Genomic DNA, 57,671 nt, shown 5'->3' on the forward strand with positions numbered 1-57,671 from the left:
GGATGTAACGATAAAAAGTAATCCATCACATTCAACTCCCCTTTCTCAACAGCAACATAAACAAATATTATTACAATTCCTCTTATAGCATACGTTTAATTAACAACATATATTTTTAAAATTACTACGTGAATAGCTTACTCCTTTTCATTCTGGTTATTCAAGTAAGCTGTTTTAAGCTTATGGATTTATGTTGTCCGAGATTTTTTTATTCCTAGGGAATGAAATCATAATTATCTAAAAATCTACATACATAATAATGTAACATCGAGAATGAACATGCAAACACGGGAGGTACGACAATGGATCGTAATAATGGTTGGTTTAATCAAGAACATAATAATTCTCTAAATAAGTCTAATTCGAATCAATCACCTGTCCATAAACAGAAATCGAATCAGCAGGATAAACATTCTAAAACATCTCACAAAGCTCAAAAGTGGGCAGAGGATTTACCTGCAAAGCTACACTCACAGACTGTTGGTAAAAGAGGTCCTGTTCTAGAACAAGATAATATTGTTCATGAAACCCTTGAATCATTTGTACATGAAAAAATGATAGAGCGACCAGTACATGTAAAAGGCTTCGGAGCATTTGGCTATTTTGAGACAATAAATGCAATGTCTGAGTATACAAAACTCTCCTTTTTACAATCCCCTGGTCATAAAGTTCCCGTTGCAGTAAGGTTTTCGCTTGCTGTAAGCACAAAAGGCACACCAGATACATCCCGAAACGTTCGCGGATTTTCTACGAAATTCTATACAACGAACGGCATTTTTGATTTAATTTGTAATCATATTCCGGTCTTCTCTGTCCGGGATGCGATTCGTTTTCCAGAATCCATCAAAGCTTTTTTGCCATCGCCCAAAAATAATCTACTTGATCCTGAAAGATTCTGGAGCTTTGTAGCTCGAGCACCTGAGTCCACCCATTTTGTTGTTAGAATTTATTCTGACGCAGGAACGGTAAAAAGTCTTCGCCATCTACCGGGACATAGTGTGAACACTTATGTGTGGAAAAACGCTAAAGGAGTAAGACATTACATAAAATACCATTGGATTCCTTTTGAGGGAGTAGAATATATAGATAGCTGTGAAGCAACAAAGCTTGCGGGTGAAAACCCGGATATCGCTGGTCAAGATTTATATGATACAATCGCTGCTGGAAAGACTGTAGAATATGGTCTATACGTGCAGCTAATGGACCCTGCTGATACAGATAAGCTTCCCTTCGATCCGTTAGATGATACAAAGGTCTGGGATGAGCAGCAATATCCAATGTTGCCTGTTGGAAAAATGGTATTAAATCGAAATCCTGATAACTATATGGAGCAAGTGGAAAAGATCGCTTTTTCACCTTCTAACCTTTTAGAAGGTGCGGAGTTATCGGACGATAAAATGCTACAGGGTCGAGCCAATATTTACTGGGATTCACAGCGCAGACGAATCGGACCCGATTTCCGTAAAATTCCGATCAACCATCAAGAAAATTGGTGGCCAGGCGACCTTGTTACGAGTGGCAGTGACAGGTATGTGGAAGGTAGGCTTGCCAGGTCGGAAACCCCCAAGCAAGATGACTTTGCACAGGCTGGAGCGTATTATAACTCTCTCCCAGTGCAACAACAAAAACATTTAGTAACTAATCTCGCTAGGGATCTCACTGGAATTTCTCCTGAAATACGTAGCATTGTTTTAAAATATTTATATAATGCTGCATCGGAATTAGGAGAGCAGACTTCTCATCAAATTGAAAGACTAACCAAATAAAGTGAGACTTCAATCAGTTGGGAGATTTTGTTTATCTCCCACTTATCCATATTGGTTTCACTTTTTTGCTGGAAATGGGTCTATACTGCCAATTATATGTGGGATAAATCAGTAATTATATCGATTCAATAACGTATCGCGTAAACTAATTTATGATCCGAGAATATCCAACCAAATTTTAATGGCTGTTCCTAAGATAAGAATTGCTAATATCCACTGTAAAAGCTTTGTATTTACCTTTTTCCCAAAATTAGCTCCCAATGGTGAAGCAATCAAGCTTGCCACAATCATAAGAATTGCTGGAATGAATAAAACTTGTCCTGTCAACAACTTTCCTGTCGTTGCACCAATAGAAGAAATGAAGGTGATAGCTAAGGAAGTAGCAATTGTCATTCTTGTCGGTATCTTTAATACAAGTAGCATAATCGGGACCAAGATAAATGCTCCAGCAGCACCAACGATACCAGCACCGATACCTACTAAAAAGGCGAGAAATGCTGCAAGCCATTTATTAAATTTCACTTGATCCATCGGAATATCATCAATTCCCTTTTTAGGTACGAACATCATGACAGCTGCTATGGTAGCAAGAATACCGTAAACAAGGTTTACTCCGCCATTACTCATAAATTGCGATCCATAGCCACCAATAAAACTACCAAGTAAGATGCTAATACCCATATAGATGATTAAGGTTACATTTAAATACCCACCTTTACGATAGGCCCAAACACCACCTATAGTGGCAAATAATACTTGTACCGCACTTATTCCTGATACTTCGTGGGCAGTAAACGCCGTTAATCCGACCAATGATGGTATATATAAAAGCATTGGATACTTTATAATAGATCCACCAATACCAACCATACCAGAAATAAATGACCCAATAAATCCGATTAAGAAAATGGTAACGATAAACAATAGACTATATTCCATATCTAAATCCCCCTAAATAGAGAGGGCTCACCTAAGTGAGCCTCCTTTATCCTTTTTTAACCCAAAATTTTAATATATTATCCTCTTCTGTATCCTTCAGCAATTCATGTCCCCCTGCCTTAGCCCATGCCGTAAGATCACTCTTTGAGCCCTGATCAGTTGTATGAACCTCCAGTATATCTCCAGAATTCAATTCTTCCATTGCTTTCTTTGTACGTACAATTGGCATTGGACAAGCCAACCCTTTTGCATCTAATACTTTTGTTGATTTCATCATAACTTCCTCCTTTAAAATTAACCTTCAACCGCACAACGGTTAGGGCCAGTTTCCATTTCTTTTTGTTTCTCTTGATCTGGGTCAATTTTACCCATGTTGGTTCTCCGAATATCCTGATAATCATTTGGTTGTGGTGGTAAATTTTCCGTCACCATTTTACGGAACTCTTGTTCACCCTCTACCTGTAATCCTTCATTTCTTGCATAAAGATCACCTAATCGTGCTGATACTTCTCCACCTTCTCCTAATTCCTCAGCAAAAGAGTAGTGAGCTGGAAGAACAATTAAATTATTAGAAAGCTCTTTATAGCGAGAATAAAGTGTTTCACGTAGATCACCTACCCAATCTTCCGCTAAACCCGCTAAATCTGGACGACCAATTGATCGAACAAATAGAATATCACCAGTTAATAGATAGGTATCGTCAATAATGAATGACGTACTTCCAATGGTATGGCCAGGTGAATAGATAGGCTGTACCTTTACCTCCGTATTCCCAACGATGATATCGTTACCTTCTTGTAAAGGTGTAAAATCAAATGTTACCTCTTCTGCATCCTTTGGAGGAAGGTAATACGTACCTCCAACTTTTTCAGCGAGTTTTCGACCACCAGAAATATGATCTGCATGAAGGTGAGTATCAAGTAAGTGTTTTATTCGTACTTCCTTTTCGTTTGCAAACTCCTCATAAACATCTGTCATACGTGCAGTATCGATAATTGCGGCTTCTCCATTTGATTGGACAAAGTAAGAAAGACAGCCTTTTCCTAAACGTACGAATTGGTATAATGACCCACCCTCTTTTAGATCACCGATTTTAATAGGCTCTAAGTGCTCGCTCCAGGCCTTCATACCTCCTTCTAAGCTATACACAGTAATATATCCTTCTTCCTCTAGGAGATCGGCTACCATCTCAGATGAACCACCTTTAGCACAAACAACAATTATTTCTTGGTCTTTTGATAGCTTATTAGCCACAGGATCAACACTATCTAATAAGTTGAAGTATGGTTCATTAATAACTTCAACTTGTCCCCCTTCTATTTTCCAATTATCAAATTCATCTGTATTTCGCACATCTAAAATAATAATTTTCGTATGATTAATAATTTTCTGAGCCAATTCTTTAGTTGAAATTGTTTTTGCCATTACTCTTCCTCCTAACTAAAATGATAATGAAATATTGGCATCTTTGGCATATTCAATAAAGGTAGCTGCTCCACCAACTTCTATACCTTCAACAAAGGCTTTCTTTTCTAACTTCATAACATCCATTGTCATCTGGCAAGCTATCATTTTCACTCCCATTTCTTGAGCAATAGCTACAAGCTCCTTAATGGATGGAACATTCGCTTGTTCAAAGCCTGTTTTAAAATCCTCTTTTCCTTCTGGAAGTGGCAAATTTTTATACTTATCTTGATGAATGAGGTTCAATCCCTCAAACGTAAAGAATATCCCTACCTCAGCATTAGACGCAGCTGCTGCTGTTGCTATATTAAAAACTTTATATGCATCAAATAACGTCCCATTTGCTGCGATAATTGCTACTTTTGTATTTGACATTTTACTTCCTCCTTAACGTTCATTTGCTAATGGACCATCCCATTTGGACATACCTGGTACAACATTCCATATATTGGTGAATCCTGCTTCTGTTAACTTTTGGGCAGCTAAATCACTTCTGCTCCCGGTACGGCAAATAATATATAATTCTTTTTTCTTATCTAGTTCTTCGAAGCGTTCTACCAATTCACCAAACGGAATATTTACTGCCCCAGGTATATGGCCAAAGGCAAATTCGGCTGGCTCACGTACATCTAAAACAGTAATAGTTGCACCCTCTTTGTATTTAGCTTGCAAGGTAGATAGTTCAGCTATTTTCTCATATTTCTTTTCTTCTTTAGCTTCAGCAACACTTGCTTTGCGTACATAGTGCTTTAATATATCATCTTCTTCAACAGTGCCTAAATATTGATGACCTGTACTTTCTGCCCATGCTTTTAAATCAGCTGTCGAACCTTTGTCAGTTGCCTGCACCTCCATTACCTGACCTGGATCTAATTCTTTAATAGCTTTTTTTGTTTTTACAATTGGCATTGGACAAGCCAATCCTTTTGCATCCAAGACATCATTTGCTTGTATACTCATGTAATCCCTCCTATTTTTCTAGTTCTTCTTCCCAATTGAGCATGCCGCCAGCAACATTCGTAACATCAAATCCTTTATCTTCTAAAAATGTAGCTGCTTTTCCACTTCTACCACCGGATCGACACACCATATAATAGTGTCTCTTTTGATCTAATTCTCCTAATTTATCAGGAATATCACCCAATTTAATGTGATTAGCTCCAGGTATTTTTCCTTGAGCTACTTCATTATCTTCGCGGACATCTATAATATATAGTTTTTCTCCCGCCAAAACCTTTTGAGCTAATTCCTTGGTAGTAATCTCCTTCATTACACTTTCCTCCTATTCATTCACAGTTGGTAAAACACATATACTGGTACAGGTATATAAACCCAAAAAAAATTAGATAAATAGATTTACATTCCCATCCTGAGCATCACCAATATAAGCAGCAACACCACCATACTCAATTTCATCTAATAATTCCTCTTTTTGTAATCCAAGTAGATCCATTGTCATTGTACAGGCAATTAATTTTACATCTTGTTCTTGAGCCATTTCTACTAACTGAGGAAGTGGTATAGCATTATGCTTTTTCATAACACTTTTTATCATTTTGGGACCCATCCCTAAATAGTTCATTTTAGATAATCCCATTTTATCAGTACCTTTTGGCATCATTTTCCCAAACATCATTTCCATAAAACCTTTTTTTACTGGAACTTGATTTTCTTTACGTAATGCATTTAACCCCCAAAAGGTATGAAAAATAGTCACCTCATGGTCATATGCAGCAGCACCGTTAGCAATAATATAAGCGGCCATTGCTTTATCATAGTCCCCGCTAAATAATACAATTGTTGTTTTCTTTTTTTCAGTCATCTTCACAGCACCTTCTTTCGGATTTTACTAATACCCGCACGGGTATTATATCGTTTATAAAAAATAGGGTTAAGTTAACCCCTTCTACATGGTAGTAGTTTGCTGCTAGTTTGTCAATGTGTTACCTGCTCTTAACCAGTAATTGTACTGCTTCCTGTATAATTTCCTCTGAGCTTTCACCATTTTCTTTTTCTTCTCGAATACACTGTTCTAAGTTTGTACTTACAATCAGTGCAGCCGTACGATCAATTGCACTTCTTACAGCAGACATTTGCGTAACAATATCACGGCAATCTTTTTCGTCTTCCATCATCTTTAACAAGCCTCTAATCTGCCCCTCAACCCGCTTCATTCTATTTTTCACATTCGAATTGTACTTCATTTCTCCAGCCCTCCTTTCCTTTATTCATTAGCAGCTACATGATAGCCTATAACGTGCTTTCCTTTTTTTCGTAAAAAACGAGAGCTTAAATTTTTATCAACCCGATCCTTTGCTACAATGATGAGTTTATGATTTGGTAATTCATTATAATAACGATGAAGGTACGGCATTGGTAAACAACACGCATTATCAATCATGTCCTGTGATGATATTTGGTAGTCTCTCGTATCTACAATGGTTATCTTATCATTACATGAGGAGACACGATCAATATTTATTTTTCCAATACCCCAAACGGGTATATATCGTCGATAAAGGACAAGCAATAATAAACTAATCATAACTAATAGTAAGACAGTCATATTTCCCTCCTTGTTTCCTGTAATCTACATCCATATTATACCCCTATAGGTATAATGTCAAGGAGGTATTTTATTTATTATGGAGAAGCAAATAAGCCGAAGACAGCAAAAAGCAGTAGGTATTGAGCCAAAACAAGTAAATAAGCAGTCCGCCAATCCCTTCGTTCCATTGAGGCTATTTGCAGAAAATTGTTAAGTCGTTTTTCAAGTTTAATAATTTGATAGATATATATATTTAGACCTAATGGGAAAAGAATGCCAATAACTTTCCAAATTTTTGCTTGCTCATACTTATGAAATAGATATGTAATGTAGCATTGCGAAATAATCACAACTGCTGCTAGTAGTAATAGAACAATATATAATTCTGTCCATAGATTATGTACCATTTTTAACACCTACTTCATCTAAAAACAACCAGCATATAATTATCTGCAATATCGTCATCCAACCTATAAATAGAACAGAAGAATAGTCTAGTGAATGAACAATTTGAAAAACTACAGTTAATGGCTCTGTAAAAATGTGAATAGAATGGAAGCGTAAAAACCTACCAATATATACACCAATACTTGATAATATAATCATTAATAGTAATATCAAATTCATCCACTTTGACCTTCCTAAAAAGGCTCGGACTTGGTCCATCATTAGCACATAATAAAATAAAGCCAAAAATACGCCACTAACTAATATCGTAAAATTCCACCATTCCTTCAACTCTAGTCCTTCCATAAAATCAAAATCAAAAAAAGTTAGGTGAATTAAATCTGTTACTACATAGATAGCATTTGGAGATAGCAAAATAAAAGTAACAACAAAAAACATACTCATCACTATTTCTTTATTATTTCTTATTCGAAATAGAGGAAGTAAAAAAGAAAGCTCTAATGCAGCAAAAGCAAGAAATAAATTAAAAATCATAAACGAATAGGTTGTATCAAAACATAATAACACTAAAATATAAAGGAAAAAGATAATTCTTGCCTTTGATCGCTTACTCATAATTAAGCTCCCCTTCATTTGTACATTTATCTATATTACAATGAGAAGATACGATGTGCAACGATATCGTTTATTTATGAGATAGATATAGTAAGGAGGTTTTTTCAATGCGTCTTTGGCACGAATCCCTAATTAAAGCTTTGCCACGTCAACAATTACTAGGACAACACCGTGAATGCTGTGCGTTACGAGGCAAGGGATGGGGGAAAAAACATGCTACGGTAAATTATGTGTTCCACTACTCCCCATATCGACTTTTTTTATATCATAAACGCATTATGATTGAAATGAAGAAGAGAGAATATAATATTGATCCATCATGGGAAGATCCATATTACCGGGGGAAAAATTCAGAACCACATGATGCCGAAAGTTTTTACGGTATGGATGCAAATCGTAACATCGATCATCCCATATACCCCGAGCATAATAATTCATATTTGCAGGAATGTATCGATAACTTAAGGGAAAAAGGGGTTATTCTTAGTAACCGTTGATCAAAAAGCTTGGCAATACTATACCCTATCCTCTAAAAAAGAATGGTCTATTACGGAATGTTGAGATTTTGTACTGCATTGTGGGAGATTACTTCACTGTCAAACTTTTGGATCCCTTCAGGGGCATTATTGGGGCCCACTCTCGCTAGGAGAGCCATTGTATTTTACCTACGCTACTTAGTTTAGATAATCTAACATCAAATAAAGCCGAGCCAATTCAAAGACAAGCTAAAGCGTTTCGAATAGGCTTGGCATTCACATATGTTGTCAAGGTCTAACATTACGTAAAATATTCTATGTTAGACTCTGGAAAATATTTATGAATATATCCACCTAACGTATCCTTCATATCTTCTTGCTCCTCATCCATATAAACGTATTTTCCTATTCCGTACCTTCCCCACTTCCACTTCCGTTTCGATTCATCTAATTCCAATTTTGTCATTGGATAATTTTCTTGAATGACTCGTTTAGCTGGCTTGGTAAATCGATGCTGAATCATTTCAAACGTTAGATCCTTTTTCGCTTTCGTTGATAAAGCTGCTTCTAATTTTTCAAACATTTCATGATACCCTTGCTTCCAACCATCATGTAGATAAATCGGGGCAACGATAAACCCTAATGGGTATCCAGCCTCTGCTACCTTTACAGCAGCTTCAATACGTTCATTCAACCGAGATGTGCCAGGTTCAAAATATTTAATGATGTAGTCATCATTTATACTAAAACGAAATCGAGTTCGACCATTATGTTTTGCATCTAATAAATGATCAACATGTGCAAATTTGGTCACAAACCGTAATTGGCCATATTCCGATTCGCCAAAGTATTCAATGGCCCGTTTTAAAGTATGTGTTAGGTGGTCTACTCCAACTATATCTGACGTACATGATGCCTCAAATCGTGTTGTTTCAGGCGCTCTTTCGTCCATATATTGCTCTGCGGCTTCGAATATCTCATCTACATTGACGTAGGTCCGAATATACGGTTTACTTCCCATCGTTGTTTGTAAATAGCAATAATGACAATGCCCCATACATCCAGTAGCAAAAGGAATAGCATATTCAGCTGATGGCTTTGAGGTATCGAACTTTAAGGTCTTACGCAGTCCAACAACTAGTGTAGACTTAGCTACTCGATATCTTTGAAAATGATTATCCCCCGGCAAATTTCTAACTTGATTATGAGATGTTGTTTCTCTAATCTCAATACCCATATCCTCAAAATTCGTGATTAATTTTTTACCTAGTGGATATGTCAATGCATTAGGTTCAACATAGACAAGCTGTGGAACAAATGGTTTAACCATAGTAGTCTCCTTGTTCTGGTAAGCCAAAAGCTGCCTGATATGCCTCTTCGGCTTCATTAGCAGACTTATATACGGCAATCTCGTCCGTTAATGGATAATAGGTTTCATATATAAACAGGGCTAATTCTTGTGGCAGTTCAGGATTTTCTACCACCGCCGCCTGTTGAACCTGGGCAACATCCTGTGCGTGCGGATTGCGAATGATAACATAAACTACTTCACCAGGTTGATACATATTATTAATCTCCATCTAATCACCAAACTTCTACAATTATTATCCTTATTATGTGCAATCACCATTGATTTAAAACTAACAACCGTATTAATTTGCTATACTTTGCGCTATATATATAAATAAAAATGAAGCGAACAAGCTATTCGCTTCATTTTTATTTATAGTTATGGAAAATACTATTCAGCCATTTTTACGATAGGCTTAATCGTCACACCATTCTTTGAATCTGCAAAGGCTTCATTAATTTGCTCGAACTCATAAAACTTAACTAATTTATCAAACGGAAATTGTCCATTTTTATAATATTCAACTAGCTGAGGAATAAATACTTTAGGTATGGCGTCCCCTTCAATTACTCCCATAATCGTTTTGCCTTCTGCCATGATATCATTATGCACATCAAACGTTATTTCTGGTGTAACACCAACAATTGCACATTGTCCTAAAGGGCGAAGCGCATGTATGGATTGTTTTACCACAGGAGGAACTCCAGTTGTATCAATGGCATAGTGCGTTCCCCCATTGGTTATTTCTTTTATTTCTTTCACAACATCCTCTGTCGTTTTACTATTTATAGCATGAGTTGCACCTAATTCTTTTGCCAATTCTAGACGACTCTCCTGAATATCTACAGCTATAATTTGCTTACATCCTTGAATCTTAGCAGCCATAACTGCGCTTAATCCAACAGCACCACTACCGTATATTGCAATTGATGAACCAAATTCGGGTTTTAATTTATTTAAAACGGTACCGCTGCCAGTTTGGATTCCACATCCAAGTGGTCCTAATAATGCTAAGTCAACATCTTTATCGACTTTCACAACATTTTTCTCATTAGCAACAGCAAATGTTCCAAAAGAAGATTGTCCAAAGAAAGTGGATAATGCTTGTCCATTCTGATGAATTCTATATGTTCCATCCTCCATCTTTCCTCCGAAATTCAAATCATTGAATGCTAGACAAACAGATGGATGCCCTGTTAAACAGTTTTCACAATGCCCGCATGAAGCAAATGCAATGACGACATGGTCGCCAGGCTCAATTGTAGTGACTGCATCTCCAACCTCTTGAACAACACCTGACCCCTCATGACCCAGTACGGCGGGGAATGGTGCAAGGCCCGCATCTCTTGCTACTGCATCGGTATGACATACACCAGAAGCTACAATTTTAATAACAACCTCATTGGGTTTAGGTTCAGAAAGCTCCACCTCTTCTAGTTTAAAATCATCACCTTGACTATGTGTAACAGCTGCTTGAACTTAGTTATTTATAATTATTTAGTTACTATATATTATTATACACTGATATATCGGAACTAACGATAAATGTGCTTGAGACAAGACAAAATACTGCATCATACCAAAACAAGTAAGCTTCATGCCATATGTCCATCTAGAATATGTTACCCATCAAAACGCTAAAATAGTAAAAAGGTAAACAAGTTACGGTAAACTCGTTCACCTTTTTAAACTGTATAACAGCCAAGAACAAATGAATCACATCGTGTTAACAATTAGTCCGATATGGGTAAAATAATTCATCACACCAAATAAAACAAAAACCCATCCTGCAATAGTCCAAGCCATTTTAATAATGATTAATAAGCTTTTATTAGGCTTTGGCTTTAGGATAAATGGAAATAACACTGCCCCCAGCCCTGTAATCGCGTATAATCCTGAAATAAACATTGCCTCGATTAGCGGATAATCTGCAAATGCACCCGAAATCGGTTCTTCTGGTGGAGCAGCAAATAACTGATAAGTTACTCCAGCAATCGCCACTGAAAAAAGTGCTAGCCCCATTGCTGCAGCAAAATAAGCTAATGGTTTTAACAAATAAGGTAGCTCCTGTTGTAACTTTTCAGAAACCGTCTTATTATGGTTCATATTTATACCTTCAGCCATATATACGTTTGACTTTCTCCATAATAAAATAGCAGCTGCCAACAACATTACCCCAAAAGCTAAGGATGGTTCTCCAAAGATGATATCATCGAAGGGAAATCCAATTTTAGACAACGGCCATGTTAAGCTCATATGCGTACCAGTTATTGTAAGGATAAAACCAGGGATAGCAAAGCCAATGGCCCACCCCTCCAGCTGTCCAACGCGCCCTCTGTTCACATGTGATGCAAATCGCAGAATTAATAATAAACCTACACCAGTTGCTACCACCATAATCGTATTATACACCTGCGTTACTGACCAATCGATAACCATTTGTACTCCCCCTTGTTTAAACATTTCTTCCCATTATAGCTAAATTAATTACGTTAGTTTCGAATATCTTTAAAAGCTTCTGCTTGCTCTTTGATACCTTTTTCAGCAGCAAACCTTTCAATACTTGATGCTCCAAAGAATCCTACAATACCATCTACTCTTTCGATTACATATGCTGCATCTTCCGGTTCGGCTATCGGTCCACCATGACAAATAGCTGTAATATCTGGATTTACGGACTTCCCAGCATCGATGATTTTTTGAATTCTTTCTACACAGTCATCTAAAGTTAACGCAGTTTTAGCTCCAATCGTTCCTTTTGTTGTGAGTCCCATATGCGCAACCAATATGTCTGCTCCAGCTTCCGCCATTTTTCTCGCTTGCTCCTCATCAAACACATACGGAGTTGTGAGCATATCTAATTCATGCGCTTTTTTAATCATATCAACCTCAAGATCATATCCCATGCCCGTTTCCTCTAGATTTTGTCTGAACACCCCATCAATCAAACCAACCGTAGGGAAATTCTGTACACCACTAAAGCCTTGTGACTTTAATTGCTTTAGAAATACATCCATCACTCTAAATGGATCTGTACCATTCACCCCTGCAAGTACAGGTGTGTGATGAACAACTGGTAACACTTCGCTCCCCATTTCTACAACAATTTGGTTTGCATCACCATACGAAAGTAATCCTGCTAATGATCCACGACCAGCCATCCGATATCGACCAGAATTATAAACAATTAGCATATCCGCACCACCAGCTTCACTACTTTTAGCAGTTATACCTGTGCCAGCTCCCACACCTAATAATATTTTCCCTTCATTGACCTCTTCTTTAAATCGATTTAAAATTTCTTCGCGTGAATACAATTTAGTTCTCTCCTTTTTTAGCTTCCATTAATTGAATTAACTTTTCAGCTGCCGCTTCAGCAAAAGCTTTGTCATTAATAACATTATCAAGCTCTATCAATTGTACTTTTGAACGATCTACTTTTTCCTTTAACGTATCAAATAACATCGTATCCTCTTCAGGACCATAAAAGTCCTGTCCCTTTACATCTAGTCCAGAAAGCCCTTTTAGCGGTAATATAAGAGCAGTATCTCCCTCAGCCTTATTTAATTTGGCTGCGATAGCTTCACCGATTTGCTTATTTTCTTCAACGCTCGTACGCATTAATGTAACGGTAGGGTTATGCCTATAAAAATTTCGACCCGCGTAATGCTTTGGAACAGTATCATACGGTCCGAAGTTCACCATGTCCATTGCACCAACAGATACAACCTGAGGAATACGATGTTTCGCCGCTGCTTCTAATCGATGTGGGCCAGCTGCTAATACACCACCAAATAGCTCATCTGCCCATTCTGTTGTTGTTAAATCAAGCACACCCTTAATAAAACCATTCTCAATAAGGTTTTCCATTGTACGGCCACCAACTCCTGTAGCATGGAAAATTAATGTTTCATATCCCTGTTTTTCCAAATATGCTTTTGCATAGTTAATACAGGGAGTCGTTAACCCAAACATTGTCGCAGCGATTAAAGGTTTTTTTTCAATCGTTGTTTTGTTTTCATATGTCAGCATTCCAGCAATTGCAAAGACTGCATTTGTGAAGATTTTGGTAGAAATAGAGTTTAATCCAGCTACATCAACAATAGAAGGGTACATCATAATATCACTTGTCCCAACATATGGCTCCGTATTTCCGGATGCAACTGTTGATACCATAACTTTTGGTACACCGATAGGCAGTGCTCTCATGCCAGGTGTAACGATAGAAGTACCTCCTGTTCCACCAAAAGATAGAATGCCGTCAAATTTTCCTTCATCATATAGTTTTGGCAGTAGTAGTTCCATACCTTTAGAGAGGACGAGCGTAGCATGAGCTCGATCCTTTGCCGCTACGATTTGTTGTTTATCTTCCCCAGCCGCAACAAATACCTCTGTATTAGATACATCTGGAGGAAAAACAGGGTCGAAAACACCTGTATGAATAGTCAATGTTTGAAACCCAAGTGATTCAATCAACTCTTTAACGTATTGAAACTCTTTACCCTTTGAATCAAAAGTACCTGCTAATGCAATTGTTTTCGACATTTCCAACTCCCCTTTTCTTTTAATAATTTAAAAACGTAACATCTACCTTTGCTAGCTGGCTACACATTCAATTTTGGTTAGGTTAAATCTGTTATTTAGTCTACAATGTCCTGTCCTGCTTTAAAGGTAGCTGGAGGAAAAGTTAAAATTGCTCCAGAAAACTTCGCACGAAAAAAGCGATATCTTTTCAAGGATGTGATGACATTAGCAATGACCCATTGCTTCAGTGCGGGGTAATCTCTATCTTTTTGCAATTTCAATTTATCCCTCTATCCCAATGATATCGCTTTCTTCGCGGAAAATTAATGTATTTATGTTCGTTTATTTTGTCCTAATGTTTGTTTTTTATATTGCTTGGGTGATAATCCATATCTTTTTTTAAATATCTTACTAAATTGCGTATAGTTTGGATAACCAACCATTTCTGAAATTGTCGAAAAAGGAAGATCTTTTTCGTACATAATTTCAATGGCCCTATTTAATCGAAAGTTAATTAAATAGTTAACGAATGAAATCCCCATCTCTCCTTTAAACAATGTGCTTAAATAAGTCCTAGATAGGTTTAAGATACTCGCAAGATCATTCAAGGTAATTTGCTCCATATAATGTGTACTTATATAATCTTTAATAAACGCAATATAATCTTGTTTACTACTAAAGCCGTTTATAATTTTTTGCATAAATTCTTCATACTTCACATCATACGTTTGCTTAAATGACTTGGTTATTTTCATAATAAGTTGCTCTGCTGGTATCCTTTCAAAGACAGAACCACCGATATAACCATTTATATCCGTTCCATCATACATAAACTGTACATCAATTGGCTTGTTAACTGGCCCCCCGTAAACCATCTTAATGACAGGCCGATTAAATTGATTACATACACTAAATATGGCTATTGCTATTCGTTTGGCTGATTGCAAGGATTGTATTTGTTTTGCGCCTAGTATCCCACCTGTTGTTAAACCAAGGTGGACACATATGATATCTGCGCCAGCTTGTAGCATGGCTTTTGCTTGGCTTTCATTAAAGACAAAGGCAACAGTAAACAGGCCACGTTGACTTGCAATACGAATTGCCTCAACTTCCCTTTGATACGATATTCCTTGCTCCTCGAGTGCTTCGCGAAAATCACCATCAATTAATCCTAGTGTTGGATAGTTATTTATTCCAGCAAAACCATGATCCTGAATCTTTTTTATGTAAGCCTCTAAATTAATCGTTGGATCAGTTGCAAACAAACCAAAAATGGTGGGTATTTTTTTAATTACAGGCAATAATTCCTTTAGAGCAAAATCCATAACGACGCTATTACTATTTGCATATGGCATAAACCCAGCAAGTGAGCTAACACCCATTTGACGAAATCGACCCGAACTTAACGCCAGTATAAAATCTGCACCACCTTGTTCCGCATATTTTGCTGTTAAACCAGATCCAGTAGCTACACCAATGATATGATTTTTAGTTTTTAGTTGTTTATATAAATTATCTAAAATCTTTTCTTTAACCGATTCCATTTTTATTCTCCATGAAACATTATTTACGTGCAGTGGTGCCACTCCGCGTATTGTTCTTATTTAATCCATCATAGCATATAGAGACAGATTACTATAATGAAAATAAAATATGTAGGAAAACGAAACTACCTAATAATCTAGCCTTGACTATGCTACTTAGCAAACATGTGCCCTTTCATTTACAATATAAAAGGTTTTCCATACAATATTGATAACATAGGGCACTCTTTTATATACTAGTTCACTTTTATGGAAGAAGATAATAAACCATACTTCCTAAATAATTCCCAATCACATAACCTAATGTACCAACTAACATAATCGGAACAATTAATTTCGTCCAACCTTTAGCAATTGCAAAAGCAGCAGCGGTTGTAGGGCCACCAATATTAGCATTACTAGCAACTATCATTTCTTCAAGACTGAATTTAAACAGCTTGCCAACTGTAAATGTTACTAGCATGTTGAATAGAACCATAATAGCTAAAAACAACAATAATAAAGGTGCGTTACTAATAAGTAGTGGAAGTGATGCCGGGACTCCAATTACTACAAAGAAAATATAAATTAAATACGTACCTATTTCTTGAGCACCATGAATATTTTCAAAGAAACGATGGAAGACAGTGACGACAAAAACGGTAATACTCGTTAGCATTAAATAACCATCGCCGAATAAACCATTTAATACATTGTAAAAGAAACCAACACCTTCTCCTGATGGAATCCATTGGTCAATAACTTCAGCAAGTTTAAACGAGATTGCTACTAGTGCAAATGCTATACCAATAGCAAAAGCAATATCTTTTAATGAAACTTCTTTTCGTTTCCAATAGGTACGAACTCCATTCTCTTGAGAATCATTATTGTTTTGTTCCAATTCATCGAGGTAAGGTGTATGGAACCTGTTACGAATGAATGTTATTGCTGGCAGCATAATTAGAGTAAAAAAGTAAAGCGCCATAAGAATATTATCAGCCACTATAGCAGAAGAAGCCAATTCGCCTGGTACCTCAAGCTTAGCTGACAAAGCAGCAAAGTTCACGCCTCCACCTGTATAGGAACCTGTTTCTAATCCTGTAATCTTTGTAGCATTTGGAATCCATTGATGCATAGACATATAAGCAACAAAGCCCCCGATTACAGTACCTATTGAACTAATAAGAAACAGCAATAACATTCTGCCGCTTTCATTCCATATTTTCTTAAGATTTGCCTGGAATAATAACAGCGGAATAGCAAGTGGGACAACATATGACCAAACAGCATCGTAAGCAGGTGCTTGACTTGGAATCACATTTATATTTACGAGAACCATCGCACCAACAAGAGCGATAATAGCACCCGTCACCTTGGAGGCCCACTTATATTTTTGTTCTAAGCATATGCTTACAGCAGCCCAACCTGCCATAAAGGCCCATAACAACCATGTATCTTCTGAACTTATAATTGATGTAATCATGCCAACCCCCCTTTAATTGTTGATAGTTAATACCCCTAGTTCGTCTATCATAAAAATACTAATTATAATATAGAATTTTCTAATTATTGTCAAGAGGAAATAACTCCTTTTATGTAGATCATATAGCAATAAAAGAGAAACCCTTCCTTCTTCTATATGCTATTCTTTGCTTACCGAAAGAATATACTTGAGAAAGGAATGATTATTTATGTCAGAATCAATGAAGCATTGCTGTAGCAAAAATAATACAGCTGATAATGAACAGCTTCGCAAAACTCATGTAAATCAAGCGATGATTGTAACAAAAGAAGATTGGAATAAAGCACATCAGGCCTTTTTAAAGAAGGAAAAGGAACATACTCGAGAGCGCGATAAATTAAATGCAGAACGTCGTCACTTACCTATGGTAGAAATAACAAAAAACTATACATTTAACGGATTAAAGGAGCAATATAGCCTTCTTGATTTATTCGCCGGAAAAAAACAGCTTATTGTTTATCACTTCATGTTTGACCCCAGTTGGGTTGAAGGCTGCGATGGCTGTTCTATGATGGTAGATAACATTGGACACCAAGCTCATTTACGTGCACGTGACACGACGTTGGTCTTAATTTCTAGAGCTCCTATGGAAAAAATACATCCCTTTAAAAAGCGAATGGAATGGACCTTGCCATGGTACTCTTCCTTTAACAGTGACTTCAATTATGACTTTGGAGCAACTACGAAGCAAGGAGAAGAAACGCACGGATACAGCGTATTCTTACAAGATAACAACAAGGTTTATCATACGTATTCAACAGGAGCACGTGGTGTTGAATACTTAGGTAGTAATTGGAGCTATCTTGATATCACCCCGATGGGCAGGCAAGAGGATTGGGAAAACTCACCTACTTGGGTCAGGAAAACCCCAAGATATGAATGGTGGAAACATCATGACAAATACACAGACTCCTTGTCTTGACATAGATCAAGAGATTGAGATCAATAATTTTCAGTAAAATAAAGCAGAACAATAAGATACCGACCCTCAGAAGTTAGAGTAAAAAATCTAACTTCTGGGGATCGGTACCAACTTTTTGAATGTTAGTTGTGCTTTGGCTAATTCTAAATTAGTTGTTTGGTTTTAATAACCCCTATATAGCGAGACAACGAAGTATTTTCGCAACGCTGTACTTCCAACACTGGCTAAATGACTTCTTTGATCCGATTACCTATGCGCAAATGATGAATGGTGATTTCCGGACGACTTCCAACTCGAATATTAATTCCTGTTTGACCAAGCCCTTCACTAATATAAAAGGGACGACCTTCTAATTTATGAAGTCCTTTAACCATATTCAACTTGACCAGTTTCCCCATTTTCCGAAGGTGGTAAGGTTTTGGCCAATGAATTTGCCCGCCATGAAAATGACCTGAAAGCAGATAATCAAAATGATACTTGTCCATTTCTAAAACTACATTTGGATCATGTGTTAACACAAGATTACTTCCTTGTTGCAAACCTGCAAACGATTTAACTAGATTACTATGATTTGTACTAAAATTATCAATGCCAATAACATTAACAGCCTCACCATCTACTGTAATTACCGCATTTTCATTCTGAAGCGTTTTGAATCCATACTGATTCAGTATATCTTTTAATTGCTGAAAGTCTCTATCCTTTAACACATAATCATGATTACCAAAAACCGCATAAGCACCATACTTAGGATTTAATTTACTCAATTCCTCTAAATAAGGTATAAGCTTGGGAATACTTTTCTTACGATCTAAGAAATCTCCTGTTAACGCAATTAAATCTAGCGATTGAGAATCTAATTGTTGCATTATATTTTGTGGAGTTATCGATATATTTTCAATATGCAAGTCTGAGATATGCAATATTTTTAGTATTTTCCCTTTATTTGTTTCTATATCTTTTTCTATATCAATTTGATTAACAACCACAGAATGCGTATTTCTATAGCCTATATATATAAAATAACTCAATAATGCTATAATTCCAATACTTATATACATGTAGAAATCACCCCTGTACTCTATTATAAAGGGTGATCATCATTTGTTCACTTGTAATATATGGATATAACATAGCATTCCTAGTAGGTTGTAATTTTCACCGTTGCACAAAAGCGCAAGCGCCCGATTAGAAACGTAGCGACTGGAGCAAGTCTACAGAGATAAAGGAATCACGGTGAGCTTGCGAGCCGATGATGACTTATCGTAGGGCAATTCGTAAAGTCATCTAGCTTCTGGGCGCTGGAGCTGGACGCGGCTCAAACGATATTTATTAACATTGGCAAATTTTATAATTTCCCTAGACTACAAAAAAACAATGATTTACCTACTTCATAACCCTTCTCTATTTTACAGTTCTCCTTCTACAATTCTCCTTACATGAAACAGTGATATTCGCTGCTCTTGTATACTCATTTGACAAAAAACCACCTAGTTGTTACAATTTTAAAAAAGCCGTCCGGTTGGTCTTTTTTATGTTGGTTGATTGGAGGAATGGTAATGAATACGAAAGCTGAGAAGAAACGAGAACATATATTAACATCTGGTACAGCGTTTATTCTTGAGAATGATTTTAATTCGTTAACCTTGGACGCTGTTGCTAATCATGCTGGAATTAGCAAAGGCGGTTTACTATATCATTTCCCAAATAAAGATGCTTTATTAAAAGGTTTATCTGATCATATATTTGAGCAATTTACCAACTCATTTAATAAACATGCAGAAAACGATCCTAATGAAAAAGGAAAGTGGACACGAGCCTTAATTGAAACATCTAAATGGGACTTGGATAATAACGCGAAACTAAATATTGGAATCATGGCAGCATCCATGCTAAATCCTGATATTTCAGAAGGACTTAGCAAGGGATATCGTTATATGCAAAATAAAGTTGAGCAAGACAATCTAGATCCCGTTACTGCTAGTATTATCCGACTTGCCATTGATGGTATTTATTATTCGGAAATGCTTGACATGGCTCCATTAGATGAGAATTTACGTGAGAAGGTCATTGAAAAATTAATTCAAATGACAACATAGGAGGTGCCCCTAATGATCAATCCATTTGTAATTTTAATCATTGCTGTTTTAGGTGAAGTGTTTGGAAATTCTATGTTGAAGCAGTCCAACGGATTCAAAAGGCTCCTCCCTTCCTTAGGAGTTATATTTGGAATGGGGATAGCGTTTTATGGACTATCGCTCACGCTTACTGCTATACCACTTAGTACTGCATATGCAGTATGGTCTGGTGCAGGGACTGCATTGACTGCACTCATTGGTGTTCTTGTTTATAAAGAAAAATTTAATTTTAAAAAAATAATCGGCTTAGTTTTTATTATTGGTGGCGTTATTTCTCTAAAATTATCGAGCGGAGTATAATAGTAGATTGGAGGTTTTTCTTATGAAAGGATATGTCATGTTAGCCATCTCCATTATAAGTGAAGTATGTGGTACAACAATGCTTAAAATATCCGATGGTTTTTCTAATCCTTTACCATCTTTTGGTGTCGTAGTTTCCTTTGCTTCAGCATTTTATTTCCTCTCTATTTGTTTAAAAACAGTGGCCCTAAGCTTGGCATATGCTATTTGGGCTGGAATTGGAACGGCATTGACTGCATTAATAGGAATACTAATTTGGAATGAACCATTTAGCTTCTTGACCGTGGTTGGATTGATTTTTATTATTGGAGGAGTTGTCTTACTAAATATGCCAAATAATCAAGGGGAAAAAGTTTTGCATCCATCAAGCTAATGATTAAATAGATGGATGTCCACATCATAAACTATATACAATTAGCACGAAAGCTCTTTACACATCCCGATATGAAATCGTCTTCGATTATATCAAGTAATTCCATCATATCATCAATGATAAAATCCGCATTAGCACTTCCCCAATATGCATCTCTTTTCCAAATACTTATCATTCCCGACTTTTTAGCAGGATGGACATCATTTTGGGGATGATCACCTACAAATATACTTCTTGCTGCGGCAACTTGTAACCGATCTAAAGCGCTTCTAAAAATCTCTAAGTCTGGCTTTTTTATTCCCTCGTATTCAGATACCAAAACCTCATCCATAAACGGAAAGATCCCTGTTTTACGAATGACATCCATTTGGAACGGTCCTTGTCCATTTGTAATTATGCCAAGTTTTAATGATCGTTCTTGCAGTGCTTCCAGCAATTTTAAAACTTCAGGAAAAAGGATGCAGTTAGTTTTGAACTGAACCAAATAATCAGTTAATAACTGTTTAGGGGTTATGCCAGTCACATTAAATTCCTTAACCATTTGTTGATATACTTTGTCGTTCCACACATATCCCCTTTTATCCAATGTTATAAATCGATTGACATAGCATTTTTTAGGTATATGACTGAAATAAGGATAGAAGCGTTCATATTGATTCGTGGCAAACCGTTTTATAGAAGCTTCTCTATGAAGTAACGTTCCATCCAAATCAAAAATAACAGCTTCTATCATTTTCCCTTACTCCTCATCATTTTGATAAATTCATAATTAGATCCATTCGTATGCTGCGTAAAGGATTCCACAGTCTGAAATCCGGCTTTTTTATACACTTTTATAGCTCGCTGGTTAAAACTAGCCACCGATAACGTTAAACGCTGACAAATATACTTTTTCTCTGCAAACTGAATACCCGCTTGCAAAAAACTTAGCCCTAAACCGAGCCCCGTTAATTCTGGTTTCATCCCAAGCCCAATTTCTACTTTATGATCCCCACAATGATAGGTAAAAAAACCTACTAATTCATTCTTTTCATCATGTACAATAAAATGAGAACCTTGACGTCGTTCAGGATTAAGGAATTCTTGTAAATCTTCTTGATCTTCTTCCATATTATAGAAGCGATACTCTCCATCGTAATGCCACTCGTAAGCAATAATTTCAGCCTGTTCCTGCGTCATTGGTTTAAAAGAGTAATGCATATCGGATTCTCCAATCGTGTTGTATCTTTTTCTATAATTAAACTTGAAGTTAAATTATATTTGCTTCCTAAACAAAACTCGATCATGGTTTATCCCATCATATTGCGTGTGAATAGAGATACCATCTACAACGTTATCTCCCTCAACAATATCAAAACCCATATGGGTATGAAATGCTATTGAGTTTCTATTCTTTGGCGAAGTTACACAGCGTATTACTTCAACGTTAAACCGTTTCATAACCTGAAAAAACGTGTGGTATAATCGTTTTCCGATTTGCATATTTCGGTGATTTGGGTGTACACCAATAAAATGAATATAAGCCGTGTTTGTCTGGGATTGAGATACGAAGCCTATTAAGAAACCAATGATTTCTCCGTTTTCTTCAACTATAAAGCTACTATTATTAAAGTGCTCAAAGAACAATTTTGGTACCATATCTGCCATCTGTCTCCCACCCCACCATTCATTTATGATAGGTGAAATACGATAGTAATCGGATCCTTCGATAGACCGAATATTCATTAAATCAACCCCCTTCTTTTATAACTAATTCCACATCCCACTTCATATTATTCTGAATTTTAATTATATCATACGTTCTGAAGCTTTTTCACTTCGTTTAAATTAATGGATTGTAAGTTCTACCTCTAGGCGAAGAAGTTCGTTCTGTGGTTCCAATTTTTGTTCCTATGCCATTTCTTTTTCATTTGTTTGTTTATTGCCTTTTTTCTTAGCTTTATCAGTCATAGGTGGTCGTCCTTTCGAGTTTCCCAAGGCCTCATTATCACCTTCACTAACAGTTTTTTCCATGAATTAATTATTGGAGGTTGTAGCTCCAAATTAAATGACTGTCTCCGTTTATGAAGAATCTGTTCTCTTCATAAAGCTTCATACATCCAGTGTAAATGGAACAGAATAAACTTGCTATTCCCGTTGCCTTATTAATCCTTCCCTCCCAAATTTCTTATACAATTCTTCAACCCACCGTTTACGCGGGAACTGCTTGTCAATCCATGCTTCTTAGCCAACATGTCATATCCTAAATAACCCCTTAATATGCTCTTACTACTATTAACTTAAATGGATCACTATATTTAGCCATAAAGAAACACCCCAAAAGAAAGATTTCACTCTCACTTTTGGGGTGAAGTACATTTATTTCATTTAGTTATTCTGTTAATAGAGGATAATATCCTTCTTTTGTATGCGTTTCGCTACCAACTAATGGTGGGTTAAATACACATACCATACGCATTTGTGTACGGGCACGAAGCTCATGCTTATCATGTTCATCTAAAAGGTACATAGTTCCTGGTTTTAATTGATATACTTCACCAGTTTCTAATTTTTCAATCTCACCTTCTCCTTCGATACAATAGACAAGTTCAATATGGTTTTTGTACCAGAAGAAGTTGTTGGTACCCGCTTTAATAATGGTATCATTCATGCTAAAACCTACACCATCTTTTTTATAAATAAATCGACGGCTTGACCAATTTTCCCCAGATGTTTCATCTTCTGTTCCAATAATATCTTCAAGTGATTTTACGATCATGAATAATCTCCTCTTTTCTATCTTATATAAAATGTTTACTTCAATACTTGTTTAATTGCTTCTTCAAGAATATCAAAACCATTATTTATCCCCTCTTCTTCAATTATTAAAGGAGGAAGGAATTTTACAACCTCATCATTTGGTCCAGATGTCTCAACAATTAATCCGCGATTAAATGCCTCCGCACAAATCTTATTGGCAAGATCTGCTTCTTGTATCACAATACCTTGCATAAACCCACGACCTCGTGCCTCACCTTGTAACGTGGAGAATTTATTAATAATAGATTCTATACGTTCACGAATAAGGTTAGCCTTTTGCTGAATAGAGTTGCTAAAGGCATCTGTTTCCCAATTTGTTAAAGCTTCCGTAGCTGCAATAAACGCTAAATTATTCCCACGGAATGTCCCGTTATGCTCACCTGGTCCCCACTGATCAAATTCTGGTTTAATTAATGTAATAGCCATAGGTAGACCAATACCCCCTATTGATTTAGAGAGACAAATAATATCAGGTTTAATTCCTGCAGGTTCAAAACTAAAGAATGTACCAGTCCTACCACATCCAGCTTGAACATCATCAATAATCAACAGAATATCCCAACGCTTACAGATAGATTCGACTTTCTTTAGCCATTCCATGCTAGCCGCATTGATTCCGCCTTCTCCTTGTACAGTTTCCAAGATAATTGCTGCCGGTAATGCTACACCGCTTCCACTATCCTCAAGGAACCGCTCTAAGTAAGCAATTGAGTCCTGATCCTCCACATATTCGTCAAATGGCATAGAAACACTATGGTGAAGAGGTATTCCTGCACCATGACGTTTAAATGAGTTACCAGTCACGGATAATGAACCTATTGTCATTCCATGAAATGCATTTGTAAAACTAATAACCGTGTCGCGCCCCGTTACCTTTCTAGCTATTTTCAAGGCGCTTTCTACAGTATTCGTTCCAGTTGGTCCCGGAAACATTATTTTATAGTCTAGTTGACGAGGTTTAAGTATAACGTCGTTGAACTGATCTAGAAAGTTCTTTCTAGGAGTTGTGCCCATATCCAAACTATGAATGATTCCGTCATTTTGAATATATTCAATCAGCTTTTGCTGCATAACATCATTGTTATGACCATAATTTAATGCACCAGCACCAGCAAAAAAGTCAATATACTCTTTTCCATCTATATCCCATAGTTTATATCCTTTAGCCTTTGTAAAAATTGTTGGCCAGCCTCTGCTATAGCTTCTAACCGATGATTCCAATTCTTCAAAGGTTTTCATTTTTTCATTATTTAATACTGCTGTAGTCACCAAATCATCCTTTTATTCATTATTTCCCTTTTGAAAAGGGCCAATCTTATACAGTTGCTCATCTTCATGTCCTGTTCGTGGAAAATCAATTGATAAATAATAATTTCCAACCACACATTCTGTGTCTAGCTTTTTTGCTAAACCTAAAAATAAATACTGAGAAGGTAAATTGGATGGTGATACCGTTGCTTCAATAAATCGAATCTCTGATAATTGTTCCCGCTCTAACAACTTCATCAACATTTTCGTTCCTAACCCTTTACCCCGTTGAGTTTCTCGAACAGCAACCTGCCAGATGAATAATGTATTCGGTTTATTCGGATGAATAAACCCAGAAATGAATCCGACCGTTTCCCCTTCACTTTTCACAACAATGGATGATTCTGAGAACATATCACACCATAGGATATAGCTATAAGAAGAGTTAAGGTCAAGGTTACCAATTTCATGGATTAGTTCCCACACAGCTGCCCCATCATCTTTTGTAGGCATACGAAACTCAAGTTCCTGATCAATTTCACGTGTTTTTGTAATCGTGCTAATGGTTCTTTGGATGCTTCCACCTCCCAGACTTTGGTAAATAATCTACTATATAAGCTTATAAATAATTAGGGGGAAGCGTCAAAAGCCTTTAAACCTTATATAGCTTGATTAAACTTGCTGAGTTACGGTGACAGTTAAATAAAGGGCAATCCTTTAAGAATAGCGCCCAAAAATTCTAAAAAATACGATGGTTATACCAATTCAATTAGTTGCAATTCCAAAAAAACTTCAAATTCGCCAAAAAGCGTCGAAAATATAGGAATGAGCCCATTTAGCAGATATATCATTAAGAATCCTCGACCATATTGGTATGTTACAAGCATTCAATTATTTCTGTTTTTTAACAATAAATAAAAGAAGTACCATAACCCTATTTATTAAGGGAATAGCACTTCTATTAAATACTAATTCGACGCTATCGTTTCTTTTATTAGCATATTTTTCTCTATCTCCCCATTTTTAATAACAACTTGTACAGTTTCATTCGTTGCAAGTGAGTAAATATCCTCCAATGGATTCCCCTTTACAACAATAACATCTGCTAACTTTCCTGTTTCAATTGTTCCTACTTTTTCTTCCCATCCTAAACATTCAGCAGCCGTTTTCGTCGAAGCAACAATAGCTTCCATAGGGCTCATTCCAACGTCTACCATAAGCCCTAATTCTCGAAGATTCGTCCCATGCTTCATTACGCCAGCATCCGTACCCATTGCTATTTTCACACCAGCTTGATGTGCTTTAGCAATACTTGCTTTATGCTGTTCAATTACCTCTTTCGATTTTTGCACGGCTGTATCAGGCATGCCTGTTTCCTTTGCTGTTTCCAGAACGGCAACTGGCGCAAGCAAGGTTGGTACTAAAAACGTACCATTTTCAAGCATCATTTCAATGGCTTCATCATCTAAAAATATTCCATGCTCAATGGAATGAATTCCTGCTTTAACAGCATTTTTAATCCCTTCAGCACCTTGTGCATGTGCCATAACTTTTACGTTTTTCCGAAAACGTCCTTCCTTTACGATCGCTTTAAGTTCATTTAATGAGAATTGAGTAAATTCTGGGTGATCTGTGGCACTCAATACTCCACCAGTTGCATGAACTTTAATAACTTCAGCTCCTGCACGTAGCATTTCTCTTGTCTTTTTACGAACCTCTTCCACCCCATCACACTTTCCACTTGGCATTCCAGGATAATTAGAAGGTAAAAGATCAACTACATTTCCGGAAACTGTATAACCATCTCCATGTCCACCAGTAATTGTTAAGGCGTTAATACTTAATTGTAATCTTGGTCCAGAAATAAGCCCTTCTTCAATGGCCTTTTTCACTCCTAGATCAGTCCCCAATGCGTCCCGAACTGAAGTAATACCTGCATGTAACGTAGTCTTTAAATACTTAGCTGCTTGATAATACATAAATGAGAATGGTGTTGCAAGCCTATCAGCAATTGGCGAAAATTCCATCATCATATGCACATGAGAATCAATTAATCCAGGTAAAATAGTGCCTCCTTGAGCATCTATTACAGCTTCTTCTCCGGATTTCGCATACCCTTCTTGTTTACCTACATAGGTGATTTTCTGATCTTCAATAACCACAATTGAATTTTTTAATGGTTCTTTTCCTGTACCGTCAATTACAGAGCCATTTTCAATAATTATTTTACTCATTTAATCTTCCTCCTTATAGTGTTTGAACCAAAAACCCAGCAATAACAACAGATGCAACAGTAACAGTAGTGAATCCGCCAATAAGCATTGGAGCTAGTAATTCATTAAAGATAATTTTCTCTTCTTCTTCATTTCGTGCAGCACTTCGACTAACTTCTTCACATAGGAGATAGTCACCTGGAAAGCCAAACAATGCAGTTAATGCTACTGGCATTCCTTTTAATGGATCCCATTTGACTAGCTTAGAAACAATAAACCCACCCAGCGCAATACCAAATGTTCCCAAAATTAGAATTAATAGAATGCTTGGTAAATTGGCTAGTACTTCTTGTGGTGTTACATCTGCCATTGTACCAATTACTACAAAGACAATCGCAATCATCGTAATGGTGAATGAATTTGCTTTTTCTAATGTCTTCGTTTCAAAAATCCCAATTTTAAGTCCTGCAATTCCAATCGCCAAACACCATAATGTAGCATGAATAGGAGTTACTTCACCTAACGTAGTACCAATAGCTGCACCGATAAATATATAAAATAACTTAAGAACCGCACTTTCTCTTAGTGGACTAGCTTTTGTTTTCTCTTTGGTTGCAGCAACTTCATTTGCCATAGGCACAAAGGTTCCATTATCCAGTTGGTTTTGTATTTTCACTGCATACTTGCGCATAAAATTTAGTGCAAGAGGCATCCCGAACAAACCTTGAAAAGCTACGATTAAAGCAGGAATAACAACTAAGCTTGATCTTCCAATCGATGCAAGTTCTTCAGAAGTAATGAGGAGAGCAATAATTCCACCGCTTAGAGGTCCAACTCCAGCAACAGCCGTGCCATAATCAAACATGAGCGAAACAATAACAAGAATAATAATTCCTGATACAATAACTCCACCAAGTGCAATCAATACAGCTTTTACTTGGCTTCTTAACAAAGATAGTGGGATCATCGTCCCCATATGCAAAATAGCTGGTCCTACTAAAATAGCTCCTAAAGCAGCAAATTGTGATTTTTCTAAAATGTCTTCAGGAAATATTCCTGTCCAGACACAAACTAGGAATCCAACCATGGCTGTTAGGAGCATGGGAATCCGAGCTCTAGAAATAATGGAGAGCCATTCTCCTAGGGCAATTAACGCAAAAATAAGTGCAGTAGCAATAAGTGGATTACTTAACAAGAGAACCCCTCCTCAAAATGAATTTTTATTACTATATCACCAGCTTAAATTTTTGTCTATACTGTTTTTTCAGACAATTTATTACAGTTTTAATAGTATAAGTTAATTAATTTTTTCGAATTAACTAGCCCAATTATTGATTTATCAGCAAAGAAAACGGTTCCTTTATTATCGATACATGATTTCAATTCCCGCTCATATACGACGAATTTCGACAAAATTTTTTTGATTTTCAAGGAATATAGAAATTTATGTGGCGTTTATATCTAAAAACGCTCTACTTAAAAGACGGACAACGTACTCTTTATCTTCAGATGCGTAGATAAACGATTACGGAAGAAAAGGTTTCGGACGGAAAACATAAAACCCTCTGTACATTAGCATAAGGCTGCTAACAAGCCAGCAGAGGAAAAGCAAAGTATCTTTCAGGAGCAGCTTCGTTGCACGAACCGTTATTTCTAGTTGGTTATCATTCTTTGTTTTTAAAATTTTTATCCTATCTTATTAATAGCGCTTCTAATTACACTTGCGCCCACTACTATTATTCCATTAAAGCATAGGTTATTAGTGTAGATTTAAGCAAAGAGGTGATTATTTGTGGATAATAACGATAATCGTTTAAAGCGAGTTGAACGGAATCCCTTTCATGGCTTAATGGAACAAATGGATACATTCTTTAATGAATCTGCAAAGAATTTCAATTCATTGGTAAAACGCCCTTTAAACGTCCATACCTATGAAACAAAGTCAAATGTAATTGTTGAAGCAGAATTACCTGGATATAAACGTGACCAAATCCAATTAGAGATTATCGGAAATCAATTACGTATTGCAGTGGAAGAATTTTCATCCAATGAGCAGGAAAGAAGCTACCGCGGCCAACGTGCGGAACGAACAATTACGATTCCATTCACCATATCGGAAAAAGAAACAAAGGCTGACTTAAACAATGGAATATTACAAATAACCATTCCTAAGAAGAATTCAAGTAGACGATTCATTGATATTAATGACTGACAGAAAAAACACCATTTTAACATAACATTTTGTTAAGATGGTGTTTTGAATGTAAGGACATTCTCCTTTCATATTTATGCTAATTTTTCTTCATTATCTTGTGGTGGATCAATATTTTCACTTTGCTTTGCCCAAATGGTTGCTAGAATAGGTCCCGAAATATTATGCCAAACACTAAACAAGGCACTCGGAACCGCCGCGATCGGTGAAAAATAAGCAAGTGCCAATGTTGAACCAAGTCCAGAATTTTGCATACCCACTTCAATTGCCACCGCCTTTTGATCTTTGATATCAAGTTTTACAACTTTTGCTAGCAGAAATCCAAGTAGTAATCCTAATCCATTATGCAAAATTACAACTGAAAAGACAGTAAATGCTGATGAAGTAATATTTTCTGTATTCACAGATACAACAGCACCTGCAACTGCAACAATGCCAATAACTGAAACGAGCGGTAAAACTTTTATGCTTTGTTCAACTCGTCTTCGAAATACCATACGAATAACAATGCCTAGAATAATTGGTATTAAAACGATCTTTACAATGGTCAAAAACATACTACCAGCCGAAATCGGCAGCCATTCACTTGCCAATAGCCAAGTCATTGTTGGAGTTAAAACTGGGGCAAGCACTGTAGATACTGCTGTTACGGAAACAGATAGTGCGGTGTTACCTTTTGCTAGAAACGTCATAACATTGGATGCTGTGCCACCTGGGCAGCAACCAACTAAAATAACACCGACTGCTACTTCTGATGGAAGTTGAAAAAGGATGGCCAAGCCATAAGCCAATAAAGGCATGATGGTATATTGTGCTAATACTGCAAGCATGACACTTTTTGGTGCTTGAACGACACCTTTAAAATCAGCCGTGGAAAGTGTTAACCCCATACCAAACATGATGATTACTAGAAGTAGCGGAATGAATGAAACTATCCAAGAAAAACCACTTGGAAATATAAAACTTAGAGTCCCAAATAGAATAACCCAGATGGCAAATGTGTTGCCTGCAACTGTACTAATTTTTTCTAATAGCTTCAAGTGGACTCCCCCCTTATTTAAATAATATTTCAATATAATAACAAAAATCTGATAATAAAGTCTAGTACTAATTTGCCCTTTTAAGACCTATTAAACATATTGCTGAAGTGACAAAAACAGGAGTATAGTACCAAAGCTAATTAGCCAAGCAGAAATATGTTTTTCAAGATCCATTGTTGTACACGGTAAAAATTTTGGTTTATAATCATAATATATTCAATGAAGAAAAACAGGCACATTCTAAGTTAACGTACATATTTATACCTATATGTACTCATAAGTTGCCCTAATCCAACTGTTTATACAACGACCAAAAGGAGATGACAAAATTGATAGAGGGTAAGCCAATTTACCAATATCAAGTTGGAGATCAACTACAGATTACATCTATTAAACTAAAAAATGTAATGCGAAGAAGACTACTAGATTTAGGTTTTGTACCTGGAGTGACTATAGAAGTAGTACAAAAAAGTCCATTAGGTGACCCTGTAGCGTTTAAAGTGTTTCATACAACAATCGCTTTGCGTAAAGAAGAAAGCTCACTTATTTATGCAAAAAAAATGAATCGCGAGGTGATATAAATGAGTCACACGATTGCCTTAGCAGGTAACCCGAATACCGGAAAAAGTACATTGTTCAATTTATTAACTGGATTGAAACAGCACACTGGAAATTGGCCAGGTAAAACAGTCGTACGTGCGGAAGGAGAACTTAAAACGGATAATCATATCTATCAGGTTATTGATTTACCTGGAACCTATTCCCTTTATTCCAACTCTGCGGATGAAGAAGTCGCAAGAGATTTTATTATTTTTGAAAAGCCAGATATAACCTTAGTTGTCGTAGATGCAACTTCATTAGACCGAAATCTAAATTTAGCATTACAAGTTTTTGAAATGACCAGCAATGCTATTCTTTGCATCAATTTAATTGATGAAGCAAGAAGAAAAGGAATACACATAGATAAGGAAGAGCTATCTCGCCAATTGGGAATTCCGGTTATTTTAATATCAGCCCGAGAAAAAATTGGTATTATTCAATTACTTAAAACGATCGACCAAATGATTGATGGCAAAATACAGACACATCCGTTTCAAGTTCAGTACGCAGACGAGGTGGAACAAAAAATACATGAATTACAGCCTAAAATACAAGCTATTTTTGGTGACTCATTACCTTCCAGATGGCTATCCCTTCGATTATTGGATGGAGATAAGCAACTGCTTGAGGCACTAAAAGCTTATATTCGAGACCCTAACTTCGTCCATTCTCAGCAACAATTAGTAAAGGGGGATTGTTGTCATGGAGCATAATGTTGAACAGAAGCTACACCAGTTAGATAATCTCTTTAATGAACAAGAAAATATGCAATCAGATGACTTACGAGATCACATTGTTTCACGTATATATACATCTTCTCAGGATCTAACTAACAAATCAGTAGCATATTCGAATAAAAAAGTCTCATGGTTAGATGAAAATTTAGACAAAATTCTCACGTCAAAGGCTTTCGGATTTCCGATTATGCTACTTATGCTTGGTGTTGTAATTTATTTAACTATAGCTGGTGCAAATTATCCTGGTGTCGTCATTGCGGAAGCCTTTGCCACTGTGGAAGATTGGTTAACGGCATTATTTCAGTGGTTGCAAGCACCAGACTGGCTATACGGTATCCTAATAGAGGGATTTTATCGTGGAACATCATGGGTGGTTAGTGTAATGCTCCCACCAATGGCAATCTTCTTTCCAATGTTTGCCCTATTGGAGAACTTTGGTTATTTACCAAGGGTTGCCTTCAATTTAGATCGCTTTTTTAAAAAATCAGGTGCACATGGCAAACAATCGTTAACGATGGCTATGGGGTTTGGCTGTAACGCAGCTGCAGTAATGTCTTCACGTATTGTCGAATCTCCAAGAGAGCGAATGCTGGCCATTTTAACAAATAATTTTGTTCCATGTAATGGGCGCTGGCCATTATTAATATTGCTCGCAGGTTTATTCATGGCTGCAGGCTTTTCTGGGGGAATGAATACATTCATATCAGCTGCTGTCGTTGTAGGAATTGTATTATTCGGTGTAATCATGACACTATTTGTATCATGGGCTCTTTCAAAAACATTACTAAGGGGCGTCCCCTCCCACTATACATTGGAGCTGCCTCCATACCGTAAACCCAAAATATGGAACACGATTGTCCGAGCTACTTTAGATAAATCTTGGTTTGTTTTAAAACGGGCTGTTATTGTTGCGGCACCAGCTTCAGTTATTACTTGGATTTTAGCAAATATATTTATTGCTGATTTAAGTATACTTGAGCATGTTGCTGGCTTTTTCGATCCATTCGCACAAGCCATTGGTTTAGATGGATTTATTTTAATGGCTTTTATACTCGGATTTCCTGCAAATGAAATTGTCCTACCAATTTTATTGATGGGATACCTTTCAACAGGTTCTATGATTGAAGTAGATAATCTTAATGATCTAAAGCAAATTTTCCTTGATCATGGATGGACTTGGTTAACCGCATTAAACATGATGCTATTTTCCCTTTTACATTATCCTTGTGGTACAACAATGTTAAATATATGGAAAGAAACTAAAAGTCCTAAATGGACATTTGCTGCTTTTGCGCTGCCAACCGCAATTGCTATTACAGTAACGTTTACAATTGCACAAATCGTTAGAGGTTTAGGGCTTGTATAAGCTTAACCTTGGTTGTTGATTGTTTCTTTCAACACATACGAAGATTAGTGGGCAATATCTGAACTGCGCCCTGTCAAGTAAACAGTGGAAATAATTAATAATAAAAATGGATTTAAGCGGCTTTAGCTCTATCAACAGGGACTAAGGCCGTTTCATTTACTTGATATCTATCATTCGATATAATCATCAATTGCTTTTGAAAGCTCTTTAAACGTTCCTTACCTATGTAGATAATACTTCTCACATTTCTGAGTTCTCCAAAACAATTCCATTGGTCCGTTATCAATGCACTTACCAACTCGGGACATACTGTGTGTCATTTCTGCTAGATCCATCTTACACTGCGGTTACTAAATAGGCAAACAACCTTTTCTATCAGTAATTAACAAGAAACAGAAATTTGGATGATCTAGGGACAATTACCAAACTTTCGGGTAGAAACTACTATATTGATTTAATAGTATGTTTATTTTCCAATGTCCATTAATGACTTTTAATCAAAACGGTATAAATGAGAATAAACAGTACCCCTAATAGGAGATGAATATAAGATGTTGAAAAACTGCCCCTGCGATAATGAATACCATGAATGCTAGCATATCCTAGTGTGCCTATCGCGATTCCCATGCAAACAGATTTTGTTTTGAATGTAAAATCCATTACAAAATGTCCTATTGCTATAAATAAAATCATAAAAAATGCTAACGAAAACGCAGTAATCAGAAAGGGAGAAAGCGTATCTGTCCAAGCTAAAAAAGACACAAATAAAGCCATTCCTTCAGGTATCTGGTGAATCACAAATGGCCCTAATAGTGTTCCATCTAACAACCAGGTAGCACTATCTAATTCCATACCTACCATCAGTCCAACTGGCAGATTATGAAATACAATTCCTATGATTAAAAAAAACGAACTTAAAATCATCCGTGGTCTCAGCTGGTCACTATTAACAGATTTTAATACATTGGTTTCAAGAAATAACATAAAGGATACGCCACCTAGAATTCCAATTATTAATCCTAAACGATTATAATGACCCATAGCCTCAGGAACTAACATGAAAACTACAATTCCTATAAGTATACCAGAAGCAAACAGATAGAGATTTGCAGTCTGTTTGTTAAAAATAATTTTCATAATCGATGCTAAGAAACCTCCAAATAAAAGACCAATAAAAACAAGAACACCTACGATGACTACTAATTTCATTCACAACCTCTCCTTAAGGATATATTTATACAAGCTCAGAAAAAATGAATGAAAGTGAAAATTCAATCAGTGAGGGTTTTACTGCCAGTTATATGTGGGATAAATGTTCATGAATACGTGTATTTTTCATCCATTTTTTACACATTGTTTACCATCATTTCATACATACTTAAAAATGCTGCTTTATACTTGAATTAAAGCTATAGATAATACATGTATGGAGGGATCCAAATGAGGTTTCTTGCCAAAGTTGCTATTTGTCTTACGGCTATGATTATCTACTATGTTTAATTTTCTATGTATGCAAGAAAAGCAACTCCCTTTCAAGCTACAACCTTCTTAATCCATTCAGTCCATAATTAATTTCTGCTCAAAAGATATGCATCCACTAAAATACTATTTGCTAAATTCATAAACCAGCTAATTAAATAATTCACCATCTGCATTGAAGACTGGCCACTCACCTGATTTAGGTAACTTCACTGAGGACGGAGTATGTGCATCTGCGCATATTCGGAACAAAAGCATTTATCGCCCATTGACTCATTACTAATGGATGATGTTTTTTAATTCTTTATGATAGCCAACTACAGTTAATTTATCTGGGAGGATAATTTTATCGTTCACCCTTCATGTTTTGTCTTTGGAGACACCTCCTAAAACACTAACTCTTTTTTACTTACTTCTTCGGTACTCTCCTATACTAAGAACAATTAAAATAATAATTAAGCGTAAGTACGCTTCCGATAAAGATAACGCTTTCAAAATGTTTTGCACAAGAGTCTCTCTCTGGAGCATTCTCCTGCTGTATATGTAAATAGAGCCGCTCTCCCATACATAATGATTGGTAACCGCCTCCATTAATTCCATCCTACATTGACTGGCTATAATAATGAGTGGAATTACTGACAATGATGCCAATCATGATAAGAAATATATCACCATATTAGAAATAGCTACAATTGCCAATACATTATCTAAGCTCATGATTAAATCAGCAACAATTATAAGTACAATAGATTCCCACATGGAACTTCCTATTCTTATAATTTACTCCCCCTGTTTGTCCTCTAGTAGCTTATAGGCTACTATGAGTAAAAGAATGCCACCAATCAAATGAATGAAAGGTAATTTTAAGAGATATAGAACGATAAAAACAAAGAGCATTCGGACAATTGCTCTTAAAATCTCCCATATCACGGCAACCTTTTTTAAATGATCGGAAAGACGTCTGCTTGCCAACGTTATTACAACAGCATTATCACCACTTAGAATCAAGTTCACTAACAATATTTTAATTATAGACTCAATTAATCCCATGATACTACTTTCTCTCTCGTTTTTATAAACGTGAGATTTTATTAATCTATGTGCTAGGAAATAGTATCAGACCTAAACAGTCAAAGCTATTATAATTTTTACAAAGGAACTGTTCAAAAACAAAGGCAGCACGAAGATTTTTGAATTCATATCATTAGCGAAGGCTTCAAATTTAAAAAGTATGCTTATCCTTTCCTTTTGTTAATAGTATGCTAATGTTAAATTATAACCCCTAAAGACAATCATCGTATCATATTTTTATTTACATATCCCCCGTAAATAAATTTATTATTTTCTTATGGTTTAGAAACTCCTCAGAACTATCGACATACTTTTCACCCTCAGCACTCAATAATACGTAGTTATCCAAAAACATATTTCGTTATTTATTACCCAGTTCTCAACACTTTCTATGCTATGGTTACTTAAATTCCTAAGTATTATTTCATACATAATAAGCAAGCCAATTACTTCATTATCAGCATGATCTAATCTATAGAAATAAAAACCTGGCATTCCAAAGATTCAAATACCAGGTAGTATAAATAATCATGCCACGTCTTTCTTCTCTACATTCTTTACCGTCTTCCAGCCGACGGCGTAAATTACGACTAAGCCTACAAAAATAACGATGATAAATAATAGATTAGATTGAATAAACTGAATCAAATTCCCTAGTATGATCCCAACTATGCCAAAATCAGCATCACCGAATGTCGTACCCTCAAATCCAAGTGTTCCTAATACAGGGAGTAATAATGCTGGAAGGAAGCTAATAATAAACCCGTTAGCCATTGCTCCAATAACAGCACCTCTACGTCCACCAGTAGCATTTCCAAACACCCCAGCGGCTGCCCCAGTAAAGAAATGTGGTACCAATCCTGGAACAATTACTTTCAAATCAAATAAAGGAAGAAGAAGCATACTCATTAATCCTGCAATAAAACTAAATAAAAAACCGATAATAACAGCGTTTCCAGCGAAAGGAAAGATAGCAGGACAATCTAAAGCCGGTTTGGCATTAGGAACAAATTTATCTGCCACTCCCTTAAAGGCCGGTACTATTTCTCCTAAAAGCATTCGAACACCAGCTAAAATAATATATACACCTGCAGCAAATGTTAACCCCTGTAAGAAAGCAAATACTAGAAAGTTTTGTCCGTTACTTAATTCCGATTCAATAAATGTAGGACCAGCACAAGCAGCTACGATAAAGAACAAAATCACCATCGTTAATGATACAGAAACGGAAGTATCACGAAGGAATCCAAGAGACTTAGGCACCTTTAATTCTTCTGTTGATTTCGAATTTTTCCCAATTAATTTACCAACTAACGCAGATACAACGTAACCCATTGATCCAAAATGACCTATCGCAAAATCATCTGAACCAGTAATTTTACGTGTGAATGGCTGCAGCATAGCTGGTGAAAGAACCATCAATGAACCTAATATAATTGATCCCACCACAATTAGGATTACACCTGTAAGTCCACCTGTTGTTAGGATTACACCAATCATACATGCCATAAACATCGTATGATGTCCAGTTAAAAAGATGTATTTATATGGTGTAAGTCGTGCTAATATAATATTTACTACCATACCAAACAACATAATCATTGCCGTTTCCGTTCCAAAACTTTGCTGAGCAACCGCCACTATTGCTTCATTATTTGGAATAACACCGTCTACGCTAAAAGCTTCATTAAACATACTAGAAAATTGCCCAAGTGCCAATACAATAACATTTGCTCCTGCATCTAAAATCACAAAGCCCATAATTGTTTTGAGTGTTCCAGAAACCACTTCGGCAACATTCTTTCTTTGAGCTATTAATCCGATTAAGGCAAATAACCCAACAAGGATTGCTGGTGTTCCTAGCACATCATTCATTATTAAATCAATCATTTATACGTCTCCCCCTTCTTTAAATGTATAGTAAAGTTAGATGTTTTGCTCAATCGCGTCTCGAAGTTCTCCTTTATCCATTAGATTTTTAAGCTTAATAACATTTTTCTTACCATCCTCTAAACTATTAACAATATCTTCTGACCCTAAGAACACATCGGCTTGTTCAGATTTTGCTGTAGCTAAATCTGTATGAGATACATCAGCCTCTTTACCAAGCTCCTTCAAGATTGCTTTCACGTTCATTTCAACAATCATGCTACTTCCTAACCCATTTCCACAAACAACTAGTATTTTTTTCATGTTATTTCCTCCTAAATAAGATTAATTTGGTTAATGATATTCTGTACATCTTGTATATTTTCTGATGCAATTAACTGCTGTACATTTTCTTCTACCGACAGAAGGTCTGTCAATTGAGAAAGCGCAGTTAAATGAGTTTCATTATCAATAGCTGCTAGCACAATGATTAACTGTGCACGGTGCTTTTCCTTTGCTGAAAAATATACTGGTTCCTTTAATCGCAAAAAGCTCATACCTAATCTCTCTACTCCAGTTTCTGGTCTTGCATGTGGCAGAGCTATGTTTGGTGCTAATACGATGTATGGGCCCATCTCCTTCACATTATCGATCATCTCCTTAACATAAGTTGGTTTAATTGCTCTTTGCAAAACTAAAGGCTCTGCTGCTACTTTAATAGCCTCTTGCCAATTAGACACATGATCTCTGAACTGTATCGTTTTCTCTGTTAACAACTCATTAAGCATTGGTTTTCGTATCTCCTTTACATGATGAGTTCGATCCTGCAGCATTTTTTTTAAAGTCTCTTGTAAGCCAATTGGATCTCTAATCGAAGCGAACCTCGCAATTATCTCCATAAATGCATTCGTTTCATCATGAGTTACGGTTTCTATGTTAAACATATCATTCACTTGCATTAAAATACGTTCCTTATCATGATTGGATAAAATCGGTGCTACATGAATAACTGGGATATCCTTCTCTTTAAGATAATTCGTTGAAAAAATAACATCTACCTGATGGTGTTGCTGATTAAATTCACGGATGGATTGAACAGCAACTACATCAAGTCCAACGATTAAGCTTTCCAGTTGGGTTTTTAGCATATTTGATGTCCCTATCCCATTTTCACATACAATAATAGCCCGATAATTTACATTCACCTGTTTTTTTTCTTTCTTTAACCATCCGCCAAAATGTAAAGAAATATATGCAATCTCATCCTCTGGTATCTGTTTGCCGACATAGTACTCCAAATGAACGATAACTTGCTTTGTAAAATGGTAAATTTCTTCATAATTTTTTCGAATGCTCTCTGTTAAATGATTGGAATATTTTACGTCATACTTCAAACGATAATATGTTGGTTTAATATGTGAAATAAGATTCCTCTCTAGACCATCTCGATCATCAAAAATGACACATGCATTATTTTGGAATTCTGATACCATACGATGAACCACACGTTGAAGACCACGTAATTCTCGTTCTGTATAATTTCGAAAATCATCATGATGGACCTTTAAGCCTAGTAAGCTCATTGTTAAAAAACATATTTCATCATCTGGGATTTCCAGTTGATATTTAGTAGTTAATCTATTAGATATGAACTGAGCTGCGTGAAAGTATACAGATTGACGTAATACATTCTTTTCTTCTATATCAATTGCTACAATTTGTTCTGCCTTTACTCGCTTCACTACTACCAATAACTGTATTAACAGCATTTCTACCATTTCATCTGTTAACGTTAAACCAAGTTCGCATTCCGCTTCATGAATGATAGCTAGAATAGCTTCCCTAGCATGGTCAGCTTGATGGTACAGCTTAGAAAACGGATTGAGAATTTGATAGATTTTTTTCTGAAATATATCTGATTCTTTCTGTAATAATGTATAGGATAAAATATGAGCAACTAGTCTCCTTTTCTGCTCTTCCGAACCGTCAACTTGATAGCCGATTGGTCTTGTATAATGCAGACGAAGATAATGCTTGGACAAATAAGCTTTAACATGCTTTATATCCTTTATTACAGAACTACGACTCATGTTAGTCATATCCATAAAGCCTCTCATAGTAGAAGGCTCATTATCAGTCAATAGCCTGATTGTAAGGAGTAACTTTCTTTCTTGCTCTGAAAATTGATATGCATAGTCATCCGTCACAATAATCCCTTGATAAATTAATTCTTTTCTAGTCTTATCTACTAAATAAACTCCTTTTCCATAGCAATTTTGGATTGGTTCTAAGCATTGCTCTGTCAGCCAATTATTAAGTTGGTCTAAATCGTAGTAAATGGTACGCTGAGAAACTCCCAATAATTCAGATAATCTTCTTGTGTGAATTGGTTTACATTCTTTCATAACTATAGATAATAAGTACGCGCGCCTTTTATCTAATACCATTTTGAAATACCTTTCTAGAAAGTAATTTTGCAAAAATAAAAAGCTGATTTATTTTTGCATCGCTTTACACCGTAATTATAACCCTATTATTACGTTTGTGTAAGAGGTTTCACAGACCATAAAATGTAAGATTATGATTTTGCAATAATAAACAGTAGAGCAACATCACAGACAGCCTATATCCATGAAAAAGCGAAGATAGTTCAAGTAATATCAACTATCTTCGCTTTATATAATCTTTCATTTATATAGGTCTTTTCAATAATATAACGACTGCTGTTTAACCTAGTATCATAGAATACTCTAAATTACATACAAATCGTACTTTATATTTCTGCTACTCCAAGCACCGTGTTTTGTTCACTTTCTATTATCATTAATTCAGCTCTTTCAATTTCTTTGGTTTAAAGCGATTTGGCTGGATTCATTTAATTTTACTACTGTATACGCATCGTCATCGGCTGCTGTGAAGATACTTCAACAGACAATTTCAAGGAAGCTCTTTTCCCCAGGACTTCAAAATCAAACATATACCAAAATACTTGGTTTACACAATAGAAATAAATACCCTGAAATGATTTGAAAAAGTACCTACACGCTTCATTTTATATGCATCGCTCCTATTATTTTTGCGATAAAAGCTGGGTTGCAGTTTGAACAGCAATCGCATCATCAATAAAGCCGATTGGAAATAGGTAATCAGGCACTAAGTCCATCGTTAAGATAAAATAGATTAACACACCACCCATTACAGCTAGTTCCTTTGCGTTCCCCTTACGTAATGTAAATTTCGTAAATATATCCTGAAGCTGTTGGATGTATGGTCCAACACCTGCTACCTTTTTCACTTTTTCTTTAAATTCCTTACGTATGATTTCTTCCCCTTCATCCGTTCTAGAGTATTGTTGATAAGAAGATAACCGTTGCTCTAACAAATCAAGGGTAAATTCCTCTTGATGGATATCCGATTTTTCTATAACTTTTTGCATTTGTCGTATCGTTTCATTAGCATCATCAGTTACATTCTTTTCGATTTCATAACCAGCAGCTCGCATCAAATTTACAATCGGAACGTCCAATACTTGAGCAAATACTTGTAAATGATTTAAGTTAGCACGTCGCTTTCCATTAACAATTCGCGATATCGTCGCTACATCGATGGAAGTCAATTTACTGAATTTACGCATAGATAATGATTTTTTATGCAAGAGTTCCTTTACTAAAGAACCTAACGTATCATTTTCATTTAGAGACATTGTCACTACTCCTCATCTATAAAACTCTTTTTTACTTTATACCTTCATTATAATTTTGTCAAAAACGTTGTATTTAAGTCAACATATTATGATGTGTTATTTATCAAAAATACAATCCATTTCTTAATAACACTTAATATAGTTCAATTACATTCTATCTCCAAGACATCTCCATCTATAAAGAATGTTGACAAAAAATCAACACATCTGTATATTGGAAAATAATTATATCATATTTAATTCCATATAAAGGGAGTAAGTTGTAAAAGAAGCTTTTAGTAATATCAACTATACTATCAAGAGAGGAAAGCATAAGTACGTTTTACTAGTACAATACAGATGATGAAGGTGAGAAATTTGGGTAAAGCAGCCAATAACCAAGTTAAAAGAAAAAAATTACGGAAGAAACGAAATCGAAAACTGATTTTATCGATAACATTATTAACTACAATGATCATTATTTACTGTGTATATCAATATAATCAGGGGTTATCAATGAATAAAGGAGTAGCCAATACGACTGTTGAGCCATTTGAAGGAGAGGAAGTACAATTTGGAGAAATAAAAGTACTTTTAATAGGAACCGATGCTCGAGGAGAAGAAAAAGGTAGATCCGATACATTGATGATTGGTTATTACAACCAGCATACACATCAAATAAAAATTGTATCCTTAATGCGTGATACATACGTTGAAATTCCTGGTTATGGAATGCAAAAATTAAATGCAGCTTACTCTTTCGGGGGTCCAGAGTTATTAAGAAAAACCATTAAACATAATTTTGATATTAATATTAACTACTATGCAACCGTCGATTTTAATGGTTTTCCTAAAATTATAGATTTAGTTGCACCTGATGGGATAAAAGTAAATATTGAAAAAGAAATGTCTAAAGGTATCGGCATGACACTGCATCCTGGCGAACAAATTTTGCATGGTGATCAATTATTAGGCTATGTTCGCTTTCGAAAAGATAGTCAAAATGACTTCGGTCGAGTAGAGCGTCAGCAAGAAGTATTGTCAAAATTAAAAGATCAAGCATTGAGGATCAATCAATTAGTTAAACTTCCAAAAATATTAGGAGCTACCAACGCTTATATAGATACGAATGTAAATACACAAATTTTATATTCGATAGGTAAAGGTTTACTTACACATTCCAACGAAGGAGTAGAAACCTTACGCATCCCTACCGAAAATTCTTATACAAATTTACATGTAGATGCTGGAGCGGTGTTAAACATCGATCTTGAAAAAAATAAGCAAGCTTTAAAAGCGTTTTTAGAAAGCGATTATAAATAAGTCCGAGCTAATTTACGATAATATAGACTAGACACGGGACTGTGTAAGTGAGAGAGCTACACAGTTCCGTTTTTAAAACGGGCTCTATCATCGCTCATCAAGAAAACACTCATTTTTCCGGGCACGACTTCAGCATCCATATTTCCAGAAAACCCTTTCATTTTTTACTCGTATTTTCCACCCCTTAGTAAATTGAATAGGACGTAACGACAAAAATTATTGTTGCTTAATACAGGAATATTCAACACTCAACCTTACCTAGGCTTGCTTCTTAATCTGTTTTACTATTCATACATAATCTATTAAGACAAAAAATAAATCATATGTAATCACTTACAATTTCGTTGATTGCAGATTCATTATATAATAGATCTGCGATTACTAAGTAAACGAATGTTCCAACCACTATAAACAGCATGAGTACAATAAGTATTAGAACGATATTTCCAATCACCTGTATCACCTTAGAATTCATCCATTTTTTCAACGGATCTTTCATCTTTTGAAACATTTCCACCCTCCCCTTTTAATTTTCCGTGCTAAAACAACTTTTTATACAAGTGTGGTACTCTACTTTCAAAAACAGGTATATCTTTTCTAACTTGAGGAACTGTTGATGCATCAATTTGTGTGCAGAATGAGTCCTCGGAATACCTTGAACCCTCCACTACTATTTCTCCCCAAGGATCGATTACCATCGACTTACCACAAAATAGAATATTATTATATTCTCCTACTCTGTTTGCAGAAACAACGTACATCTGATTTTCAATAGCTCTCGCCAATTGGAGGATTCTCCAATGAGCAGCCCTAGCCTCTGGCCACTCTGCAACGACATGAAGAATTTCGACTCCCTCAAGCGCTAAAGAACGAATGACCTCCGGAAAACGCAAGTCATAACATATAATTACACCCATCTTTACTCCTTCAAGTTCAAACACTGTTGGGGGCTTTTGACCACCTGTTAAGTACTTATGCTCATCTAGCATAGGAACTAAGTGGACCTTATTGTATTGATACACAACAACTCCATTACGATCAATAATGAAGGACGTATTATAGAAGCAATCATTCACTTTATTTGCAACTGAGCCCCCAATGATGTTTACATTTAGCGATAGCGCTAAGTTTTGTAAGAAACCTTTTGTTGGCTCACCACCTATATCTGCTTGTTCATCTAATGATGGTAGTGTATAAGCAGTTGTCCACATTTCTGGTAACACAACAACATCTGGTTTATTTTTAGCTACTTCTCTTTTCATCCACTCTTTTACTTTAGCTCGATTTTTGGACGGGTTACCAGGGACAATATCCATCTGATAGATAGCATATTTCAATATCATTCTTATCCCTCCAACATCGTTTTTTACTTCTAGCCCTTTATGCTTTTCACCACTATGTATCATACATCACAATTATCATAATTATCAATATTCAAATTATTGAAAAGCGAAAGCAGTTTCTATAAGACTACCTTCACTTAATTACATTCTATTGTGGCAGATATCGAAAAACGATTACCTAACTTAGTGATGGAACCAGCAAAGCGACTTACTACCCCTAATGCTACTACCCCTAATGCTGTATGGTTAATTCTCCCTTGCTTATAGTTGTCTCCATCTTCATGATAACACATAATCCTGCCGATAGATGACCACCCTATGTTCTAGTCTACTTGACATTTGTTCATTTACGATATGAACTACAAATGCTTTGGATTGTAAAATATTTCTAACATTATCCTTTTGTATTCTATCCTCTTTGCGCTGAAAAGATTGTGAAATGGTTGGAGGATGTTACGATACGATATTAAAAAAGCTGATGGTGCTCCATGAATAGTACTGTCTTCAGTCTCAAATGCCATCGATCGCGGTACCACACTACCAATTAAATGTATTGGATTCAAAGAAAGCACTCCTACGCTACCCCCCTCCAAATTTATTATTATTGATCCAATTCCCTAATTTTAATAGGAAATAATGTTTTTTCTAATTTCCCACGATAAATCTCATATTGCTCTGGTAATTTTAATGCTGCCCCTAACGTCGCTAATGATTCATCATGGGAAAATCCAGGAGGGTCTGTAGCAATTTCAAATAATATATTACCATGTTCTTTAAAGTATATTGCGTTAAAATAATTTCGATCTTTAACTGCTGTTACACTATAACCACTCTCCCTAACATATGTTTGCCAATCTAATTGGTCGGCATCATTTTCAGCACGCCAAGCTATATGATGAACTGTTCCAACTCCCATTTGTCCACGCCCAGCAGATGTAGTTTTTAAATCAATCATATTTCCAATATCCCCAAAAGACCGAAAACGAATAAGGTCCTCTTCTTCTTCCATTCGCTCTAATCCCATTATTTCTTCTAGTACCTGCGCTGTTTTTTCAGGTTGCGAAGAAAATAACGTTACTCCAGCAAAACCTTTAATTGCCGCTTCAGGAGTTATGTTACCAAAAGTCCAATTATTCCGGTCACCGTTTTCTCGCTCTACAAGCTCTAATTGTAGACCATGGGGGTCTTTAAAACGTAAATACGTTTCTCTAAAACGCTTTTCCATTGTGAACTGGATGCCAAAACCTCTAAATCGTTCCTGCCAAAAATCCATCGCCCCCAGTGGAATAGCATACGAGGTGACACCTACTTGACCATCACCAATTTTACCTGGAAAGGCATTGGTCCATGGAAAAAAAGTAATGATTGTTCCTGGCTTTCCCTCTTTATTTCCAAAGTAAAGATGATACGTACCCGGATCATCAAAGTTGATCGTTTTCTTCACAAGTCGCAACCCCAATATACTTGCATAAAAATCTACATTCTCCTGCGGATGGCCAACAATTGCTGAAATATGGTGAATTCCCGCTGTTCTTTTCACAACTATACACTTCCTTTGATGAATTATATTTAATTAAAGTATTATTAATTAAATACAATAATAGCGATTTATGCTTAGTTTGTCAACCTAACACTATATTATTCAAGTAATTGACTAGCTAAACATTTACAGGAATCAAATCCTATTATGTAATAGGCTCAATGAAGCGATAATTGGTCTGCTTAAAAGCACCGCAGCACAAGGTAAGGCAATTTAGAACTCCAAACTTAGTCACTTAACGGTTATACTGTATGGGCTGAGTGAAAATGCTATGGGTGAGAGGGGTATTCTTCTATATTTTAAATTCTTTATCACAAAAAAATGAAGAAACAGTAAAAAACGAACGATAATCATCATAAATTAATTATCGTTCGTTTTTTGATTAAAGTCATTCATTTAGCACCTGAAATAAGCGAGACTCCGGCGGGAACAGCACGAGTCCGAAGATCCACGTGGTAACGTGTTTTTCTTTACCAAGTTAGCTGAAGCCGTGCCCGCGGAAAGAGCGTATATTTTCACGGTGCGGCGATGATACTGATATTGATAACATGATTATTCGTATTTTGAGTAAAAAAGTTGTGTTTTGTCCCAGACTCTCCTAATACATGTACATTAAATTATTCAGCGGATCCTACATCAGCCCATTTGTATTCATATGTTGCTCCAAACGGATTCACAAAAACACCTTTTACTTTCGGAGAAACAAGCTGTGCTCTCGAAGCCTGATAAATCGGCGCAATAGCTGCGTCCTCAAAAAGGATTTTCTCAGCCTCTAAAAAGTTCTCATAACGAGCTACATTATCTGTAGCTAAGGAGGAAGTAGTTGCATTCACTAAGTTATCGTATTCTTCATTAGAATACCCCATCATATTATTGCCACTATCTGTTGTCCAAAGATTCATATACGTGAATGGATCAAGGAAATCTGGACCCCATCTAGAAACTTGAATTTCATAATTCATGCTTGTATCCAGATCAAGCCGCTGCTCTTTAGGTACTTGCTTTAACGTAACGTTAAGACCTGGTAAGTTTGTAGAAAGCTGATTAGCAATATACTCAACCATTAACTTTGTTGTTTCATCATCGTCTGTTAACAGTTCAAGTTCAACAGAATCTTTACCAATCTCTTCTAAACCTTTTTCCCATAATTTCTTCGCTTCTTCAATATCATACGTCACAAGGTCTCCATTAACTTCTCTGAAGTCTTCACCAGTTTCAGGCATTGGCGTGAAATCAGCTGGAACCAGACCATTAGCAACAATGGATCCATTATTTAAAATTTCGTCAACAAGCGCTTGTTTGTTGAATGCTTTACTGATTGCCTTTCGAATATTTACATTTGCAGTAGCATCCGTTGTCGTTTGATTAAATTTAATGAAGTAAACGAATGTATCAGGAGTAATGACATAATCATCATTTGTACTATATTGATCAACTAAATCTGAAGTTAGATCAACACGATCAATCTTTCCTGATTCATATAAATCAACAGACGTTTGAGGATCTTTTACCACTTCAAAGTTAATTTTATCCATTTTCACAGTATCGGCATCCCAATAATCTTCATTTTTTTCAAGCTCCCAAGAACTACTAGTACTTTTCCAATTCGCTATTTTATATGGTCCATTAGCTAAAAGTGTATCGGAACTAGTAGCAAAATTATCACCTTGCTCTTCAACAAACTTCTGGTTTAATGGCAAAAAGGTACCGAATGTTGTTAAAGATTCAAAGTATGCTGTAGGATTCTCTAGTTCTACTACTAGTGTATAATCTCCATCAGCTTTAACACCCAACTCTTCAATAGGCTTGTCTCCAGAACTAATTGCAGTTGCATTCTTTATGACACCATTCATCATATATGGACCATATTCTGATCCGGTTTCTGGATTAACAGCCCGCTGCCATGAATAAACAAAATCATGGGCAGTAACAGGGTCTCCATTTTCCCAAACTGTATCCTCTCGTAAAGTAAACGTCCAGGTAAGTCCATCGTCACTTACTTCATGGTCAGTTGCGATCCCTTCTACGGGTTGCGCATTCTCATCTAATCGATAAAGCCCCTCCGTCGTGGCTGCTAAATATATAAAAGATGATTCATCAGTTGCAAGTGAAGGGTCCATTGACGGGATTGCTTCGGGGTTAATAAAACTTAATACCTTTTCTCCTTCTTTTTCTTCATTCGTATCTGCTGTTGCCTCATCTGTTTCCCCTTCAGATGTCGATGCATCCTCACTCTCACCGGAGCAGGCAACAATTACGCTGATTAATAGACCAAATACAAGGAATAATATCCAGCTTCTTAGCCTCATAATAAAGCCCCCTTTTATTTTCCTAGTGATGCAGAAGCTAGTAAAACTTACTAAGAATTATACCTTTAACTTAAGAAAGTTGTAAAGTATTTTTTAGAAAATTAATTTATTTATGATAATTAATAATAAACTATCAAAACACAAAATTACATTAATTCAGCTGGTAGAATTTCTAAACAACTTATAATAATGTTTGAGAATTTTCACCAAGAGTAACGAAAAAAAGACGTAACATGAAGCTGGCAGGTTATTGGAAGAAGGATTAATTATAATTGAAAATGATTTGTAATGCCAATAACGTATCCTCAGATGGATTTGCTTTTTTTATCAATATATATTAAAATGAATAAAATTATTTTCTAATATTAAGAAAGGGAGGCAAAAAGTCATGGAAACTGTTTTCAGAAGAATTGCAACAGAAGTAAAGTCATATTTACATCTAGGAGATATACTTTTAACGGGATCAGTCTGTCCTTTTTTAAGCAAACTTCATATAGAAACCAGATACCGGAAGCTTTTTGTCTTTTTATTTTAGAACTGTAGAAACTGTTAAATTGTTTGTGCATTTTGATTAAATACTAATTAGTAACTAGACGCCGGTTTTTATATGGTGTCTTTTTTGCATATACAAGAGAAGAATTGTGTTGTATATGTGTATTCATCCTCTTGTTGGATGAATTCATAAAAAAGTGTAAAAAGACCAGATAAGGAACTACCAAATAACGAAAAAAACTGTTGCAATAATTTGTGTGGAACCAGAAGTTTAGAAAGGGTGAGAAAATTGTTTAAAAGGCTTAGGCAATATAGAAATGTTTCAGTGTTCCAAGCGCTTCTAATTTAGAATAATAATTAGAAGCGAGGGATAATAATATGAAAAAGCAAAAAATCTTTACTAAATCATTTATATTCTTATTTATAAGTAACTTTTTAGTTTTTATAGGGTTTGAGATGTTGTTACCTATTTTACCAGCCTATTTGTTAAGCATGAATGCATCTTCCATTCAAGTAGGTCTAATGACAACATTATTTACACTAGGCGCTGTTCTATTCAGACCTTTTATAGGCTACTATTTAATTGATAACCAACGGAAAAGTCTTGCCATTATTGCAAGTGCCGCTTTAATGATTATTACAATGCTATATCCTTTTCTTAATATTATTTGGCTTTTGCTATTGTTACGACTTTTCCATGGCGCAGCGTGGGGAGTATCAACCACAGCCAATAGTACAATGGTAGTCGATTTAATTTCCAATACACGATTAGGAGAAGGGATAGGGTATTTTTCTATTTCAACAACGGTTGGGGCTATCATTGCACCAAGTGTAGGTATCCTTATCTATGACTCTTTTTCTTTCAATATTTTAATTTGGTCATCAGTAGTACTCAGTCTTTTGGCAGTAATTGCGCTTTATTTTGTATATTCACCTACTCCTGTTAAACATGAGAAACAATCATTTCAATTTTTTGAAGCGATTTTCGAGAAAGACGTGTGGTTCCCAGCATTACTGACGGTCATTACAACACTTGGTTTTGGAGCAATTATTACTTTTTTGGTTCTTTTTGGAAAACAAAAGGGACTAGATCATATTTTTCTATTTTTCCTTATCAATGCGACTGTCTCCACTTTACTACGTCCTTTTACAGGAAAATGGTATGACAAAAAAGGACCTTGGTCTATCATCATTGTTTCAGCAATTCTAGGTTTTTTGTCACTTGTGTTGCTATCATATACGACAAATAATCTTTATCTTATTATTGCAGCGATTTTATTTGGTGCAGGTTATGGAACTGTTATGCCATGTTTACAAACATGGACTGTTCAAAAGGTAAGTGAAGAAAAAAGTGGCGCTGCCAACGCAACCTTTCTTTCCAGTTTTGACATTGGTGTTGGAGTCAGCGCATTTATATTAGGAATCTTAGCTGAATGGATTAGTTTAGAGATGATCTTCAGGATTGTTAGTCTAAGTTTTATTTTTGTTGCAGTTTTAGTCTATAAGGATTTTTCAAATGAAAAGAAAAGGTCTAAAAAATATATAAAATTGATATAATAGCAAATCCACTTCTAGTTAATAGAGGTCTTTTTAGTTGATATTTTCCTTAGCGTACAGAATTCACAAAATGTTGACTGAACCCATTATACGATTATAAGAGTAAGCATTTTTAATTGAATTATGTGAAATATCGTACTTAAAGTAACGGGTGCTTTAACTATAGAAAACCAAAGTATTTTGAATAACTCCATTTAGGTTTTTTTGCAACAAAAACCGCAATAAATGCGGTTGAAAAATTTTGCTAAGTTGGGTCTCGTATCAGTTTTATTTACAGTGGATTAAAAGACCATTTAGAAAAACGTTAAAGAAAAATAAATGCAGGGAAATTAATTCTCTAACAGAATATATAAATAGGAAGAGAGAGGTTCAAGTCCTCTCTCATATAATATCTACCCACGTACATTGTTTGTTCCCTATCTTCCCCCAAATGTACCCCAATTAGATTCATTAACTTACTTTATCCTACGTTCTTGAAAACAAGCAAAACCTTGATACAGAAGGTTTATAAGGGGTTTGATGTAACGCTTTGCAATATAAAAAAATAATAGCCCTATTGTCTTTTTCATAAATAAAATATAACCAATATCAGAAAAATCGTTCAAATTGATTGAGATCAAAAATATATTCATTAACTTCTACAGTTATTTTTTATGCAACGCTAGTGTAATTTCCTAGACTATAAAAAAGCTTGCAAAGAAACAAAAAAGTTTCTCTACAAGCTTCTGATTTCTTATAGTAATCCGATTTATCATTATATTCACTTGTGATTCGTTTTGTTTACGTAATGACGAATATGCTTGTTTATACCAGCTAAAGTGATATTGGCAGGGTCGGCAGTGATGTCTAATTCTAAACTAGAACCATCTGTCGGTAACGTATTGTTAAAAACTTCTTCGTATGCTTCAACAGATAGCTCTTTTCTTGATGATAGTAGATGATCATGTTGATCTATTAGTAAATGTTCACGAAAATTCGGCTGTATTATCCCTGTAAAGAATTCACCAACAGCTCCTGATCCATAACTAAACAATCCGATTCTCGAACCTGCTTCTAAGCCTTTATTCTGCTCAAGCAGTGAAAGGAAACTTAAATACAAAGAACCGGTATAAATATTACCAACATGCTTATTATACAGCTTACTGTATTCCAGGTTTTCTAAAAGACGTTCTTTATCTTCTGTTGTTCCTTCCTCATATATCGTACGTAATGCTTTTAAACCCATCTTTGTATATGGTAAATGGAAGCAAATGGCTGCAAAGTCAGCTAACGTCAATAATGATTTTTTCTTATAATCTTCCCATACTTCTTCGAAGAAAGAAATATATTTTTCATTAGAAAGCTTTCCATCTACCATAGCTGTATCCGAATATACTGGGCGCCAAAAGTCCATTACTTCAGATGTTAAATATGCGCTTTTGTCCTCTAACGCAAGAATCGCCGGATCAGCACTAACCACTATTGCAACTGCACCTGCACCCTGGGTAGCCTCACCACCAGTATTCAATCCATATCTAGCAATATCAGATGCCAACACTAACACCTTACTATCTGGATTTAAGGCGATATGACCTTTTGCTAACTGTATTCCAGCAGTAGCTCCGTAACAGGCTTGCTTTACCTCAATTGTTCGTGCATGTTGGTTTAATCCGAGTAATTCGTGAATATACACACCTGCTGCTTTTGAATTATCAATTCCAGATTCTGTACCGAATATAATAAAATCGATGTTTTCCTTATCTTTATCATCTAGTATATTCCAAGCTGCATTAGCAGCCATTGTCACTGAATCTTGTGTAATTGGAGCAACAGCCATCTTTTCCTGACCAATTCCAATCGTAAATTTTTCTGGCTCCACGTCTCTAGCCACAGCTAATTTATTCATATCTACATATAAATGTGGTGTGTAAAACCCTATTTTGTCTATACCTATCTTCAATGTTCTACTCCTTTACTAACTAATGTCATTTTTATAACCATCGTATTCGTTACATTAGTGATTCTCTTCACAATCGTTTCCTTTATTATTACCAACACCATAAATGATAATATAATCTAACTACAAAAACAATCATCGTGTATTAACGGTTTCATATTTTAATGTAGATATATTAATTAATATTCCAACAGAAATTAGCATAAACAGCAAAGAAGAACCCCCATAACTTATAAAAGGAAGCGTAATCCCTGTAACTGGTAACATTCCAGAAACTGCTCCAAGATTTAATATAGCTTGAATAATTATTTGAAATGTCAAGCCCAGAGCTAATAATTTGGGAAACATATGTCTCTGTTGAAAAGCTATATGAATGCCTCTATAGAAAATCATTAAATAAGCTGCTAGCACTATAATTAAACCTACTATGCCGAGCTCTTCTACTATAATTGCCATAATAAAATCCGTGTGAGCTTCAGGTAGATAACCTAATTTTTGAACACTATTCCCTAGTCCATTACCAGTTATTCCTCCTGCTGCTATTGCGATATAGGAGTTTATGAGTTGATACCCATCAGTAGCAGCGGTTTCAAATGGCTGTTGAAAAGATGTTAAGCGTTGCAACCGATACGGTGATGTGTATGCAAAATAACTTACACCTAAGATCGCAATAGTACCTAGCGCGACTAAATGTATAAATCTAACTCTAGAACAGAATACAATAATTCCACAGGAAAATAGAATTAGAGAGGCTGTTCCAAGATCTGGCTGTAATAAGATAAGCATAAATACAGTTGCTAATAGCAGAAGAGGTGGAAGAACACCTTTGCCAAACTTGTGAATATACGATTGTTTTCTCGCATATATATAGGCAAAATATATAACCATTGAAACTTTGATAGCTTCTGTTGGTTGAAAGACAAATCTACCTATTGAAATCCATCTTTGTGCATAATTCCTTTCTATTCCAATACCAGGAATTAATACAAGAACTAAAAAAAATATAGATGATATAACTAGCAATGGAACCATTCTATTTATCCGATGCAGTGGTATAAGTACGGTGACTATCAAGAATAAGAAACCAATTAACACCCAAAGAAACTGTCTAACAAAAAAATGAGTACTATTATGATAAACTTCATACCCAATCGGATAACTAGCACTATATACCATTACTAAACCAAATGCCGATAACAAAAGAACAGTTATTAATAAGAGATAATCCATTTGCTGTATTTTTTCTTTCATTTAATCACCTTGTGTCAATACATTTTTTCCAAATACATAGCGACGATTAGATCTGATTCGGATACTAGCTATTATTCCTAATGCAATTAAATTAGTTAATAAAGCACTACCACCATAGCTGAGAAAAGGAAGTGCAATACCCGTTATTGGCATCAAACCAACTGTCATAGCAATATTTTGGAAAATTTGAAATGCCATTAACCCACTAATACCAATACAAAGATAAACACCAAACAAGCTACCTGAATGAAATGAAGTCATCATAATTTGGTAAATTAGTAGAAAATACAACAATAGCAATATACTTGCACCTATAAATCCAAATTCCTCACCGATAACCGTAAAGATAAAATCAGTGTGCGCTTCTGGAATTTGCCCATTTTGGACTTGCACACCCTGGTTAAACCCGTTTCCTGTTAATTGCCCAGAACCAATACCTAGGATAGCCTGCTTTAATTGATAACCATAATCGGATGCAAATTCATTCGGATTCAACCAACCATAAATTCTAGATAATTGATGATCTTGAAAAAAACGAGAAAACAACTCAAAATTCAAATAGTATAAGGTTATTAGTAGAATAATTAAAGCAATTAAGCTAACGGTTAACAATAAAAGCATAGCTGTAGAAATATGGGAGACAAATAAAAACGTCAATGTAGAGGCTACGATCATTAAGCCCGAACCTAAATCTGGTTGCATTAATACGAAAAATAATGGTATTACCGTTGCGATGGAAACCTTTAATACAACTGGAATACTAGCAATGAATGATAGACGTTTACTACCAGCCTTCTTTAAAAGAACAGCAATATAAAGAATTAAAAATAGTTTCATAAACTCAGAGGGTTGTAACTGAAAGATCCCCAAATCTATCCATCGCTGAGAACCATTTTTTACTGTACCGAACAATTGGACATAGACTAACATCAAAACCCCAATAAGGTACATTGGAAAAGCCCATTTTTCTAGTAATTCATAGTCAAACCAAGCAACCATGATCAACATAAGAAATCCAACTATATACCAAAACAATTGTCGTTTTACAAAGTAAAACTCATCTGCCACTGCATACTGACCAGACCCACTATACACAGCCACCAGACTAAATAAAAATAAACAGATTAAGATAATAATTAAAAAACGTATACGGCTAAACGTAGTGTCCTTCATGAATTTAGTTACCTTTCATAGATAATAGAGTTTATGTATTCTCCTAAACACCAGTAAATGATTGATGCTCCCTGTCGCTTCCCATTCAAAATAGTTAACATAGTAACCTTATCCATTGTTGACATTTTACTAAATGGGCTAACTGATAGAAATTGATCATGAAAATAATGACCATGCCGAAAATTGCAATTGTCCGCTGCCATGAATTTATTCCTCCCAAGCGTATCTTCATTTAGCTTATCTTCATGATGACATAATGTCAACGAAAATGACAATAAGTCATCAATATAGAATTTGAGATAAGAATTTAGCCAAAGAGAAAGCCGAACTAGATTCGAAACGTTTTACCCGCTCTCATTTGAATCTAGTTCGGCTTTTTGGTTGTAAAAATATTTTACATATTTATAATTTTTCCCTATCATTTTTCTTTAAAAGTGAAGGCTTTAGGATAAGATATATCTCATCTCCATCGTGTTCTTATACACCGCGTTTATTCCCCCAGAGAAAGGTATGTAATTGAGGGAGCACCCGCACATCTTTTAAGATGTTGTTTGTCATTACACGTTCAATAAGCGCTTCGTATTTCTGAAGTAAGTGCTCCATCAATTTATCTGAACTTTCCATACCAATTTCATCATTTCCTACTTGAAGAAATAATTTAGCCTGAGGATACCTTTTATGAATCTGTTCAGCGTATGTTAAGTCACCCTCATCAAATATCACAATTTTTAAGCTATATTCTCCTTTTTGTCGATGTTGTAACGAATCAATTATAAAATCTAACGTTTGATAATTGGTTTTCATCCCTGAGCTAGGAGGCTTTGGTGATAACGTTAGATCATCAATTTTAGTAAACCACGATTGCCATCTACTTCCCTGTGTCTCAATAGCAACTTTTATTTGTTCGTGATGGAGTAAATCAATCAAGCGACTCAATTGGCTAAGTAACGCTGGGTTGCCACCTGAAATCGTTACATGGCCGAATTGATCTCCACCCTTTTGATATAAGGTTTGCATTATTTCCTCTGCTTCCATCATTTGAATGAGATGTTTCTCTGATCCGTCCCATGTAAATGTTGAATCACACCATGAACAGGAATAATCGCAACCAGCAGTTCGTATAAACATGGTCTTTCTTCCAATAACCATTCCTTCCCCTTGAATGGTCGGTCCAAATATTTCAATTACTGGTATTTTCATCTATATTCTCCTTTGGACGATAAACACAATAACTAGAAGGCGTTTCCCGTAAATACACTTGGATACAACGCGGAGAATGCGAAAAACCATCTAAATATTCCTGTACTAATTCATAAATCGTCCGAGCAACAATTTCTGTTGTTGGAAAGGTATTAGGACACACATTTGAAAAAGCAATATCTTCATTCATAACACCATGATCAAAGCGTTTATGAATCAAATCCTTTATTTCTTTAAAATTAACTAAAAATCCTGTGTGGTTAAGTGTTTCACCAACAATCGTAATATTTGTAAAATATGTATGTCCGTGCATGGACTGACATCTCCCAGTGTCTTGATGTGGAATATAATGTGCTGCTGCAAAATGAAAGTCTTTGTTAATTTCATAGGAATAGTTATGATGTGGAACAGGATAGATTTGTTGTATCATTTTGCTTGCTCCCTCTTCCGATTAGCTTCATATTTTTCTAACCCATTTTTTCTTAATTTACATGCCGGACATTCCCCACATCCACTGCCTTTGATTCCGTTATAGCAGGTCAACGTATTATTTTTCACAAATGAAAAAGCCGCTAGCTGGTCACTTAACTCCCACACCCCTGCTTTATCCAACCACATAAGCGGTGTATGCAAAACAAATTGTTCATCCATTGCTAAATTTATTGTTACATTCAGTGATTTAATAAAAATATCCCGACAATCTGGGTAACCACTAAAATCCGTTTCACAGACACCAGTTACTAAATGTTTGGCATCTATTTGCTTAGCTAAAATTGCTGCGAACGATAAAAACATAAGGTTTCTTCCAGGGACAAAGGTAGATGGTAGCTCTCCCTCATTTTCTGTTATCTCGATATCTTTTCGAGTTAACGCATTTGGTGCTAACTGATTTAACAAACTCATATCCAACAGATGATGTGTAACTTCCAAGTGTTCACAAATATTTCTCGCAACTTGTAATTCTTCGATATGGCGCTGACCATATTGAAATGTTACTGCTTCTACATGTTCAAACTTTCTCAGCGCCCAAAACAAACAAGTAGTACTGTCCTGGCCTCCACTGAATACAACTATCGCTTTTTGGTCGTTCATCGACGCTTCTCCTCCTCGACAAAGAAGAGTGTTCGTTAACTAGCATTTCCCATCAAAAAAACAACACTAAGAAGGGTGTTGTTTTGGTCTCCTTAGTTTTTTATAGAGGGATGGAATTGCGAACCTCTCCTGTATTTTTACAGATTTCTTAATTAAGTTGCAGCTCTAGTTTACCATTCATAAACTAATTATGAAAGATACTTCTTTCTTTCACTATAAATGTAGCTTGAATAGGTTCATTACTATTTGTATAAGTCACAGAAGTTCGGCTATAAAGCAATGCCCACTTCTGAAGAATTTAGAGCTTTTAATTTTCCGTAAGCAATGATCGGTTATTTTCAACGAAGGGATATATGTATAGCAATACTTTTGCATTTTAGAAGATCTTTAATATATTTTATTTCATTAAGCTAGGTAATATCGTTACTATTTGCGGAAATACGATTAACAATACGATGCAAATGATCATCCCAATGATCATAGGCACAGCTCCTCGGAAAATTGTCTGTACTGGAATATTAGTCGCGACTCCTTTAATAACAAAGATACTAATTCCTAACGGGGGTGTTAATGATCCTATATTGATTGCCATCACCATAATAATTCCAAACCAGACACCATCAAATCCAAGTTCCATAATAATCGGATAAATAATTGGAAGCGTTAAAACGATTAAGGATAAGCCTTCGATAAAACATCCTAATATAAATAATACAATTAATATTAAGATCAGAATTACATATGCGTTAAGTTCTAACCCACTCACAAAGGAAGTAAGCTTCACAGGTAGTCTGCTAATTGTGAGAAACTGACTAAATAATGTAGCTCCGATAAGTATTAAAAAGATATAGGCAGTTAACCGTAACGATTCATTAAATGATTGCTTTAGTTTATTCCAGTCAAGTCTTCTAGATAAAAAAGCGAAAATAATTGCACCCATTGCTCCTACACCCGCAGCTTCGGTTGGTGTAAAAATACCTAAGTAGATTCCACCAATACTAATTAAGAATAAGCCTAAAAATGGCCAAACATTTTTTAATGTAAGTAATTTCTCACGAATTGTTGCTTGTTCAGATCTCGCAGGTGCTAATGTTGAATTACGCCGAACAAGAATTGCAATAATAATCATAAAGATAATGACCTGAATGACACCAGGAATAATACCTGCTATTAATAATGCCCCAATTGCTTCCCTTGTTTGAATTCCATATAAAATTAAGATCACACTTGGCGGAATTAATATTCCAAGTGTACCACCTGCTGCTACACA

General features: G+C 35.7%; 61 protein-coding genes, 1 pseudogene and 1 riboswitch (2 of these 63 cut by a window edge). Of the genes and pseudogenes, 12 read left to right on the forward strand and 50 right to left on the reverse strand.

Annotation, left to right across the window (positions count from 1 at the left end; genetic code table 11):
- Positions 1-26, reverse strand: partial view of a ZIP family metal transporter gene (locus tag JUJ52_RS00515; RefSeq protein ID WP_246484555.1) — the 5' end (the start) only. It extends 787 nt beyond the left edge of the window; the window shows 26 of its 813 coding nt (coding positions 1-26); the start codon lies at positions 24-26; the stop codon falls past the left edge of the window.
- A gap of 276 nt (positions 27-302) precedes the next feature.
- Between JUJ52_RS00515 and JUJ52_RS00520 the strand changes: the two genes are divergently transcribed.
- Positions 303-1,766, forward strand: a complete 1,464-nt coding sequence (locus JUJ52_RS00520; protein WP_205388464.1) for a catalase — start codon at positions 303-305, stop codon at positions 1,764-1,766.
- Positions 1,767-1,916: 150 nt separating this feature from the next.
- Here the strand turns inward: JUJ52_RS00520 and JUJ52_RS00525 are convergent, their stop codons facing one another.
- The 11 genes from JUJ52_RS00525 to JUJ52_RS00575 form a co-directional block, all read right to left on the reverse strand.
- Positions 1,917-2,705 carry a sulfite exporter TauE/SafE family protein gene (locus tag JUJ52_RS00525; RefSeq protein WP_121604975.1) on the reverse strand — a complete coding sequence of 263 codons (789 nt, stop codon included), beginning with the start codon at positions 2,703-2,705 and terminating at the stop codon, positions 1,917-1,919.
- 46 nt (positions 2,706-2,751) lie between these two features.
- Positions 2,752-2,979 (reverse strand): sulfurtransferase TusA family protein, encoded by a 228-nt coding sequence (locus tag JUJ52_RS00530; RefSeq protein WP_026682216.1) that lies wholly within the window; start codon positions 2,977-2,979, stop codon positions 2,752-2,754.
- A 20-nt stretch (positions 2,980-2,999) separates the two neighbouring features.
- Positions 3,000-4,130, reverse strand: coding sequence for an MBL fold metallo-hydrolase (locus JUJ52_RS00535; RefSeq protein WP_205388463.1), 1,131 nt, complete (start codon positions 4,128-4,130; stop codon positions 3,000-3,002).
- A 15-nt stretch (positions 4,131-4,145) separates the two neighbouring features.
- Positions 4,146-4,544 carry a DsrE/DsrF/DrsH-like family protein gene (locus JUJ52_RS00540; RefSeq protein WP_121604973.1) on the reverse strand — a complete coding sequence of 133 codons (399 nt, stop codon included), beginning with the start codon at positions 4,542-4,544 and terminating at the stop codon, positions 4,146-4,148.
- Positions 4,545-4,556: 12 nt separating this feature from the next.
- Positions 4,557-5,129 (reverse strand): sulfurtransferase TusA family protein, encoded by a 573-nt coding sequence (locus JUJ52_RS00545; protein ID WP_121604972.1) that lies wholly within the window; start codon positions 5,127-5,129, stop codon positions 4,557-4,559.
- Positions 5,130-5,139: 10 nt separating this feature from the next.
- Positions 5,140-5,439 (reverse strand): rhodanese-like domain-containing protein, encoded by a 300-nt coding sequence (locus tag JUJ52_RS00550; protein ID WP_026682220.1) that lies wholly within the window; start codon positions 5,437-5,439, stop codon positions 5,140-5,142.
- Between the two features lie 72 nt (positions 5,440-5,511).
- Positions 5,512-5,991, reverse strand: a complete 480-nt coding sequence (locus JUJ52_RS00555) for a DsrE/DsrF/DrsH-like family protein (protein WP_026682221.1) — start codon at positions 5,989-5,991, stop codon at positions 5,512-5,514.
- A gap of 121 nt (positions 5,992-6,112) precedes the next feature.
- Positions 6,113-6,373 (reverse strand): metal-sensitive transcriptional regulator, encoded by a 261-nt coding sequence (locus JUJ52_RS00560; protein WP_026682222.1) that lies wholly within the window; start codon positions 6,371-6,373, stop codon positions 6,113-6,115.
- 20 nt (positions 6,374-6,393) lie between these two features.
- The gene (locus JUJ52_RS00565; protein ID WP_034679384.1) at positions 6,394-6,735 is read right to left on the reverse strand and encodes a hypothetical protein; all 342 of its coding nucleotides are present in this window, start codon (positions 6,733-6,735) and stop codon (positions 6,394-6,396) included.
- 77 nt (positions 6,736-6,812) lie between these two features.
- Positions 6,813-7,124 carry a hypothetical protein gene (locus JUJ52_RS00570; protein ID WP_034679386.1) on the reverse strand — a complete coding sequence of 104 codons (312 nt, stop codon included), beginning with the start codon at positions 7,122-7,124 and terminating at the stop codon, positions 6,813-6,815.
- Complete coding sequence (locus tag JUJ52_RS00575) at positions 7,114-7,740, reverse strand: DUF1361 domain-containing protein (protein WP_026682225.1); 627 nt, start codon at positions 7,738-7,740, stop codon at positions 7,114-7,116. The genes JUJ52_RS00570 and JUJ52_RS00575 overlap by 11 nt, the downstream gene beginning before the upstream one ends.
- A 107-nt stretch (positions 7,741-7,847) precedes the next feature.
- Between JUJ52_RS00575 and JUJ52_RS00580 the strand changes: the two genes are divergently transcribed.
- Positions 7,848-8,237, forward strand: a complete 390-nt coding sequence (locus JUJ52_RS00580; protein WP_026682226.1) for a TIGR02328 family protein — start codon at positions 7,848-7,850, stop codon at positions 8,235-8,237.
- Between the two features lie 280 nt (positions 8,238-8,517).
- Here the strand turns inward: JUJ52_RS00580 and splB are convergent, their stop codons facing one another.
- The 9 genes from splB to JUJ52_RS00625 form a co-directional block, all read right to left on the reverse strand.
- Positions 8,518-9,546: a spore photoproduct lyase gene (splB, locus tag JUJ52_RS00585; protein WP_205388462.1), complete on the reverse strand. Its 1,029-nt coding sequence runs from the start codon at positions 9,544-9,546 to the stop codon at positions 8,518-8,520.
- Entirely contained in the window at positions 9,539-9,781 is a 243-nt protein-coding gene (locus JUJ52_RS00590; protein WP_371413952.1) for a transcriptional regulator SplA domain-containing protein, read from the reverse strand. Before JUJ52_RS00590 ends, splB begins: the two co-directional genes overlap by 8 nt.
- A 176-nt stretch (positions 9,782-9,957) precedes the next feature.
- Positions 9,958-10,995: an NAD(P)-dependent alcohol dehydrogenase gene (locus tag JUJ52_RS00595; RefSeq protein WP_205388461.1), complete on the reverse strand. Its 1,038-nt coding sequence runs from the start codon at positions 10,993-10,995 to the stop codon at positions 9,958-9,960.
- 288 nt (positions 10,996-11,283) lie between these two features.
- Positions 11,284-12,006, reverse strand: coding sequence for a DUF981 family protein (locus JUJ52_RS00600; RefSeq protein ID WP_205388460.1), 723 nt, complete (start codon positions 12,004-12,006; stop codon positions 11,284-11,286).
- A gap of 53 nt (positions 12,007-12,059) precedes the next feature.
- Positions 12,060-12,884 carry a phosphoenolpyruvate hydrolase family protein gene (locus tag JUJ52_RS00605; RefSeq protein ID WP_026682231.1) on the reverse strand — a complete coding sequence of 275 codons (825 nt, stop codon included), beginning with the start codon at positions 12,882-12,884 and terminating at the stop codon, positions 12,060-12,062.
- A gap of 1 nt (position 12,885) precedes the next feature.
- Positions 12,886-14,112 carry a Tm-1-like ATP-binding domain-containing protein gene (locus tag JUJ52_RS00610; RefSeq protein WP_121604964.1) on the reverse strand — a complete coding sequence of 409 codons (1,227 nt, stop codon included), beginning with the start codon at positions 14,110-14,112 and terminating at the stop codon, positions 12,886-12,888.
- 95 nt (positions 14,113-14,207) lie between these two features.
- The gene (locus JUJ52_RS00615; RefSeq protein ID WP_161629282.1) at positions 14,208-14,372 is read right to left on the reverse strand and encodes a hypothetical protein; all 165 of its coding nucleotides are present in this window, start codon (positions 14,370-14,372) and stop codon (positions 14,208-14,210) included.
- A gap of 51 nt (positions 14,373-14,423) precedes the next feature.
- A complete protein-coding gene (locus JUJ52_RS00620) occupies positions 14,424-15,635 on the reverse strand; it encodes a phosphoenolpyruvate hydrolase family protein (protein ID WP_026682233.1) in 1,212 nt (403 codons plus the stop codon).
- 247 nt (positions 15,636-15,882) lie between these two features.
- The gene (locus JUJ52_RS00625; RefSeq protein WP_121604963.1) at positions 15,883-17,097 is read right to left on the reverse strand and encodes a DUF819 family protein; all 1,215 of its coding nucleotides are present in this window, start codon (positions 17,095-17,097) and stop codon (positions 15,883-15,885) included.
- Positions 17,098-17,305: 208 nt separating this feature from the next.
- On the opposite strand from JUJ52_RS00625, the gene JUJ52_RS00630 reads away from it, so the two are divergent.
- A complete protein-coding gene (locus JUJ52_RS00630) occupies positions 17,306-18,058 on the forward strand; it encodes a DUF899 domain-containing protein (RefSeq protein ID WP_226983503.1) in 753 nt (250 codons plus the stop codon).
- 224 nt (positions 18,059-18,282) lie between these two features.
- Here JUJ52_RS00630 and JUJ52_RS00635 read toward each other — a convergent pair whose 3' ends face one another.
- Complete coding sequence (locus tag JUJ52_RS00635) at positions 18,283-19,119, reverse strand: metallophosphoesterase (protein ID WP_121604962.1); 837 nt, start codon at positions 19,117-19,119, stop codon at positions 18,283-18,285.
- Between the two features lie 498 nt (positions 19,120-19,617).
- Between JUJ52_RS00635 and JUJ52_RS00640 the strand changes: the two genes are divergently transcribed.
- Genes JUJ52_RS00640 through JUJ52_RS00650 form a run of 3 tightly spaced genes read left to right on the forward strand, consistent with a single transcriptional unit; the run spans position 19,618 to position 20,869 of the window.
- Entirely contained in the window at positions 19,618-20,157 is a 540-nt protein-coding gene (locus tag JUJ52_RS00640) for a TetR/AcrR family transcriptional regulator (RefSeq protein WP_121604961.1), read from the forward strand.
- A 15-nt stretch (positions 20,158-20,172) separates the two neighbouring features.
- A complete protein-coding gene (locus JUJ52_RS00645) occupies positions 20,173-20,496 on the forward strand; it encodes a DMT family transporter (RefSeq protein WP_026682238.1) in 324 nt (107 codons plus the stop codon).
- A gap of 22 nt (positions 20,497-20,518) precedes the next feature.
- The gene (locus tag JUJ52_RS00650; protein ID WP_205388459.1) at positions 20,519-20,869 is read left to right on the forward strand and encodes a DMT family transporter; all 351 of its coding nucleotides are present in this window, start codon (positions 20,519-20,521) and stop codon (positions 20,867-20,869) included.
- Between the two features lie 31 nt (positions 20,870-20,900).
- On the opposite strand, the gene JUJ52_RS00655 is transcribed toward JUJ52_RS00650, so the two are convergent.
- From JUJ52_RS00655 to JUJ52_RS00690, 8 genes are all read right to left on the reverse strand, one after another.
- Entirely contained in the window at positions 20,901-21,602 is a 702-nt protein-coding gene (locus tag JUJ52_RS00655) for an HAD family hydrolase (protein WP_205388458.1), read from the reverse strand.
- Positions 21,599-22,069: a GNAT family N-acetyltransferase gene (locus JUJ52_RS00660; RefSeq protein ID WP_205388457.1), complete on the reverse strand. Its 471-nt coding sequence runs from the start codon at positions 22,067-22,069 to the stop codon at positions 21,599-21,601. Before JUJ52_RS00660 ends, JUJ52_RS00655 begins: the two co-directional genes overlap by 4 nt.
- Positions 22,070-22,123: 54 nt before the next feature.
- Positions 22,124-22,594 (reverse strand): GNAT family N-acetyltransferase, encoded by a 471-nt coding sequence (locus JUJ52_RS00665; protein ID WP_205388456.1) that lies wholly within the window; start codon positions 22,592-22,594, stop codon positions 22,124-22,126.
- Between the two features lie 646 nt (positions 22,595-23,240).
- Positions 23,241-23,627 carry an ectoine synthase gene (locus JUJ52_RS00670; RefSeq protein WP_026682243.1) on the reverse strand — a complete coding sequence of 129 codons (387 nt, stop codon included), beginning with the start codon at positions 23,625-23,627 and terminating at the stop codon, positions 23,241-23,243.
- Between the two features lie 35 nt (positions 23,628-23,662).
- The gene (gene ectB, locus JUJ52_RS00675; RefSeq protein ID WP_205389760.1) at positions 23,663-24,907 is read right to left on the reverse strand and encodes a diaminobutyrate--2-oxoglutarate transaminase; all 1,245 of its coding nucleotides are present in this window, start codon (positions 24,905-24,907) and stop codon (positions 23,663-23,665) included.
- A gap of 42 nt (positions 24,908-24,949) precedes the next feature.
- Positions 24,950-25,429: a diaminobutyrate acetyltransferase gene (ectA, locus tag JUJ52_RS00680; RefSeq protein ID WP_121604957.1), complete on the reverse strand. Its 480-nt coding sequence runs from the start codon at positions 25,427-25,429 to the stop codon at positions 24,950-24,952.
- A gap of 455 nt (positions 25,430-25,884) precedes the next feature.
- Positions 25,885-27,150 carry a metal-dependent hydrolase family protein gene (locus JUJ52_RS00685; RefSeq protein ID WP_205388455.1) on the reverse strand — a complete coding sequence of 422 codons (1,266 nt, stop codon included), beginning with the start codon at positions 27,148-27,150 and terminating at the stop codon, positions 25,885-25,887.
- Between the two features lie 13 nt (positions 27,151-27,163).
- Positions 27,164-28,324, reverse strand: a complete 1,161-nt coding sequence (locus tag JUJ52_RS00690; RefSeq protein WP_026682247.1) for a hypothetical protein — start codon at positions 28,322-28,324, stop codon at positions 27,164-27,166.
- A gap of 597 nt (positions 28,325-28,921) precedes the next feature.
- Here JUJ52_RS00690 and JUJ52_RS00695 point away from each other — a divergent pair.
- A complete protein-coding gene (locus JUJ52_RS00695) occupies positions 28,922-29,341 on the forward strand; it encodes an Hsp20/alpha crystallin family protein (protein ID WP_205388454.1) in 420 nt (139 codons plus the stop codon).
- A 74-nt stretch (positions 29,342-29,415) separates the two neighbouring features.
- Here JUJ52_RS00695 and JUJ52_RS00700 read toward each other — a convergent pair whose 3' ends face one another.
- Complete coding sequence (locus JUJ52_RS00700; protein WP_205388453.1) at positions 29,416-30,381, reverse strand: bile acid:sodium symporter family protein; 966 nt, start codon at positions 30,379-30,381, stop codon at positions 29,416-29,418.
- A 329-nt stretch (positions 30,382-30,710) separates the two neighbouring features.
- Between JUJ52_RS00700 and JUJ52_RS00705 the strand changes: the two genes are divergently transcribed.
- Genes JUJ52_RS00705 through JUJ52_RS00715 form a run of 3 tightly spaced genes read left to right on the forward strand, consistent with a single transcriptional unit; the run spans position 30,711 to position 33,084 of the window.
- On the forward strand, positions 30,711-30,962 hold the full coding sequence (locus tag JUJ52_RS00705) for a FeoA family protein (protein ID WP_318279949.1): 252 nt from the start codon (positions 30,711-30,713) through the stop codon (positions 30,960-30,962).
- Entirely contained in the window at positions 30,963-31,694 is a 732-nt protein-coding gene (locus tag JUJ52_RS00710) for a FeoB small GTPase domain-containing protein (protein WP_205388452.1), read from the forward strand. It abuts the gene before it with no gap.
- On the forward strand, positions 31,684-33,084 hold the full coding sequence (locus tag JUJ52_RS00715) for a ferrous iron transporter B (RefSeq protein ID WP_205388451.1): 1,401 nt from the start codon (positions 31,684-31,686) through the stop codon (positions 33,082-33,084). The genes JUJ52_RS00710 and JUJ52_RS00715 overlap by 11 nt, the downstream gene beginning before the upstream one ends.
- 483 nt (positions 33,085-33,567) lie before the next feature.
- On the opposite strand, the gene JUJ52_RS00720 is transcribed toward JUJ52_RS00715, so the two are convergent.
- The 6 genes and pseudogenes from JUJ52_RS00720 to JUJ52_RS00745 all read right to left on the reverse strand — a co-directional run bounded on the left by JUJ52_RS00720 (position 33,568) and on the right by JUJ52_RS00745 (position 41,206).
- Entirely contained in the window at positions 33,568-34,293 is a 726-nt protein-coding gene (locus JUJ52_RS00720) for a ZIP family metal transporter (RefSeq protein WP_121604954.1), read from the reverse strand.
- Positions 34,294-35,214: 921 nt separating this feature from the next.
- Positions 35,215-35,613, reverse strand: a pseudogene (locus JUJ52_RS00725) (TerC family protein).
- Between the two features lie 549 nt (positions 35,614-36,162).
- Positions 36,163-37,524 carry a PTS ascorbate transporter subunit IIC gene (locus tag JUJ52_RS00730; RefSeq protein ID WP_026681730.1) on the reverse strand — a complete coding sequence of 454 codons (1,362 nt, stop codon included), beginning with the start codon at positions 37,522-37,524 and terminating at the stop codon, positions 36,163-36,165.
- A 36-nt stretch (positions 37,525-37,560) separates the two neighbouring features.
- A complete protein-coding gene (locus JUJ52_RS00735) occupies positions 37,561-37,827 on the reverse strand; it encodes a PTS sugar transporter subunit IIB (RefSeq protein ID WP_026681729.1) in 267 nt (88 codons plus the stop codon).
- An 11-nt stretch (positions 37,828-37,838) separates the two neighbouring features.
- Entirely contained in the window at positions 37,839-39,950 is a 2,112-nt protein-coding gene (locus tag JUJ52_RS00740; protein ID WP_026681728.1) for a BglG family transcription antiterminator, read from the reverse strand.
- A gap of 623 nt (positions 39,951-40,573) precedes the next feature.
- The gene (locus tag JUJ52_RS00745; RefSeq protein ID WP_026681727.1) at positions 40,574-41,206 is read right to left on the reverse strand and encodes a DUF1232 domain-containing protein; all 633 of its coding nucleotides are present in this window, start codon (positions 41,204-41,206) and stop codon (positions 40,574-40,576) included.
- A 342-nt stretch (positions 41,207-41,548) separates the two neighbouring features.
- On the opposite strand from JUJ52_RS00745, the gene JUJ52_RS00750 reads away from it, so the two are divergent.
- The gene (locus tag JUJ52_RS00750) at positions 41,549-42,508 is read left to right on the forward strand and encodes an LCP family protein (RefSeq protein ID WP_121605881.1); all 960 of its coding nucleotides are present in this window, start codon (positions 41,549-41,551) and stop codon (positions 42,506-42,508) included.
- Positions 42,509-42,827: 319 nt separating this feature from the next.
- Here the strand turns inward: JUJ52_RS00750 and JUJ52_RS00755 are convergent, their stop codons facing one another.
- The 5 genes from JUJ52_RS00755 to JUJ52_RS00775 form a co-directional block, all read right to left on the reverse strand.
- Positions 42,828-43,019 carry a hypothetical protein gene (locus JUJ52_RS00755; protein ID WP_026681725.1) on the reverse strand — a complete coding sequence of 64 codons (192 nt, stop codon included), beginning with the start codon at positions 43,017-43,019 and terminating at the stop codon, positions 42,828-42,830.
- A 28-nt stretch (positions 43,020-43,047) separates the two neighbouring features.
- Positions 43,048-43,851 carry a carbon-nitrogen family hydrolase gene (locus tag JUJ52_RS00760; RefSeq protein WP_308035987.1) on the reverse strand — a complete coding sequence of 268 codons (804 nt, stop codon included), beginning with the start codon at positions 43,849-43,851 and terminating at the stop codon, positions 43,048-43,050.
- Between the two features lie 137 nt (positions 43,852-43,988).
- Positions 43,989-44,144, reverse strand: a complete 156-nt coding sequence (locus tag JUJ52_RS00765) for a hypothetical protein (protein ID WP_161629274.1) — start codon at positions 44,142-44,144, stop codon at positions 43,989-43,991.
- A gap of 308 nt (positions 44,145-44,452) precedes the next feature.
- Complete coding sequence (locus JUJ52_RS00770) at positions 44,453-45,391, reverse strand: ring-cleaving dioxygenase (RefSeq protein ID WP_205388450.1); 939 nt, start codon at positions 45,389-45,391, stop codon at positions 44,453-44,455.
- Between the two features lie 617 nt (positions 45,392-46,008).
- Positions 46,009-47,700 carry a peptide ABC transporter substrate-binding protein gene (locus tag JUJ52_RS00775; protein ID WP_121604950.1) on the reverse strand — a complete coding sequence of 564 codons (1,692 nt, stop codon included), beginning with the start codon at positions 47,698-47,700 and terminating at the stop codon, positions 46,009-46,011.
- An 870-nt stretch (positions 47,701-48,570) separates the two neighbouring features.
- Between JUJ52_RS00775 and JUJ52_RS00780 the strand changes: the two genes are divergently transcribed.
- Entirely contained in the window at positions 48,571-49,749 is a 1,179-nt protein-coding gene (locus JUJ52_RS00780; RefSeq protein WP_121604949.1) for an MFS transporter, read from the forward strand.
- Positions 49,750-50,509: 760 nt separating this feature from the next.
- On the opposite strand, the gene JUJ52_RS00785 is transcribed toward JUJ52_RS00780, so the two are convergent.
- From JUJ52_RS00785 to JUJ52_RS00820, 8 genes are all read right to left on the reverse strand, one after another.
- Positions 50,510-51,688 (reverse strand): hydroxymethylglutaryl-CoA synthase, encoded by a 1,179-nt coding sequence (locus JUJ52_RS00785; protein WP_026681720.1) that lies wholly within the window; start codon positions 51,686-51,688, stop codon positions 50,510-50,512.
- Positions 51,689-51,820: 132 nt separating this feature from the next.
- Positions 51,821-52,936: a putative lipid II flippase FtsW gene (gene ftsW / locus JUJ52_RS00790; RefSeq protein WP_121604948.1), complete on the reverse strand. Its 1,116-nt coding sequence runs from the start codon at positions 52,934-52,936 to the stop codon at positions 51,821-51,823.
- Positions 52,937-54,109, reverse strand: coding sequence for a rod shape-determining protein RodA (gene rodA / locus JUJ52_RS00795; RefSeq protein ID WP_121604947.1), 1,173 nt, complete (start codon positions 54,107-54,109; stop codon positions 52,937-52,939). It abuts the gene before it with no gap.
- Positions 54,110-54,117: 8 nt separating this feature from the next.
- Entirely contained in the window at positions 54,118-54,312 is a 195-nt protein-coding gene (locus tag JUJ52_RS00800) for a hypothetical protein (protein ID WP_205388449.1), read from the reverse strand.
- Positions 54,313-54,586: 274 nt separating this feature from the next.
- Positions 54,587-55,309 carry a 7-carboxy-7-deazaguanine synthase QueE gene (gene queE, locus JUJ52_RS00805; protein WP_121604945.1) on the reverse strand — a complete coding sequence of 241 codons (723 nt, stop codon included), beginning with the start codon at positions 55,307-55,309 and terminating at the stop codon, positions 54,587-54,589.
- Positions 55,290-55,739, reverse strand: a complete 450-nt coding sequence (locus JUJ52_RS00810) for a 6-pyruvoyl trahydropterin synthase family protein (protein WP_205388448.1) — start codon at positions 55,737-55,739, stop codon at positions 55,290-55,292. Before JUJ52_RS00810 ends, queE begins: the two co-directional genes overlap by 20 nt.
- Positions 55,736-56,401, reverse strand: a complete 666-nt coding sequence (gene queC / locus JUJ52_RS00815) for a 7-cyano-7-deazaguanine synthase QueC (protein WP_205388447.1) — start codon at positions 56,399-56,401, stop codon at positions 55,736-55,738. Before queC ends, JUJ52_RS00810 begins: the two co-directional genes overlap by 4 nt.
- Before the next feature lie 86 nt (positions 56,402-56,487).
- A riboswitch (PreQ1 riboswitch) is annotated at positions 56,488-56,534 on the reverse strand.
- Positions 56,535-56,798: 264 nt separating this feature from the next.
- A protein-coding gene (locus JUJ52_RS00820) for a TRAP transporter large permease (protein WP_205388446.1) crosses the window boundary here: on the reverse strand, positions 56,799-57,671 show its 3' portion. Its footprint extends 432 nt past the window's final position; 873 of the gene's 1,305 nt are visible here — the last part of the coding sequence; the start codon falls outside the window, past its right edge; the stop codon is at positions 56,799-56,801.

Source organism: Virgibacillus sp. AGTR (assembly GCF_016919725.2).
Taxonomy (GTDB): domain Bacteria; phylum Bacillota; class Bacilli; order Bacillales; family Amphibacillaceae; genus Virgibacillus; species Virgibacillus salarius.

Excerpts from the sequence above, each read along its gene's own strand:
- JUJ52_RS00600 (WP_205388460.1), bottom strand. The coding sequence starts at position 12,006 with ATGGTTATCGATTGGTCAGTAACGCAGGTGTATAATACGATTATGGTG.
- JUJ52_RS00555 (WP_026682221.1), bottom strand. The coding sequence starts at position 5,991 with ATGACTGAAAAAAAGAAAACAACAATTGTATTATTTAGCGGGGACTAT.
- JUJ52_RS00710 (WP_205388452.1), top strand. The coding sequence starts at position 30,963 with ATGAGTCACACGATTGCCTTAGCAGGTAACCCGAATACCGGAAAAAGT.
- JUJ52_RS00665 (WP_205388456.1), bottom strand. The coding sequence starts at position 22,594 with ATGAATATTCGGTCTATCGAAGGATCCGATTACTATCGTATTTCACCT.
- JUJ52_RS00655 (WP_205388458.1), bottom strand. The coding sequence starts at position 21,602 with ATGATAGAAGCTGTTATTTTTGATTTGGATGGAACGTTACTTCATAGA.
- JUJ52_RS00800 (WP_205388449.1), bottom strand. The coding sequence starts at position 54,312 with ATGGCAGCGGACAATTGCAATTTTCGGCATGGTCATTATTTTCATGAT.
- JUJ52_RS00685 (WP_205388455.1), bottom strand. The coding sequence starts at position 27,150 with ATGAGTAAAATAATTATTGAAAATGGCTCTGTAATTGACGGTACAGGA.
- JUJ52_RS00545 (WP_121604972.1), bottom strand. The coding sequence starts at position 5,129 with ATGAGTATACAAGCAAATGATGTCTTGGATGCAAAAGGATTGGCTTGT.
- queE (WP_121604945.1), bottom strand. The coding sequence starts at position 55,309 with ATGAAAATACCAGTAATTGAAATATTTGGACCGACCATTCAAGGGGAA.
- JUJ52_RS00630 (WP_226983503.1), top strand. The coding sequence starts at position 17,306 with ATGTCAGAATCAATGAAGCATTGCTGTAGCAAAAATAATACAGCTGAT.
- JUJ52_RS00575 (WP_026682225.1), bottom strand. The coding sequence starts at position 7,740 with ATGAGTAAGCGATCAAAGGCAAGAATTATCTTTTTCCTTTATATTTTA.
- JUJ52_RS00550 (WP_026682220.1), bottom strand. The coding sequence starts at position 5,439 with ATGAAGGAGATTACTACCAAGGAATTAGCTCAAAAGGTTTTGGCGGGA.
- JUJ52_RS00670 (WP_026682243.1), bottom strand. The coding sequence starts at position 23,627 with ATGATCGTAAAATCACTTGAAGATATTATTGGAACAGAAGATGAAACA.
- JUJ52_RS00735 (WP_026681729.1), bottom strand. The coding sequence starts at position 37,827 with ATGAAAAAAATACTAGTTGTTTGTGGAAATGGGTTAGGAAGTAGCATG.
- splB (WP_205388462.1), bottom strand. The coding sequence starts at position 9,546 with ATGGTTAAACCATTTGTTCCACAGCTTGTCTATGTTGAACCTAATGCA.
- JUJ52_RS00640 (WP_121604961.1), top strand. The coding sequence starts at position 19,618 with ATGAATACGAAAGCTGAGAAGAAACGAGAACATATATTAACATCTGGT.
- JUJ52_RS00560 (WP_026682222.1), bottom strand. The coding sequence starts at position 6,373 with ATGAAGTACAATTCGAATGTGAAAAATAGAATGAAGCGGGTTGAGGGG.
- JUJ52_RS00720 (WP_121604954.1), bottom strand. The coding sequence starts at position 34,293 with ATGAAATTAGTAGTCATCGTAGGTGTTCTTGTTTTTATTGGTCTTTTA.
- JUJ52_RS00760 (WP_308035987.1), bottom strand. The coding sequence starts at position 43,851 with ATGATATTGAAATATGCTATCTATCAGATGGATATTGTCCCTGGTAAC.
- JUJ52_RS00750 (WP_121605881.1), top strand. The coding sequence starts at position 41,549 with ATGAAGGTGAGAAATTTGGGTAAAGCAGCCAATAACCAAGTTAAAAGA.
- JUJ52_RS00620 (WP_026682233.1), bottom strand. The coding sequence starts at position 15,635 with ATGGAATCGGTTAAAGAAAAGATTTTAGATAATTTATATAAACAACTA.
- rodA (WP_121604947.1), bottom strand. The coding sequence starts at position 54,109 with ATGAAGGACACTACGTTTAGCCGTATACGTTTTTTAATTATTATCTTA.
- JUJ52_RS00810 (WP_205388448.1), bottom strand. The coding sequence starts at position 55,739 with ATGATACAACAAATCTATCCTGTTCCACATCATAACTATTCCTATGAA.
- JUJ52_RS00780 (WP_121604949.1), top strand. The coding sequence starts at position 48,571 with ATGAAAAAGCAAAAAATCTTTACTAAATCATTTATATTCTTATTTATA.
- JUJ52_RS00525 (WP_121604975.1), bottom strand. The coding sequence starts at position 2,705 with ATGGAATATAGTCTATTGTTTATCGTTACCATTTTCTTAATCGGATTT.
- JUJ52_RS00775 (WP_121604950.1), bottom strand. The coding sequence starts at position 47,700 with ATGAGGCTAAGAAGCTGGATATTATTCCTTGTATTTGGTCTATTAATC.
- JUJ52_RS00755 (WP_026681725.1), bottom strand. The coding sequence starts at position 43,019 with ATGTTTCAAAAGATGAAAGATCCGTTGAAAAAATGGATGAATTCTAAG.
- JUJ52_RS00715 (WP_205388451.1), top strand. The coding sequence starts at position 31,684 with ATGGAGCATAATGTTGAACAGAAGCTACACCAGTTAGATAATCTCTTT.
- JUJ52_RS00745 (WP_026681727.1), bottom strand. The coding sequence starts at position 41,206 with ATGTCTCTAAATGAAAATGATACGTTAGGTTCTTTAGTAAAGGAACTC.
- JUJ52_RS00565 (WP_034679384.1), bottom strand. The coding sequence starts at position 6,735 with ATGACTGTCTTACTATTAGTTATGATTAGTTTATTATTGCTTGTCCTT.
- JUJ52_RS00625 (WP_121604963.1), bottom strand. The coding sequence starts at position 17,097 with ATGATTACATCAATTATAAGTTCAGAAGATACATGGTTGTTATGGGCC.
- JUJ52_RS00530 (WP_026682216.1), bottom strand. The coding sequence starts at position 2,979 with ATGAAATCAACAAAAGTATTAGATGCAAAAGGGTTGGCTTGTCCAATG.
- JUJ52_RS00660 (WP_205388457.1), bottom strand. The coding sequence starts at position 22,069 with ATGCATTACTCTTTTAAACCAATGACGCAGGAACAGGCTGAAATTATT.
- JUJ52_RS00570 (WP_034679386.1), bottom strand. The coding sequence starts at position 7,124 with ATGGTACATAATCTATGGACAGAATTATATATTGTTCTATTACTACTA.
- ftsW (WP_121604948.1), bottom strand. The coding sequence starts at position 52,936 with ATGAAAGAAAAAATACAGCAAATGGATTATCTCTTATTAATAACTGTT.
- JUJ52_RS00590 (WP_371413952.1), bottom strand. The coding sequence starts at position 9,781 with ATGTATCAACCTGGTGAAGTAGTTTATGTTATCATTCGCAATCCGCAC.
- JUJ52_RS00540 (WP_121604973.1), bottom strand. The coding sequence starts at position 4,544 with ATGTCAAATACAAAAGTAGCAATTATCGCAGCAAATGGGACGTTATTT.
- JUJ52_RS00740 (WP_026681728.1), bottom strand. The coding sequence starts at position 39,950 with ATGGTATTAGATAAAAGGCGCGCGTACTTATTATCTATAGTTATGAAA.
- JUJ52_RS00650 (WP_205388459.1), top strand. The coding sequence starts at position 20,519 with ATGAAAGGATATGTCATGTTAGCCATCTCCATTATAAGTGAAGTATGT.
- JUJ52_RS00535 (WP_205388463.1), bottom strand. The coding sequence starts at position 4,130 with ATGGCAAAAACAATTTCAACTAAAGAATTGGCTCAGAAAATTATTAAT.
- queC (WP_205388447.1), bottom strand. The coding sequence starts at position 56,401 with ATGAACGACCAAAAAGCGATAGTTGTATTCAGTGGAGGCCAGGACAGT.
- ectA (WP_121604957.1), bottom strand. The coding sequence starts at position 25,429 with ATGCCTACAAAAGATGATGGGGCAGCTGTGTGGGAACTAATCCATGAA.
- JUJ52_RS00520 (WP_205388464.1), top strand. The coding sequence starts at position 303 with ATGGATCGTAATAATGGTTGGTTTAATCAAGAACATAATAATTCTCTA.
- JUJ52_RS00765 (WP_161629274.1), bottom strand. The coding sequence starts at position 44,144 with ATGTGTTATCATGAAGATGGAGACAACTATAAGCAAGGGAGAATTAAC.
- JUJ52_RS00580 (WP_026682226.1), top strand. The coding sequence starts at position 7,848 with ATGCGTCTTTGGCACGAATCCCTAATTAAAGCTTTGCCACGTCAACAA.
- JUJ52_RS00730 (WP_026681730.1), bottom strand. The coding sequence starts at position 37,524 with ATGATTGATTTAATAATGAATGATGTGCTAGGAACACCAGCAATCCTT.
- JUJ52_RS00635 (WP_121604962.1), bottom strand. The coding sequence starts at position 19,119 with ATGTATATAAGTATTGGAATTATAGCATTATTGAGTTATTTTATATAT.
- JUJ52_RS00610 (WP_121604964.1), bottom strand. The coding sequence starts at position 14,112 with ATGTCGAAAACAATTGCATTAGCAGGTACTTTTGATTCAAAGGGTAAA.
- ectB (WP_205389760.1), bottom strand. The coding sequence starts at position 24,907 with ATGAAAACCTTTGAAGAATTGGAATCATCGGTTAGAAGCTATAGCAGA.